Origin of the sequence: Halobacillus alkaliphilus, from assembly GCF_900113125.1 — a bacterium.
In the GTDB taxonomy this organism is placed as follows: Bacteria; Bacillota; Bacilli; order Bacillales; family Halobacillaceae; genus Halobacillus; species Halobacillus alkaliphilus.
Map to the genome: position 1 here is coordinate 1 of NZ_FOOG01000019.1, position 57,671 is coordinate 57,671.

53 protein-coding genes, 1 rRNA gene, 3 pseudogenes, 2 riboswitches and 1 other annotated feature are annotated in these 57,671 nt (G+C 41.5%); of the genes and pseudogenes, 16 read left to right on the forward strand and 41 right to left on the reverse strand.

Annotated elements, in window-relative coordinates:
- From BMZ06_RS11275 to leuS, 4 genes are all read right to left on the reverse strand, one after another.
- Positions 1 to 204, reverse strand: a 16S ribosomal RNA gene (locus BMZ06_RS11275); the annotation flags it as partial.
- Between the two features lie 392 nt (positions 205 to 596).
- Positions 597 to 881, reverse strand: a complete 285-nt coding sequence (locus tag BMZ06_RS11280) for a rhodanese-like domain-containing protein (RefSeq protein WP_245756002.1) — start codon at positions 879 to 881, stop codon at positions 597 to 599.
- A gap of 69 nt (positions 882 to 950) precedes the next feature.
- Entirely contained in the window at positions 951 to 1,262 is a 312-nt protein-coding gene (locus BMZ06_RS11285) for a rhodanese-like domain-containing protein (protein ID WP_089752196.1), read from the reverse strand.
- Positions 1,263 to 1,397: 135 nt separating this feature from the next.
- Complete coding sequence (gene leuS, locus BMZ06_RS11290; RefSeq protein ID WP_089752145.1) at positions 1,398 to 3,812, reverse strand: leucine--tRNA ligase; 2,415 nt, start codon at positions 3,810 to 3,812, stop codon at positions 1,398 to 1,400.
- A gap of 50 nt (positions 3,813 to 3,862) precedes the next feature.
- Positions 3,863 to 4,084: a binding site (T-box leader), on the reverse strand.
- A gap of 119 nt (positions 4,085 to 4,203) precedes the next feature.
- Here leuS and BMZ06_RS21140 point away from each other — a divergent pair.
- Positions 4,204 to 4,326 carry a hypothetical protein gene (locus BMZ06_RS21140; protein WP_014644080.1) on the forward strand — a complete coding sequence of 41 codons (123 nt, stop codon included), beginning with the start codon at positions 4,204 to 4,206 and terminating at the stop codon, positions 4,324 to 4,326.
- A 290-nt stretch (positions 4,327 to 4,616) separates the two neighbouring features.
- A complete protein-coding gene (gene mnmM, locus BMZ06_RS11295; protein ID WP_089752146.1) occupies positions 4,617 to 5,189 on the forward strand; it encodes a tRNA 5-(aminomethyl)-2-thiouridylate-methyltransferase MnmM in 573 nt (190 codons plus the stop codon).
- An 8-nt stretch (positions 5,190 to 5,197) separates the two neighbouring features.
- On the opposite strand, the gene BMZ06_RS11300 is transcribed toward mnmM, so the two are convergent.
- Positions 5,198 to 6,274: a tetraprenyl-beta-curcumene synthase family protein gene (locus BMZ06_RS11300; protein WP_281244465.1), complete on the reverse strand. Its 1,077-nt coding sequence runs from the start codon at positions 6,272 to 6,274 to the stop codon at positions 5,198 to 5,200.
- Positions 6,274 to 7,071: an alpha/beta hydrolase gene (locus BMZ06_RS11305; RefSeq protein WP_089752147.1), complete on the reverse strand. Its 798-nt coding sequence runs from the start codon at positions 7,069 to 7,071 to the stop codon at positions 6,274 to 6,276. The genes BMZ06_RS11300 and BMZ06_RS11305 overlap by 1 nt, the downstream gene beginning before the upstream one ends.
- A 61-nt stretch (positions 7,072 to 7,132) precedes the next feature.
- Between BMZ06_RS11305 and BMZ06_RS11310 the strand changes: the two genes are divergently transcribed.
- A complete protein-coding gene (locus BMZ06_RS11310) occupies positions 7,133 to 7,645 on the forward strand; it encodes a gamma carbonic anhydrase (protein WP_089752148.1) in 513 nt (170 codons plus the stop codon).
- Positions 7,646 to 7,733: 88 nt separating this feature from the next.
- Here BMZ06_RS11310 and metK read toward each other — a convergent pair whose 3' ends face one another.
- On the reverse strand, positions 7,734 to 8,930 hold the full coding sequence (gene metK / locus BMZ06_RS11315) for a methionine adenosyltransferase (protein ID WP_089752149.1): 1,197 nt from the start codon (positions 8,928 to 8,930) through the stop codon (positions 7,734 to 7,736).
- Positions 8,931 to 9,155: 225 nt separating this feature from the next.
- Positions 9,156 to 9,267, reverse strand: a riboswitch (SAM riboswitch).
- Between the two features lie 615 nt (positions 9,268 to 9,882).
- Between metK and pckA the strand changes: the two genes are divergently transcribed.
- Positions 9,883 to 11,475: a phosphoenolpyruvate carboxykinase (ATP) gene (gene pckA, locus BMZ06_RS11320; protein WP_089752150.1), complete on the forward strand. Its 1,593-nt coding sequence runs from the start codon at positions 9,883 to 9,885 to the stop codon at positions 11,473 to 11,475.
- A gap of 51 nt (positions 11,476 to 11,526) precedes the next feature.
- Here the strand turns inward: pckA and ytkD are convergent, their stop codons facing one another.
- On the reverse strand, positions 11,527 to 12,003 hold the full coding sequence (gene ytkD / locus BMZ06_RS11325; protein ID WP_089752151.1) for an RNA deprotection pyrophosphohydrolase: 477 nt from the start codon (positions 12,001 to 12,003) through the stop codon (positions 11,527 to 11,529).
- Positions 12,004 to 12,252: 249 nt separating this feature from the next.
- Here ytkD and BMZ06_RS11330 point away from each other — a divergent pair, with 249 nt between their 5' ends.
- On the forward strand, positions 12,253 to 13,098 hold the full coding sequence (locus BMZ06_RS11330; RefSeq protein ID WP_089752152.1) for a DUF6612 family protein: 846 nt from the start codon (positions 12,253 to 12,255) through the stop codon (positions 13,096 to 13,098).
- A 38-nt stretch (positions 13,099 to 13,136) separates the two neighbouring features.
- On the opposite strand, the gene BMZ06_RS11335 is transcribed toward BMZ06_RS11330, so the two are convergent.
- The 7 genes from BMZ06_RS11335 to BMZ06_RS11365 all read right to left on the reverse strand — a co-directional run bounded on the left by BMZ06_RS11335 (position 13,137) and on the right by BMZ06_RS11365 (position 20,995).
- Entirely contained in the window at positions 13,137 to 13,448 is a 312-nt protein-coding gene (locus tag BMZ06_RS11335) for a hydrolase (protein ID WP_089752153.1), read from the reverse strand.
- 72 nt (positions 13,449 to 13,520) lie between these two features.
- Positions 13,521 to 14,621, reverse strand: a complete 1,101-nt coding sequence (gene menC / locus BMZ06_RS11340) for an o-succinylbenzoate synthase (RefSeq protein WP_089752154.1) — start codon at positions 14,619 to 14,621, stop codon at positions 13,521 to 13,523.
- Positions 14,611 to 16,089, reverse strand: a complete 1,479-nt coding sequence (locus tag BMZ06_RS11345) for an o-succinylbenzoate--CoA ligase (RefSeq protein WP_089752155.1) — start codon at positions 16,087 to 16,089, stop codon at positions 14,611 to 14,613. The genes menC and BMZ06_RS11345 overlap by 11 nt, the downstream gene beginning before the upstream one ends.
- A 99-nt stretch (positions 16,090 to 16,188) precedes the next feature.
- Positions 16,189 to 17,007: a 1,4-dihydroxy-2-naphthoyl-CoA synthase gene (menB, locus tag BMZ06_RS11350; protein ID WP_089752156.1), complete on the reverse strand. Its 819-nt coding sequence runs from the start codon at positions 17,005 to 17,007 to the stop codon at positions 16,189 to 16,191.
- Positions 17,008 to 17,073: 66 nt separating this feature from the next.
- The gene (menH, locus tag BMZ06_RS11355; RefSeq protein WP_089752157.1) at positions 17,074 to 17,868 is read right to left on the reverse strand and encodes a 2-succinyl-6-hydroxy-2,4-cyclohexadiene-1-carboxylate synthase; all 795 of its coding nucleotides are present in this window, start codon (positions 17,866 to 17,868) and stop codon (positions 17,074 to 17,076) included.
- A complete protein-coding gene (menD, locus tag BMZ06_RS11360) occupies positions 17,865 to 19,604 on the reverse strand; it encodes a 2-succinyl-5-enolpyruvyl-6-hydroxy-3-cyclohexene-1-carboxylic-acid synthase (protein ID WP_089752158.1) in 1,740 nt (579 codons plus the stop codon). Before menD ends, menH begins: the two co-directional genes overlap by 4 nt.
- Positions 19,604 to 20,995, reverse strand: a complete 1,392-nt coding sequence (locus BMZ06_RS11365; RefSeq protein ID WP_089752159.1) for an isochorismate synthase — start codon at positions 20,993 to 20,995, stop codon at positions 19,604 to 19,606. Before BMZ06_RS11365 ends, menD begins: the two co-directional genes overlap by 1 nt.
- Positions 20,996 to 21,229: 234 nt before the next feature.
- Here BMZ06_RS11365 and BMZ06_RS11370 point away from each other — a divergent pair, with 234 nt between their 5' ends.
- The 3 genes from BMZ06_RS11370 (at position 21,230) to BMZ06_RS11380 (ending at position 23,042) form a co-directional block, all read left to right on the forward strand.
- The gene (locus BMZ06_RS11370) at positions 21,230 to 22,174 is read left to right on the forward strand and encodes a 1,4-dihydroxy-2-naphthoate polyprenyltransferase (protein ID WP_089752160.1); all 945 of its coding nucleotides are present in this window, start codon (positions 21,230 to 21,232) and stop codon (positions 22,172 to 22,174) included.
- A gap of 86 nt (positions 22,175 to 22,260) precedes the next feature.
- Complete coding sequence (locus tag BMZ06_RS11375; protein WP_089752161.1) at positions 22,261 to 22,656, forward strand: hotdog fold thioesterase; 396 nt, start codon at positions 22,261 to 22,263, stop codon at positions 22,654 to 22,656.
- A gap of 17 nt (positions 22,657 to 22,673) precedes the next feature.
- Positions 22,674 to 23,042, forward strand: coding sequence for a TraR/DksA C4-type zinc finger protein (locus BMZ06_RS11380; RefSeq protein WP_089752162.1), 369 nt, complete (start codon positions 22,674 to 22,676; stop codon positions 23,040 to 23,042).
- A 41-nt stretch (positions 23,043 to 23,083) separates the two neighbouring features.
- On the opposite strand, the gene BMZ06_RS11385 is transcribed toward BMZ06_RS11380, so the two are convergent.
- The 16 genes and pseudogenes from BMZ06_RS11385 to BMZ06_RS11445 form a co-directional block, all read right to left on the reverse strand.
- Positions 23,084 to 23,683 (reverse strand): ECF transporter S component, encoded by a 600-nt coding sequence (locus BMZ06_RS11385; RefSeq protein ID WP_089752163.1) that lies wholly within the window; start codon positions 23,681 to 23,683, stop codon positions 23,084 to 23,086.
- A 167-nt stretch (positions 23,684 to 23,850) separates the two neighbouring features.
- A riboswitch (FMN riboswitch) is annotated at positions 23,851 to 23,999 on the reverse strand.
- Positions 24,000 to 24,733: 734 nt separating this feature from the next.
- Positions 24,734 to 28,843: a GH32 C-terminal domain-containing protein gene (locus BMZ06_RS11390; RefSeq protein ID WP_425431763.1), complete on the reverse strand. Its 4,110-nt coding sequence runs from the start codon at positions 28,841 to 28,843 to the stop codon at positions 24,734 to 24,736.
- 39 nt (positions 28,844 to 28,882) lie between these two features.
- A pseudogene (locus BMZ06_RS21285) lies at positions 28,883 to 29,320 on the reverse strand (GH32 C-terminal domain-containing protein); the annotation flags it as partial.
- A gap of 30 nt (positions 29,321 to 29,350) precedes the next feature.
- A pseudogene (locus BMZ06_RS21290) lies at positions 29,351 to 30,328 on the reverse strand (glycoside hydrolase family 32 protein); the annotation flags it as partial.
- Between the two features lie 177 nt (positions 30,329 to 30,505).
- A complete protein-coding gene (locus BMZ06_RS11395) occupies positions 30,506 to 31,108 on the reverse strand; it encodes a YesL family protein (protein ID WP_175477874.1) in 603 nt (200 codons plus the stop codon).
- A 21-nt stretch (positions 31,109 to 31,129) separates the two neighbouring features.
- Positions 31,130 to 31,591, reverse strand: a complete 462-nt coding sequence (locus BMZ06_RS21295) for a GH32 C-terminal domain-containing protein (protein WP_425431764.1) — start codon at positions 31,589 to 31,591, stop codon at positions 31,130 to 31,132.
- A 12-nt stretch (positions 31,592 to 31,603) separates the two neighbouring features.
- Positions 31,604 to 32,578 (reverse strand): annotated as a pseudogene (locus BMZ06_RS11400) (glycoside hydrolase family 32 protein); the annotation flags it as partial.
- Between the two features lie 116 nt (positions 32,579 to 32,694).
- Positions 32,695 to 33,549, reverse strand: coding sequence for a carbohydrate ABC transporter permease (locus BMZ06_RS11405; RefSeq protein WP_089752166.1), 855 nt, complete (start codon positions 33,547 to 33,549; stop codon positions 32,695 to 32,697).
- Between the two features lie 5 nt (positions 33,550 to 33,554).
- Complete coding sequence (locus BMZ06_RS11410; protein ID WP_089752167.1) at positions 33,555 to 34,538, reverse strand: carbohydrate ABC transporter permease; 984 nt, start codon at positions 34,536 to 34,538, stop codon at positions 33,555 to 33,557.
- A gap of 92 nt (positions 34,539 to 34,630) precedes the next feature.
- On the reverse strand, positions 34,631 to 35,983 hold the full coding sequence (locus tag BMZ06_RS11415; RefSeq protein WP_089752168.1) for an ABC transporter substrate-binding protein: 1,353 nt from the start codon (positions 35,981 to 35,983) through the stop codon (positions 34,631 to 34,633).
- A 105-nt stretch (positions 35,984 to 36,088) separates the two neighbouring features.
- On the reverse strand, positions 36,089 to 37,084 hold the full coding sequence (locus BMZ06_RS11420; RefSeq protein WP_089752169.1) for a LacI family DNA-binding transcriptional regulator: 996 nt from the start codon (positions 37,082 to 37,084) through the stop codon (positions 36,089 to 36,091).
- A 455-nt stretch (positions 37,085 to 37,539) separates the two neighbouring features.
- Positions 37,540 to 39,510, reverse strand: coding sequence for a hypothetical protein (locus BMZ06_RS11425; RefSeq protein ID WP_089752170.1), 1,971 nt, complete (start codon positions 39,508 to 39,510; stop codon positions 37,540 to 37,542).
- Between the two features lie 15 nt (positions 39,511 to 39,525).
- Positions 39,526 to 40,869: an ATP-grasp domain-containing protein gene (locus BMZ06_RS11430; protein ID WP_089752171.1), complete on the reverse strand. Its 1,344-nt coding sequence runs from the start codon at positions 40,867 to 40,869 to the stop codon at positions 39,526 to 39,528.
- A 152-nt stretch (positions 40,870 to 41,021) separates the two neighbouring features.
- A complete protein-coding gene (gene ablB / locus BMZ06_RS11435; protein WP_089752172.1) occupies positions 41,022 to 41,864 on the reverse strand; it encodes a putative beta-lysine N-acetyltransferase in 843 nt (280 codons plus the stop codon).
- 277 nt (positions 41,865 to 42,141) lie between these two features.
- Positions 42,142 to 42,360 carry a hypothetical protein gene (locus BMZ06_RS11440; RefSeq protein ID WP_089752173.1) on the reverse strand — a complete coding sequence of 73 codons (219 nt, stop codon included), beginning with the start codon at positions 42,358 to 42,360 and terminating at the stop codon, positions 42,142 to 42,144.
- Between the two features lie 135 nt (positions 42,361 to 42,495).
- Complete coding sequence (locus BMZ06_RS11445; RefSeq protein ID WP_089752174.1) at positions 42,496 to 43,554, reverse strand: M20/M25/M40 family metallo-hydrolase; 1,059 nt, start codon at positions 43,552 to 43,554, stop codon at positions 42,496 to 42,498.
- Between the two features lie 126 nt (positions 43,555 to 43,680).
- Between BMZ06_RS11445 and BMZ06_RS11450 the strand changes: the two genes are divergently transcribed.
- Both BMZ06_RS11450 and BMZ06_RS11455 read left to right on the forward strand, forming a co-directional pair.
- Entirely contained in the window at positions 43,681 to 44,232 is a 552-nt protein-coding gene (locus BMZ06_RS11450; RefSeq protein WP_089752175.1) for a thioredoxin family protein, read from the forward strand.
- A 98-nt stretch (positions 44,233 to 44,330) separates the two neighbouring features.
- Entirely contained in the window at positions 44,331 to 45,329 is a 999-nt protein-coding gene (locus BMZ06_RS11455) for a potassium channel family protein (protein ID WP_245756003.1), read from the forward strand.
- On the opposite strand, the gene BMZ06_RS11460 is transcribed toward BMZ06_RS11455, so the two are convergent.
- The 3 genes from BMZ06_RS11460 to BMZ06_RS11470 all read right to left on the reverse strand — a co-directional run bounded on the left by BMZ06_RS11460 (position 45,300) and on the right by BMZ06_RS11470 (position 48,509).
- Entirely contained in the window at positions 45,300 to 45,728 is a 429-nt protein-coding gene (locus BMZ06_RS11460; protein WP_089752177.1) for a YugN-like family protein, read from the reverse strand. The genes BMZ06_RS11455 and BMZ06_RS11460 overlap by 30 nt on opposite strands.
- Before the next feature lie 118 nt (positions 45,729 to 45,846).
- Positions 45,847 to 47,193, reverse strand: coding sequence for a glucose-6-phosphate isomerase (locus tag BMZ06_RS11465; RefSeq protein ID WP_089752178.1), 1,347 nt, complete (start codon positions 47,191 to 47,193; stop codon positions 45,847 to 45,849).
- Between the two features lie 149 nt (positions 47,194 to 47,342).
- The gene (locus BMZ06_RS11470) at positions 47,343 to 48,509 is read right to left on the reverse strand and encodes an iron-containing alcohol dehydrogenase (RefSeq protein ID WP_089752179.1); all 1,167 of its coding nucleotides are present in this window, start codon (positions 48,507 to 48,509) and stop codon (positions 47,343 to 47,345) included.
- A 151-nt stretch (positions 48,510 to 48,660) separates the two neighbouring features.
- Between BMZ06_RS11470 and BMZ06_RS11475 the strand changes: the two genes are divergently transcribed.
- Positions 48,661 to 48,897 (forward strand): DUF378 domain-containing protein, encoded by a 237-nt coding sequence (locus tag BMZ06_RS11475; RefSeq protein WP_014644117.1) that lies wholly within the window; start codon positions 48,661 to 48,663, stop codon positions 48,895 to 48,897.
- A 48-nt stretch (positions 48,898 to 48,945) separates the two neighbouring features.
- Here BMZ06_RS11475 and yugI read toward each other — a convergent pair whose 3' ends face one another.
- Positions 48,946 to 49,338 carry a S1 domain-containing post-transcriptional regulator GSP13 gene (gene yugI, locus BMZ06_RS11480; protein ID WP_089752180.1) on the reverse strand — a complete coding sequence of 131 codons (393 nt, stop codon included), beginning with the start codon at positions 49,336 to 49,338 and terminating at the stop codon, positions 48,946 to 48,948.
- A gap of 214 nt (positions 49,339 to 49,552) precedes the next feature.
- Between yugI and BMZ06_RS11485 the strand changes: the two genes are divergently transcribed.
- A complete protein-coding gene (locus tag BMZ06_RS11485) occupies positions 49,553 to 49,909 on the forward strand; it encodes a helix-turn-helix domain-containing protein (protein ID WP_089752181.1) in 357 nt (118 codons plus the stop codon).
- 197 nt (positions 49,910 to 50,106) lie between these two features.
- On the forward strand, positions 50,107 to 51,282 hold the full coding sequence (locus BMZ06_RS11490; RefSeq protein WP_089752182.1) for a MalY/PatB family protein: 1,176 nt from the start codon (positions 50,107 to 50,109) through the stop codon (positions 51,280 to 51,282).
- 394 nt (positions 51,283 to 51,676) lie between these two features.
- Here the strand turns inward: BMZ06_RS11490 and BMZ06_RS11495 are convergent, their stop codons facing one another.
- Positions 51,677 to 52,255 (reverse strand): superoxide dismutase family protein, encoded by a 579-nt coding sequence (locus BMZ06_RS11495; protein WP_089752183.1) that lies wholly within the window; start codon positions 52,253 to 52,255, stop codon positions 51,677 to 51,679.
- Positions 52,256 to 52,360: 105 nt separating this feature from the next.
- The gene (locus BMZ06_RS11500) at positions 52,361 to 52,576 is read right to left on the reverse strand and encodes a hypothetical protein (RefSeq protein ID WP_089752184.1); all 216 of its coding nucleotides are present in this window, start codon (positions 52,574 to 52,576) and stop codon (positions 52,361 to 52,363) included.
- A gap of 92 nt (positions 52,577 to 52,668) precedes the next feature.
- On the opposite strand from BMZ06_RS11500, the gene kapB reads away from it, so the two are divergent.
- Positions 52,669 to 53,055 (forward strand): kinase-associated lipoprotein KapB, encoded by a 387-nt coding sequence (gene kapB, locus BMZ06_RS11505; protein ID WP_089752185.1) that lies wholly within the window; start codon positions 52,669 to 52,671, stop codon positions 53,053 to 53,055.
- A 49-nt stretch (positions 53,056 to 53,104) separates the two neighbouring features.
- On the opposite strand, the gene BMZ06_RS11510 is transcribed toward kapB, so the two are convergent.
- Together BMZ06_RS11510 and BMZ06_RS11515 are read right to left on the reverse strand one after the other, a co-directional pair.
- Positions 53,105 to 54,283 carry a cation:proton antiporter gene (locus BMZ06_RS11510; protein WP_089752186.1) on the reverse strand — a complete coding sequence of 393 codons (1,179 nt, stop codon included), beginning with the start codon at positions 54,281 to 54,283 and terminating at the stop codon, positions 53,105 to 53,107.
- 6 nt (positions 54,284 to 54,289) lie between these two features.
- A complete protein-coding gene (locus BMZ06_RS11515; RefSeq protein WP_089752187.1) occupies positions 54,290 to 54,778 on the reverse strand; it encodes a cation:proton antiporter regulatory subunit in 489 nt (162 codons plus the stop codon).
- A 219-nt stretch (positions 54,779 to 54,997) separates the two neighbouring features.
- Here BMZ06_RS11515 and deoD point away from each other — a divergent pair, with 219 nt between their 5' ends.
- A complete protein-coding gene (deoD, locus tag BMZ06_RS11520; RefSeq protein WP_089752188.1) occupies positions 54,998 to 55,708 on the forward strand; it encodes a purine-nucleoside phosphorylase in 711 nt (236 codons plus the stop codon).
- A gap of 31 nt (positions 55,709 to 55,739) precedes the next feature.
- Here the strand turns inward: deoD and BMZ06_RS11525 are convergent, their stop codons facing one another.
- Positions 55,740 to 55,961 (reverse strand): BTB/POZ domain-containing protein, encoded by a 222-nt coding sequence (locus BMZ06_RS11525; protein WP_089752189.1) that lies wholly within the window; start codon positions 55,959 to 55,961, stop codon positions 55,740 to 55,742.
- 293 nt (positions 55,962 to 56,254) lie between these two features.
- On the opposite strand from BMZ06_RS11525, the gene BMZ06_RS11530 reads away from it, so the two are divergent.
- Complete coding sequence (locus BMZ06_RS11530) at positions 56,255 to 56,737, forward strand: divergent PAP2 family protein (protein WP_014644128.1); 483 nt, start codon at positions 56,255 to 56,257, stop codon at positions 56,735 to 56,737.
- Positions 56,738 to 56,805: 68 nt separating this feature from the next.
- On the opposite strand, the gene BMZ06_RS11535 is transcribed toward BMZ06_RS11530, so the two are convergent.
- Positions 56,806 to 57,447, reverse strand: a complete 642-nt coding sequence (locus BMZ06_RS11535) for a 3D domain-containing protein (RefSeq protein ID WP_089752190.1) — start codon at positions 57,445 to 57,447, stop codon at positions 56,806 to 56,808.
- Positions 57,448 to 57,671 lie beyond the last annotated feature (224 nt).

Below are 57,671 nucleotides of genomic sequence, written 5' to 3' on the forward strand. Positions count from 1 at the left end.
AGGTAGGTGTTACCCGGCATTAGCCCCGGTTTCCCGGGGTTATTCCGGTCTTACAGGCAGGTTGCCCACGTGTTACTCACCCGTCCGCCGCTCGTTCCACAAGCTTCACCCCCGAAGGGGATCCGCTTGCTTCCCGCGCTCGACTTGCATGTATTAGGCACGCCGCCAGCGTTCGTCCTGAGCCAGGATCAAACTCTCCATAAAAGTTGAGATTGATTAGCTCTTTGCACACCGAATGTGCTTGTTTGAATTCTTTCTATAATGAAAGAATATCTTGACGTACTGGTTGGTTCGTTCAGTTTTCAAAGATCAAATACTGCCTCACCGACAGTAATCAAATTCTAGCATAATGTGTTAGAAACTGTCAATGCATTTAATAGAATTTGTTGAATAAAGTTTTTGTTTTGTTTTTGTAAAGTTGCTCTCAAATAAGCAACGTTAACTACTATACATGGCTACCAAATAAAAGTCAACAGTTTCTCATATTTTTTTATAGTTTCTTAATTGAAATGCTGAGTTTTAAAGTTAAACACTTATAACTGCAGATGTTAAAAAGCACTCCTCTACAGGATATTCCATGCAGCAGGAGTACTTTTTTAAGACTTTATATAATAAATCGGTTGTTGTCTTTTTTTCCGGATAATCTTCGCTGCTAGTTTTGCACCTCGTTTATCATCTGATACTACCAGAATTTTCTCAGGGCAATCAAACCTCTCTTTTATAGTCCTGGATAAATAACTCAAAGGGATATTTTCTGCTCCAGGATAAGGAGATCGGTAAGCTGAGATATAATCTCGTATATCAATTACACAGAGATCAGCACCAGAGAGGCTGGATTGGTTATACGGTTTTAAAGCTGATTTTTGATAAGCATTGTACACAAATAGGACTGCTATAATAAATATCGCTAAATAAAATAAAGTCATAATTCTAACCATAACCCTTTCAAATTAAAAAACTAGTTCTCCGGTCCACTTCAGCATGCCGCCCTGCATGTTTTTCACATGAGGAAATCCTTTTTCTTTCATGAATTCAGCCGCGTTCATGCTTCGGCTGCCTGACCTGCAGACAAGTATATACTCTTTATCTTTCGAGTATTGATCAATTTCATAAGGGATGTTCCCCAGAGGAATATGCTTGGCTGTCGGAACCATACCCTGAGCTACTTCCTCATTTTCTCTTACATCTATAATTGTCAATGGTTTATCTTGTGATATCATCGTGTCTACTTCTTGAGGTGTAATTTCTTCAATTTGGCTCATAAGTTCTCCTCCTTCAAATCTTCTTACAAGATTTATTCTATTAAAAAAACCTTCAAAGTCAAGAGATTGGATTGACCACAGTTTAGACATATAAAAGCCACCCCCAAAATAATCTGGAGGCGGCTTCTGTATTCATTAATTCGCTACGATATTCACAAGTTTACCAGGTACAGCTATTACTTTTCTTACGGTTTTTCCTTCGAGCCACTGTTGGACATTTTCATTTTCTAATGCCTGTTTTTCTAAGTCCTCTGCAGAAGCCTCTTGGTTAACCATCATTTTAGCCCTTACTTTACCCATTACCTGTACGACAATTTCGACTTCATCTTCTACGAGCTTTTCCTCATCGAATGATGGCCATTGCTGATACGTAATTGTTTCTGGATGTCCCAACTTTTCCCATAACTCCTCCGCCAAATGAGGAGCTATCGGAGAAAGAAGCTTCACGAATCCTTCTACATATGACTTCGGAAGTTCTTCTACTTTATAACCTTCGTTAATGAATACCATCATTTGAGAGATACCAGTATTGAAACGAAGAGCTTCAAAGTTTTCGGTAACTTTTTTAACCGTTTCGTGATACACCTTTTCGAGCTTATCTTCGGAAACGTCCGGTTTGATTGAATCTGATAATTTACCTTCCACAACGAATAATCTAAACACACGATCAAGAAAACGACGTGCACCGTCAAGACCATTCGTAGACCATGCTACGGATGCGTCCAATGGTCCCATAAACATTTCATAAAGTCTTAAAGTGTCCGCCCCATGGGTATGAACAATATCATCCGGGTTCACTACGTTCCCTTTAGATTTGCTCATTTTTTCGTTGTTTTCACCAAGGATCATCCCTTGATTAAAAAGTTTTTGGAAAGGTTCTTTAGTTGGTACTACCCCTGCGTCGTAAAGAACTTTATGCCAGAAGCGAGCGTATAACAAATGAAGAACAGCATGTTCTGCGCCCCCGATATACACATCGACAGGAAGCCATTTTTTAAGTTTTTCATAATCGCCCAGTTCCTGTTCATTGTGCGCATCAATATACCTAAGGTAATACCAGCAACTGCCGGCCCATTGGGGCATAGTGTTCGTTTCGCGGCGTCCCTTCATTCCTGTTTCTGGATCAACTACATTTACCCAGTCGGTAATATTGGCAAGAGGGGACTCGCCGGTACCGGACGGCTTAATTTCTGTCGTTTTAGGAAGCTCTACTGGTAATTCCGTCTCAGGAACCGGAGTAACGGAACCATCTTCCCAGTGGATAATTGGGATAGGTTCTCCCCAATAACGCTGTCTGCTGAACAGCCAGTCACGCAACCGATAGGTCGTCTGTTTTTTACCGCGACCGTTATTTTCCAACCATTCAATCGATTTATCTATTGCCTCATCCTTGTCGAGACCATTTAGAAAGTCTGAGTTGATGTGCTTGCCATCACCTGTATAAGCCTCTTCATTCACATTACCGCCTTCAACAACAGGGACAATTGGCAAATCAAATTTCTGAGCGAACTCAAAGTCCCGTTCATCGTGGGCAGGGACAGCCATTATCGCTCCGCTTCCGTAGCTCATTAAAACATAATCAGCTACCCAGATTGGAAGTTTCTCTCCATTAATAGGATTAATCGCATAGGCACCAGTGAATACTCCAGACTTGTCTTTAGCTAAATCCGTGCGCTCCAAATCACTTTTATTCATAGCTGTTTCTACATACGTTTGAACTGCTTCCTGATAATCAGGTGAAACGATTTGTTCCACGAGTGGATGCTCAGGAGCAAGCACAGCATAAGTAGCACCGAATAATGTATCCGGACGGGTCGTAAATACATCAAACGTCCCTTTATCTCCTTCTATATGAAAGGTTACTTCGGCTCCTTCTGATTTTCCGATCCAATTGCGCTGCATATCTTTAATACTCTCAGGCCAATCTAAATCTTCCAAATCATCAAGGAGTCGGTCAGCATATGCTGTGATTTTCAACATCCACTGCTTCATAGGTCTGCGTTCAACGGGATGATCCCCTCGCTCACTCTTACCGTCAATCACTTCTTCATTAGCAAGTACCGTTCCTAATGCAGGGCACCAGTTCACAGCAACTTCATCTATATAAGCTAACCCTTTTTCATACAATTTCAGAAAGATCCATTGCGTCCACTTGTAATAATCAGGATCAGTCGTGTTTACTTCCCGGTCCCAGTCATAGGAGAAACCAAGCTCTTGAATTTGGCGGCGGAAGGTCTGAATATTTTGAGCAGTGAATTCCTCAGGGTCATTACCCGTATCAAGAGCATACTGTTCAGCCGGAAGTCCAAAGGCATCCCAACCGATTGGATGCAATACTTCATATCCCTGCATCCGCTTCATTCTTGAAAGGATATCTGTTGCTGTATATCCTTCAGGATGCCCTACATGCAATCCTGCTCCAGAAGGGTACGGGAACATATCCAACGCATAAAACTTTTTCTTCTCTGACTCACTGTCTGTCTTGAACGTTTTTTGATCAAGCCAGTATTTCTGCCATTTCTTTTCTATTTTCTTATGATCAAAAGCCATTTCTTTTCCTCCTCATGTTCCTATCAAAATACAAAAAGCCCCTCATCCCTATATGGGACGAGAGGCTTGATTCCCGCGGTACCACCCAAATTAACGTTCTTTTAAACGTTCACTCGTGTATCGATAACGGCGATTCACCGGCAAAAAGCTACCATTAATGTTCACTTCTGCGACATCCGAGGCGAGTTCGTAATAATCAAGGACAGCTTTCACCAGCCGCTGCCTCTCTAAAAACTTGATCTTTCACTACTACTCCTCTTCCACGTCATTAAGTTTATAATCGTATCTTAATGAAACCAAAACTCTTTGTCAAGTTTATCAAGCCTATGTTTATAGTGAGATAATATAAGGTAAACAAAACAATAAGGATTCCTATAAGGAGGTCGTATCGATGAAAAATTTAGTCCGTAAAGCCGCAAATTATGCGAAGCGAAATCCACAAAAAACCAAAAGTTATGCGCGTAAAGCTGTCAATAAGCTTCAAAATCGCAGCAGTAAATCAAAAGTTAAATAATTTGAATTTCTCATAAACTGCATCTTCACAGATGTAGTTTTTTCTTTTATACCTCAACTAACCTCATTATTCTACTCTAACCCTGTTGATAGCAGAGAGGTACCACGTGAATGAAACTTTACTTATATGATAATAAATGTCCGAAAAACTCATCAAACAGATCACCTTTATTGAATACTCTTTCCAAGATAGTCAATTTGATGGTCAGATGATTAGGAATTATAATTCAAGCACTATTCATGCTACAATAATCCTTGCCTTAACCTAATTAAAAGGAGCTTTTAGAACTAATGACTTTGCAGCCAATTCTGAACTACGCCCATTCTCTAATGGAAAATGTTGTTAATGACGGAGACATAGCCGTTGATGCTACTTGTGGTAATGGTCATGACACGTTATTCCTCACCGGTCTAGTAGGGGAAAAAGGATATGTTTACGGCTTCGACATTCAAGAGCAAGCTATCATCAAAACCGAGGAACGGTTAAAAAAACATCAAGTAGAACAGCGGGTAACTCTAGTTCAGGCCTCTCACGCACAATTAGCCAAGCACATCTCTTCGAGCCACCAAGCACAAATTAAAGGAGCCATTTTCAACTTAGGCTATTTGCCAGGAAGTGATAAAAATATTGTTACCACACCAAAGGAGACAATTTCCTCCATAGAGCAGCTCCTTTCCTTCTTACAAAAGGGAGGTATGATTGTTCTAGTAATTTATCATGGTCATGAGGGAGGAAAAGAAGAAAAAGATGCTTTAATGGAGTATGTCGCATCATTGGACCAAAAGTCATTCAAGGTCCTGCAATACGGTTTCATTAATCAGAGAAATACGCCACCTTTTATTATAGCAATAGAAAAAACTTAGCCTGGCCCCTACAATGGACGACCAGGCTTTAATTTATGGTACATTTTAGTATTATAGTAAAAGAACTTCGCTTTACGTCCACTTACTTTAAGCAGATCTCTAACAAAGCTTTTCGCATTATCAAGCTTTCCCACTTTACGGTCAGCCAGGTACATGCCAACCAGGCCTTCATGAATCATTTGATGAAATGCTGTATCAGGAAGTTCTTGTACTTCTTCATGAGTTTGCCGGACAAAGTACTCAAATCGATGCTTCATCTGTTCTTCATGGGCATAATAAGAACAGAAATTTAAATCTCCTTCTTCTTCGTCTTCTCTCTGGTCAATGTAGTAATCCAGCAGTATGTGAAGCCCCTGCATAAAAGGGAAGTAACTTCTTTCGACTTGTTCTGCAAGCGATTCATCCATACGGCCGTTAAGCATATAAGATACCAGGCAAAAGATTCCTAAGGTAGAGCCTGTGCAAGCTGAAAACTCATACCACTCCAGATGTGGCCACTCAGATTGATGATCCTTAAACCAACTTTTAAGACGTGGTATTCTTTCCTCTTCAATCACGTGTTTATGTACTTGCAAGTCGGTATATAATGAGCCAAGTTTTAACGTGTGTTTCTGCACCAAAGGGTAATCCGAAGAGGCCTCGAGTACATTCTGGCAGGTATGAACAAGATCCCTTAAGTAATTACCATCATCTTTATCATCACGATAATGGTAATAATCTTTGACTTCATTTTCCGGAGTCAAAGCATCGGCCATGGATTGATGAAGCATGCGAAAATCGATCGGATCCATAGAAGTACTGCGGTCACACAAGTTATCAAGATAATCACTAATCGTCTGATAAGCAACAATAAAGCGAATAGACTCTTTCCATTGCGGTCCAGCAAGCATGGAGTAAATAGCCCCCCCTTCACAATGGAAGGTCTTATCTTCAATACTAGCTATCGCCTGGGTTCTCAATTCTTTGTTAGGAATCTTCTTAGCCCGCTCGATCCAATAATTCAATTCCTTATGGACTTCAGGAAAAACTTCCTTATAAACGCGAAACATTAAATAAACGGCATTTTGTGGTACTTGGGCTGTCACTACAACTCCTCCTTATCTGCTTGCTTCACTTGAAAATGGATGAAATTCAGAGCAAAATTGCAGACGTCTTCCTGCTCAGGTTCATTAAAGATTTCATGATAGAAACCCGGCCATTCTTTATAGGTTTTCTCCTTACATCCGACTTTATGAAACCATTCTTTTGTTTTCTCAGGATCTACCATATGATCCTCACCTGCCTGCATGACTAATAAAGGCACATCTGGAAACTCTTCAACTTCTGAAAATGACTTCTTAATCGCTTTTTGGAATTCCTTATACCACCGAATAGATACCTTCTCTATTATAAGAGAATCTTGTTTATCTTTGGCAATAACCTCTGGATTACGAGTTACATACTCAGGTTTAAAAGGAGCTTTTACAAGTACGGACGGCCAAACCTTATTTATTACATGGGTGACCGCTTCTAGAGACTTGCTGGCTCCATTTAGTATTCCTGCAGCAGGCGACGATAGAATCACTCCGTTCACTGTCGGTTTTAATTCCTGCATAACCCGCATCACAACCGTCCCTCCCATACTATGGCCCAGTAAAAATACAGGACGAGAAGAATCCGCTTTTTGCAGCCATTGACGCACAGTATCTATGTAAGTTTCAAAGTTCTTTATATGACCTTTCTTTCCTTCTGCTAGTCCCTGGCCTGGCAGATCACCATAAATAACATTAAACCCACCCTTTTGAAAGCTTTCAGCCAATGAATGATAACGCCCGGCATGTTCAAAAGCTCCATGCACAATAATGATGGTTGCTAAATTTTGACTGGAGTTTAATCGTTTCACTTCTACACGGCTCCTATCATTTTGCTATACTTAATATAACCATATTATAAGGGGGTTAAGTATGATTTGCGAATATAAAGGAAAAGAACCTCGGATTGATGATACTGCTTATATTGCTGAAGATACTGTAATTACTGGGGATGTAACGATAGGATCTTATTCAAGTATTTGGTTTAAAACAGTTATTCGTGGAGATGTATCATCCGTACATATTGGCAGCAATGTAAACATTCAGGACCTTAGTCTTCTTCACCAAAGTCCGGGCCTTCCATTGATAATTGAGGATGGCGTTACGGTTGGTCATCAGGTTACCCTTCACTCTCCTCACATTAAGAAAAATGCTTTAATAGGAATGGGGTCCTTAATCCTGGACGGAGCAGAAATAGGAGAACAGGCTTTTATTGGCGCTGGCAGTCTTGTACCTCCGGGTAAAGTAATCCCTCCGAACACCCTTGCTTTCGGTAGACCAGCTAAAGTCGTACGTGAATTGACCGAAGATGACATCAAAGAAATGAATCGAATCCGAACCAGTTATGTAGAGAAGGGGCAATATTATAAAGGAATACAAGGTTAAACAATCCAACGATCTTACAGTAACTATCTTTTATTAAAAAGGGAACTTCCTCATTGAGAAAGTTCCCTTTTTAATATACGAGAGTTTTTTAACTGAAACGCTGTTTTAACTCTTCTGCCTTATCTGTTCTCTCCCACGGAAATTCTACATCTGTGCGACCAAAGTGACCATAGGCAGCTGTTTGCCTATAAATGGGTCTGCGCAAATCGAGCATTTTAATGATGCCCGCAGGGCGGAGATCAAACAATTCTCTTACAGCTGCCACGAGGTCTTCTTCAGCTATCTGGCCTGTGTCAAAAGTATTAATGGAAATGGACACTGGCTGTGCTACCCCAATAGCATAGGCTAACTGCACTTCAACTGTATCAGCAAGACCAGCTGCCACGATGTTTTTAGCTACATATCTGGCCGCATAGGCAGCAGAACGATCCACCTTAGTGGCATCTTTACCACTGAATGCCCCGCCCCCATGACGTGCATAGCCGCCATAAGTATCTACAATGATCTTTCTGCCAGTTAATCCAGCGTCACCTTGAGGTCCTCCAATAACGAAGCGGCCTGTAGGGTTAATGAAGTATTTTGTACTGTCATCAATTAGATGAGAAGGGACAACCGGATCAATAACCTGTTCTTTTAAATCTTTTTTTATTTGTTCAAGGGTAATCTCTTCTGCATGCTGGGTTGATATAACGATCGTATCCACTCGAACAGGTTGATCATTAACGTCGTATTCGATCGTTACTTGCGTTTTTCCATCTGGACGAAGATATTCCAATGTTCCGTCGTTACGTACATCTGATAACCTTTTGGAAAGTTTATGAGCTAATGAAATCGGTAACGGCATCAATTCTTTGGTTTCATTATTAGCAAAACCAAACATTAATCCCTGGTCCCCGGCTCCTATAGCTTCTATTTCATCATCACTCATTTGTCCTTCTCTGGATTCATAGGCCACATCTACGCCGCCGGCAATGTCAGGAGATTGCTCATCAATGGCTGTTAATACAGCACATGTATCAGCGTCAAATCCAAATTTAGCTCTTGTATATCCAATTTCCTTAATGGTTTTACGAACAATGGCTGGAATATCAACATACGTATTGGTACTGATTTCTCCTGAAACAAGTACTAGTCCCGTTGTTACCGTTGTCTCACATGCAACTCTTGCATTTGGATCATTTTTTAAAATTTCATCTAAAATAGCATCAGAAATCTGGTCACAAATTTTGTCCGGATGACCTTCTGTAACAGATTCTGATGTGAATAACCGGCGATTGGCTGGCATTCTGAAAAACTCCTCCTTCTGTAAGTACAAAGTATTAGACGGAACTCTTTACCAGTATGTGTAGAAACTTTTTCATAGTCTCAATCTATGTTCTTTTCTTACGGATGTCACAACCTAAGGTGCAAGCAATTTGGAATAGCAATCGGCATATCACTTCGTGTAGATATTGCCTTAAAAATAGAAAAAACCCTTCCTGACTCGAGGAAAGGGGGCTGCTTCCTTTCGCTCTTATCGTCCAAGGAGTATTCGTCCTTGCTTCAGGTTAGCACCATGTCATATTTACATGACGGTTGCTGGGCTTCAAAGGGCCTGTCCCTCCACCTACTCTGGATAAGAGAGTTTCCGTTCTAAGATATCGTATCGAAAACGTACTTTAATGTCAATTAAAGCATAAATGCTATGAGGAACGCCCATTTTCAGATTTCTTCCCTCGTTTCAGTAACTGGCCTCCGATTGTAATGGTCATCAGGATTTTTTGGCGAAAATAATAAACCTTCTGCCTATTGCTACATAGTATAATTCATATGACTTCTCACATTCTCATTCCTTAATATCTTCTATACTAAAGGAAGAAATTAATCACCTCTTAACGAACTTGAAAAAGAACGGACAGATGATCTTTAACTTCACGCTGGTATTCGAATGGACGTCTAGACTAAACGTTTTCCCGAATTCACCCATTGCTGTTCCGTTTTTGGAATAAATGGCTTGGGGCAAAAAAAATAAAAGATATCCGCGTCCTCAACATTGCTGAATTTCTTATAAATTTCGTGCTTTTTTAAAGATCATCCAGCTTGCAAAAAACAGCCTTAAGGTTTAACCTGTCAATCATAAAAATTATTGAAAGCATTTTCATTATTAGTATGGATTAATAATACTATTGTGTTATACTAATGTTCAGATTAACACATAACTTGGATTAAAATCTTCTTATAAAGGCGGGTAGACACATATGAGTGCCATTAATCAAATGTCAGAATTGAATCTTTTATTAGCTCAAGACCACGTCCACCATCAATTATCGGTCCCTCAGCTAGTGGAAAGGGTTCTGGATCGCAACGAAGGAACATTGACAAATAAAGGTGCCGTCCAGGCCACAACCGGTGCTTATACGGGAAGGTCTCCCAACGACAAATTCATTGTCAAGGATGACCAGTCTAACCAATTGGTCGACTGGGGCAAAGTAAATCAACCTATTGAAGACAAAGTTTTTGTAAACCTTTATCATAAAGTACTGGATTACTTGAAAAATCGCAATGATTTATTCGTTTTTAAAGGATACGCAGGGGCAGATGAAAAGTTTCGCCTTCCGATTCAGGTCATTAATGAATTTGCATGGCATAACTTGTTCGCCCACCAAATGTTTATTAGACCAGACGAAGAAGAAGAGAAAAATCATGAGGCAGAATTCACGGTTATCTCTGCACCTACTTTTAAAGCGGACCCTGAAGTGGATGGAACCAATTCAGAAGCCTTTATTATGATTTCTTTTAAGCACCGCGTAGTACTTATTGGGGGAACGGAGTATGCAGGCGAAATAAAAAAATCTATTTTTTCAGTTATGAATTACTTACTACCTCAAAAAGACGTGCTTCCTATGCATTGTTCTGCAAACATCGGAAAAGAGGGAGACGTAGCTCTGTTTTTTGGTTTATCCGGAACAGGCAAGACGACCTTGTCCGCTGATCCTCATCGGAAATTAATCGGGGACGATGAACACGCATGGTCTAATTACGGCATCTTTAATATAGAGGGCGGTTGTTATGCAAAATGTATCAACTTATCTCAAGATAAAGAGCCTCAGATATTTAATGCGATTCACTTCGGTTCCGTTCTTGAAAACGTAGCTCTCGACAGCGGATCACACGCCCCGGACTACGATGACGTAAGTCTGACGGAAAATACAAGAGCAGCTTACCCGATCCACCATATAGATAACATTGTACAGCCTAGTATTGCGGGGCATCCACATGCGATCATATTCCTTACTGCGGATGCTACAGGTGTACTACCTCCCATCAGTAAATTAACCAGAGAGCAGGCGATGTATCATTTCTTGAGTGGTTACACAAGTAAGCTTGCGGGTACAGAGCGCGGAATCACCGAACCTCAGGCTACCTTCTCAGCCTGTTTTGGATCACCTTTTCTACCTTTGCCGCCTTCTACCTATGCTGAAATGCTTGGAGAAAAGATTGAACAATTTAATACGGATGTTTATTTAGTTAACACAGGATGGACAGGTGGCCGGTATGGAGAAGGATCCCGAATGAAATTATCTTACACGCGTGCTATGATTCATGCAGCTCTAGAAGGAGAATTGAATTCTGTAGAGACTTATACTGATCCCTTCTTTGGACTCAACATTCCTATGCATTGCCCTGGCGTACCCGACGAAGTATTGATTCCTCGAAAAACATGGGATAACCCTGAAGAATATGATCGGAATGCGCAAGAACTTGCAGATAAATTCCATGAAAATTTCAAGAAATTTTCCTATGCTACGGAAGAGATTAAGCAGGCAGGTCCATCTTATCACAGAAAATAGCTCATTCCTTTCTATAAAAAAGACGTCCGGATTCATTACCGGACGTCTTTTTTAATTCTTTTCATGATGTTCTTTAATTCTATGTAAGCATAAAGGAAGAACCTCATCTTTCATCATGAAACTAAAGCGTTCGTTCGATTTCATATTTTTAGGAAGGTGTTGAAAAATAACAGGACCATGTGTTTCAAAGTAATGCTCCTGCTTAGTTAAGAGGCCTATCGCAGCAAAGTACACATTCTTAATAACTGTGCCACCTTTACCTTCTACGTGATACTGACCCACGTATTGTAAATCTTCAACGTGACCTCCTGTTTCTTCCATCACCTCACGAACAGCTGCCTCTTCTGCTGTTTCCCCTTCCTCTACCTTTCCGCCAGGAAACTCAAACCCTCTGTCCTTATGCTGGGTAAGTAACCATTGGTTATTGTACCGGCATATGACCCATACATGTTTAGGAGATTTAGAAAAAGGGTGATCCTCAAAGGATAACCGAACTGGATTTTGGTAAAAATCGTTAAATGTTTTCATGCTAGATCAACTGCCTTTAATACTTGATGTGGGTATTTTCTTTATTCGAGCAATCCTTCACCTTTCTAAATCGTACCATAAGGATTTATAAATACAAACTACTCAGAACCAAAACAATGGCTTCTTTTTTTATATTTCTTCCTTTTATGACGAATCAATAAACCCTATAGGATTTTTTTGGATATGTTGAAACCTTGTATTTCTTATTACGTATAAAATATAAATACTTTTCTGAGAGGGAGGATTATTTTGAAATTTAAATTATTTATGCTTATAAGTACGCTGACAGCTTTTATTTTGGTTAGCGGCTGTGCAAGTTCAGAAGGAGCAAAGGTAGAGGACATTTATACTAAAGCAGCTGAAGCCAGTAAGAGTCTTGAGAACTTTGCTATGAAGGTGGAATCCAAACAAATTATTGATACTGGCACGGAAACAGGTAACGAAAGCGGGAGCGAAGATCCCCTTGTGCCTGGCAGTATACCTATTGTTACTACCATAGATTCTAAAATGCAGACGGATCCTATAGCCTTCCATCAAACGGTAGAAATGATGGGACAGACTATTGAACAGTACTACTCGGAAGATGGTCTTTATATGACCATGCCAACAAAAGAGGGATGGTTTAAAGCGCCAAAGCAAGTAGTAAAGCAGCTGAACGCTATGGGCGCACAGCAGCAAAATCCGGCTTCCCAATTAGAGAATTTGAAGGACTATATTGACGAATTTAAACTAGAACAAGGCGAATCCACCTATACGCTCTCTTTTCATTCAGAAGGCGAAAATGTGAAGAAACTTTTAAATGATTCGTTGAACGAGATGATGCCCAAAGAACAAGTGCCAGATGATCTAATGAAACATATGACGGTAAATAAAGTAGATTATACGTTTGTAGTGAATAAAGACACGTATTACCCATCGGCTGTTGATATGGAAATGGATTTTACAATTAATCAAAACGGAGAGAAAACCCATATGGTACAGACTTTCACTGGAAAATACAGTGATTTCAACGAAGTTGGGAACATTACTGTTCCTGAGGAAGTTAAATCAAATGCTAAGGAAATCGAAGGAATGGAAAGTTTATTCCAGTCCTAAGTTACTCAATGAACCGCTCCTGTACAGGAGCGGTTATTTTAATCTTCTAAAATTCTCATTTGCTCAATGTGTTCTCGAGTCATCTCATCTCCAAGATCATGGATCATTCGAAAAGCTGATTTCATTTCTACGTCGTAATCATCATTGTCCTGATCTTGGTGGTAGGGCATGGCAGGAATGTGCGCCCGAAAAAACGAACGCATATCAGAGTTGTACACTTCATCAAAAATTTCTCTGAGTTTAATGATTTCTTCTTCCGTAGCATATACAACAAAATCGTCATTATTGGCATCATGATTTAGGGAGATTTCCTGAGTGCCCATATTAATGTAATACTTATTTTTATTCATTATCCGCCCTCCTCCGTTTTAGTTTGAACCACAGAGTGGTTTCTTATGAATTATTTCAGGAGAAGGTTTTCATTATAAACAGAACCTTTTGGACTTCTTAGTTACTCTCTCTAAGTATGATTCATCTACCTCTACGCCAATCCCAGGAAGAGAAGGAACTTCTATCTCACCATTTTCCATTTGAATACCAGGAGTGACGAGATCTTTCTCAAAATATCTGTCAGAACCGGATAAATCACCTGGAATACTAAAATTAGGAAGAGAAGCCAAAGCCAAATTGTGGGCTTTTGAAATACCTGATTCAATCATTCCCCCGCACCAGACAGGGACGTTTTCCTGTGCGCAATAGTCATGGATCTTAATTGCTGCGCTCAGACCTCCCACGCGGCTGATTTTTATATTAATCACCTGACAGCTTCCTAGCTGAATAGCCTGCTTAGCATCGTGAAAACTCATGACCGATTCATCCAGGCAGACAGGCGTTTTCAAATGTTGTTGTAATTGCTGGTGTAAGTAAAAATCTCCTGCCTGAAAGGGCTGTTCAATCATCGTTAATCCATAATCATCAAGAGTCTCAATATGAGCCATGTCTTTTTCAGTATAGGCACCATTCGCATCGATCATCAAAGGGAGATCGGGCGAGAGCTGCTTAACCTGCTCGATTATTTCACTCTCCCTGCCTTTATCCACCTTTAGTTTGTAACGTTCATAACCTTTTTCTTCTAACGCTTTTATACCTTCTGCTGTGGAGTCATTCAAACTAATGACAGCTCCCGCTTTTACACGTTTTTTTCTACCGCCTATCATTTTGCTCAAACTTTGTTCGGTTTGTTTTCCATAAAGATCCCAAAGTGCTCCCTCAACTCCAGCTTTAGCCATTGGATGTCCTTGCACTCCCGTTAGCTGTTCTGGAAAATCAAACGGGTGCATAACTTCCTTAAAATCAATATTTGGAACAATACAATCGGAAATAATATGCCACGCTGTCTGAGTAGTTTCTGAGGTATAGAAAGGTTCCGCAAACGCCGTTACTTCTCCGTAACCCTTTCGTCCCGACTGGTCCGCAACCTCTACAATAATTAACGTTCTTTTATTGATCACGCCCTGGTGAGTACGAAAAGGCGAACGTAATGGTAATTCAACTAAACGGAGACTTAAATAGTCAATGTTCATAATTCCTCTCCTTCTCCAGTACAGTAAACAGTTCTCGGCGCATCAGTTTATTGGAGGCATTTCTAGGTAACTGTTGTATCTTATGAAATTCCTTAGGCACTTTATATTTAGCTAGTCTTTTATTACAAAACTGGATTAGGTTTTCTTGATTAACCTTTCCATTATCTACTACGAGAAAAGCGACAGGAACCTCTCCCCATTTATCATCTCTCCTCCCGGTTACTCCAGCCTCAATGACTCCAGGATAGCCTGCCAGCACACTTTCGATCTCAGCAGGATAAACATTTTCCCCTCCTGAAATAATCATGTCTTTCACTCGATCAACCACGTATAAAAAACCTTCACTGTCTTTATATCCAAGATCTCCCGTTCGGAAATAAGTTTCTAATCTTGACGGGTGGTTATAATAGCCCGAAGAAACCATTGGACCTTTTACAATAATCTCACCAACTTCATCGGCGTTGTTATTATCAATCCACAGCTGTGCCAGAGATAAGGGCTTTCCAGCGGAACCTATTTTTTGATTGGCTGATTCAGGCGAAAGGGTTGCTATTTGAGAAGACGTTTCCGTCATACCATACGTTTGAAATACCGGAATACCTTTAGATGCAGCTTCGTGAAGAAGTGGTTCTGGAACAGGACCTCCTCCAAGCAGCATGCACCGGAAATGCGTTGGGTAACCCCCTTCTTGTAAGTTGTTCATCAACCGCTGCATCATAACCGTTACCACTGAAATATGAGTCACGCCACGTTCAATAATGGCTTCATTTATTACACTCTCGTCAAAGTTGTTCACTAAATGAACCGTCATGCCATAGATTACATTTTTCATAAGGATAGAAAATCCACTTACATGAAACATAGGCAAACATAAGAGCCACTTATCTTTACCGCCAGTTCCCAGGTTTAATGCAGAAGCAATGGCGCTGTACCAATGGTTTCCATAGGTGTGCATGACAGCTTTAGGACGTCCTGTTGTTCCAGAAGTGTACATCATCGTGAAAACTTGATCCAAGTCAATTTCTTTACTGAAATGGGCCATATCCGTGACGGCCTTCCTGGCCACTTTATCCATTCTAAACACAGGAATGACAGGTGCCTCGGCTTCATCAAGTACTTCCAATGCTTTCACTTCGGTCTGTTTTCCAGTTATTAAACAATTAACTTGAGCATCATTTATTTGATAAACAAGCTCATTCGGAGTAAGTCTTATATTTAATAATACAATGGTAGCTCCCACATAACTTAATGCATGAATGCAAATGGGAAAATCACTGCTATTCTCCGCTAAGAGGGCTACGTGATCTCCATGTTTAATGCCTTTTTCCAGTAGAGATTCTGCCATTTCAAGGCTTTCTCTCCGTAATTCATTAAAATTCATAACCGTTCCTTCTGGAGTTTCAAGCGCAATATGATCTGGATTTAGCTCATTTTGTTTATCTAACCAGTGCGGAATTTTTTCCCCCATGACCATCTCTCCTTTTGTCCATGAATTCAAAAAGGGGCACTCCCTTTTGAATGGGATGCCCCTTAAGATTAAAGCCTATTCAGATACATCTATTTATGATCAAGGGAAACGAGGAAACTTATCAAATTCAGGCTTCCTTTTCTCTTTAAAGGCATCCCGGCCTTCTTTTGCTTCTTCCGTCTGATAGTACAACAATGTAGCGTCTCCGCCCATTTGCTGTAAACCGGCTAATCCATCTGTATCTGCGTTGAAAGAAGCTTTCAGGAAACGAAGAGCAGTTGGGGATTTTTCGAGCATCTCTTTACCCCATTGAACCGTTTCCGCTTCCAGATCTTCTACAGGTACTACTGTATTAACGAGCCCCATATCTTCCGCTTCTTTGGCACTGTATTGACGGCACAGATACCATATTTCACGAGCTTTCTTATGACCTACAATACGAGCCAGCAGACCCGCACCGTAGCCAGCATCAAAGCTCCCCACTTTAGGACCTGTCTGACCAAATACAGCATTATCTGCAGCAATGGTTAAGTCACATACAATATGTAATACGTGCCCGCCGCCAATTGCATATCCAGATACCATAGCCACTACAGGTTTTGGAATAACGCGGATTAAACGCTGCAAGTCCAGTACATTTAAGCGCGGAATATGGTCATCGCCAATGTAACCGCCGTGACCTCTTACTTTCTGATCGCCTCCAGCGCAAAAAGCCTCATCTCCAGCTCCAGCCAGGACAATTACCCCAATTTTGGAATCGTCGCGAGCATAAGCAAAAGCATCGATTAATTCATGTACCGTCTGTGGTCGGAAAGCATTCCTTACCTCTGGACGATTAATCGTTATTTTGGCAATCCCTTCAAATGTATCGTACAGAATATCTTCGTATTCGCGTTCGCGAACCCAATCAAAAGCCATATTGACTTCCTCCTTCAATATTTAATATGAAACTGAAAAGCGCAAAACGCTTACATACATTGTTAATTATATCATGAACTCCTCTACAATTTTAGCAAAAACTCGTGGTTTTTCGAGATGAACCGTATGACCGGCCCCTTCAACCTCTGCCCAACTAACGTTAGATAACCGATGCTCCATGTGCTGATTAATCGATCGAAATTTTTCATCTTCTTCCCCTGTGACAAGCAGCACGTCTGCCCTTACCTCCTCAAGCTTATCCCACCAGGAGGGCTGAGAGCCTGTACCCATTCCTTGCAAGGATTGTGCCAATCCTTCAACGGAGTGACTTAATCGTTCTTCTCTTATGGTCTTTCTACGTTGTTCAGGAAGCTTTGTAAGAGTTTCAAATAGCGGAAGAGATTCCCAATATTTCACAAAACCTTTTATACCTTCCTGATATAATAAACCGGTCAATCGCTGATCCTTTTCCCGTCGTTCGCTTCTTTCTAATTCTGAAGGCAGTCCCGGCGAAGCACTCTCCAGAATTAAACGATTGACTCTTTTAGGATAAAGTAAAGTAAAAGACAATGCCGTTCTTCCTCCAAGGGAATAGCCCAGGATGTTTATTTCCTCAACGCCAAGTTTATCTAAAATCACGGAGAGATCTGAACAGAACTTCTCCATGGAGACGGTTCCGACCGGGCCTGTTCTTGCATGACCGGGCAGCTCTATCTTTACAAAGCGACACTTTTTATCCAGATAACTTAAACATTCATTAAATGTATGTGTACTTCCTGTAAAACCGTGCAGCAACAACCAGGCAGGGCCACTACCGGTATCCTCTATCCAGTAATTGCGTTCTTCAGCCTTTATCATCATTCGTGTTCGCTCCAAGTGGTAATGGATTCCTCTATGCTCTGCCATTTAGCTTTATGAAACGCAACATGATCTTCTCGATTTGTAATGACTTCAACTACGAAAAGACCATCGTATTTGTAGCTTTCAGCTAGTGCTTTTTTATACTCGTCCCAAGTCTCCGCCTTCCTGTGAACGCCACCATACATCTCCACTATTTTGGAAAAATCCAAATCAAGGGGTGTGCCGAACAACTCTTCAAAATGGTTAGGGTGATTCACTTGTGGGAGATAAGAGAAAATACCGCCCCCATTATTGTTGATAACTACTATTGTCATGGGCAGCCCTTTATGCTTAGCAATTAACATCCCATTAAAGTCATGATAAAAAGACAAGTCGCCCAGTAATAAGGTTGTTCTGCGCCCTGATATAGACGAACCCAGTGCGGCAGAAAGAACCCCATCAATTCCGTTAGCACCACGATTAGCAAGTATCTTAACTGACTTAGGAGTAGACATAAAGAAACTATCCACGTCCCTTATAGGCATGCTGTTTCCAATGAATAAATTGGAATTATCAGGAAGGTATTCTGACAAATATACGACTGCATGACCTTCATTCATTTGATCTTCGGGCTCACTCAACATTTGATTCTTAGCGGTACTGTTTAACTTATGCCATAGTTCCAGCCAATCGGTTTCATAACTTCCTTCTAAAAAGAAGCCTGATAATTTACTGCAAAAGACTGCAGGGTCGCTCCATATAAACTGGGCGGTGATCCCGGCAGGCTCTCGGTAACTTTTGTAAGTATCTACTATGAAATGATCCACGTGCTTTTCAATTCTTTTCACCCATTTTAAATAAGCTTTCGATACAGGCATTGCACCAAAGCGAAGAATATAGTCTGGTTCGATTAACTCTTGAATGCGTTCAGACTTTAATAGAGCATCATAATTTTCTATGATGTTCCTCTTATCATGAGCTCCGGCTCTTAATTGAGATAACGGATCTGCTAGTATAGGAACTCCCAGTCTAGCAGCGAGCGTCGTTACAAAGGGAGCAAGTTCTTCGTCTGCCTGCGGACCAATCACGATCACTCCTCGCTCATAACTCTTCAACCTTTGAAACAGTTCTTCAAGCACTTCTTCCTGAAGGCCCGGGTCTCCTGAAAAAGCACGAGGAATAGGCTTGACTCCCTCTCTCCATAGTCCCTGCAAATTAAAATCAGGTACCAGCGGTTCGCGGAATGGAAGGTTCAAATGAACCGGTCCAGGATGATTCCCTACAGCTTCTTCAACTGCTCTTGCTGCCTGGCGTCTGGCATACATGTGCAGCCCTTCCTCAGGAACAGCTAAGTCATGATACCACCTGACGTAGCTGCCAAACATATCCGTCTGATCAATAGCCTGAGGGGCACCTGTATCTCTGAGTTCATGTGGACGATCAGCTGTAAGCACCAGTAGAGGAACACGACTGTAATGAGCTTCTACAATAGCAGGAAAGTAATTTGCCGCTGCGGTGCCTGAAGTACACACAAGAGCCACTGGTTTATGTTGTTCTTTAGCAATCCCTAACGCAAAAAAAGCCGCAGAGCGTTCATCAAGATGAACCCAATGGTTTATCTCGGAATGCTCTGCAAGGGTCATAGCTAAAGGAGTTGACCTTGAGCCGGGCGATATAACCACATGCTCTACCCCCGAAAAGACGAGCTGGTCAACAAAGTGTGTCACATACTTGGTTAAGGACTCAACGTGTTCCATTAACATCCTCCTAAAACTGAGAGCATCGGTTTTAATTTGACGTGTGTTTCTTCATACTCTGCATCTGGATCTGAGTCCTCTACTACACCGCAGCCTGCAAATAGAGAAGCTTTATCGGATTTTATCAATGCTGAACGGATAGCAACGGCAAATTCCCCATTATTATGCATATCAAACCACCCTATCGGCCCTGCATACCATCCTCTGTTTAACTTTTCATTGGTCCGTATATAGTCAACCGATTTTTTCTGTGGCATGCCGCCAAGAGCTGGGGTTGGATGAAGCTTTTCAATGACATCGAGCAGAGTGTACCCTTTCTCCAATACTGCCGTTACCGGAGTATAAAGATGCTGAAGATTTTTCAAAGGATATAATACAGGAGCTTCCGGAATCTGAACATTATAACAGCAGGCTTCTACTGCCTGGCGAATCATTTCTACAACAAATTGATGCTCCTGCCGGTTTTTCGGATCATATAACAGTTCCTCCCCCAGCTGCACATCCTCTTCTTTGGTTTTCCCGCGGCGGGTGGTTCCTGCTAAACAAGTAGAAACAAGCTGCTGCTTATCAAGTTTTGCCAGGCGCTCTGGTGTAGCTCCTACAAAGTATTCTCCTTCGCTTTCAAAAGCAAAAATATAACTATTAGGCTGGGTTGCCGCTAATGCTTCAATAACAGCTGCGAGCTGGACAGGATCATTAAATGAAATACGTAACTCTCTGGCAAGAACCACCTTGTCTAATAAACCTTTCTTAATATCTTCTGTTGCCTGTTCAATCGATTTCTTCCACCCGGACGGGTCAATCTCTTCTGAGTCTTTTCTTACCGGTAATTCAAAGGTCTGATGCCCAGCTTTCAATAAAGTTTCACGATGGTTAGATAATTGTGTAATTATCTGCTGCTTGTGGTCTTCTGGAAATATAAGAACATTTGTTGTCAAATAGGATTCAGGACCTTTGTTGGTCAATAGAAAAGCCGGAATGGTCATCTGGCTGTCAGGGAAAGCTTCCCATGGGACCTGTTCATTCTGTTTGGAATCAAAACTAAAACCCCCAAGCGCAACGATCCCCGTCCCCTTTTCATTAAATTCATCGTATGTCGATGCACTTTGATGGATATTGTCCCACATGACCTGTATTTCCTTAAATCGATTTTTGTTTTCCGCATACATTTTATAGGCTGTGCCAACAGCCACCATTGTAAAATCCTCTTCAGCGCTTCGCCAAAACAAGCAATGATTGTTTATGGAAGTTCCAGCATCCAGAAATTGAAATGGATCTGATGGCTCTATTTGATCCACCACACTAATCAATTGTGGTTCATTTCTTTCTTGCGCCTGATTTATGGCTTTTTCAATTATTTCATCTATTTGAGGTGCTTGTGTATGAAGCATCAAAATTCCTCCCATTCCTCAGGGGACGTCATAATACATTTATAACGGTTCAAAAACCGTTTGTTTAAATTTAGTAAAGGATAATCTATATCTATTTTATTCTCTTTTTTCCCTTGACTCAAGAATTGTCCACCCAATCTTACAGATTAATACATGTATTGACACTCAAGAAGTGTTTCTCTAAACTTAATTTGTTATCATATGAGTAGTTAAAGTACAAGGGAGAGGACATCTATGAACTCTGTTCCAAATCAAAACATGAAAGCTTCCTTGAATGAACGTGAAGGTTTCCAAGTATGGTGGAGGTTGTTAAGACCTCATACCCTGACGGCTGCCTTTGTTCCCGCATTTGTCGGAACAATGCTTGCTGCAATGGAGCAGCCGATCAATTTGGGGTTATTTGCCGCAATGTTATTAGCTTCTATCCTCATTCAAGCTGCTACAAACATGTTTAATGAATATTACGACTATGTAAGAGGACTGGACAATGAGAATTCCGTTGGTATTGGCGGCACCATTGTAAGAGACGGTATCAGCCCACGTGTTGTGCGTTCCCTCGCTATTGGCTTTTTTGTCATGGCTGGATTGTTAGGGATATATATTTGTATCGCATCAAGCTGGTGGATCGCTGTTATTGGGCTTGTTTCCATGCTTTTTGGATACTTATATACAGGCGGGCCTTATCCAATTGCTTATACACCATTCGGCGAATTGACAGCTGGTTTTTTTATGGGCACGATTATTGTAGGGATTAGTTATTATATCCAGCGATTGACGATTTCATGGGAAGTTATTCTTGTCTCCATTCCCGTCGCTATATTTGTTGGAGCCATCCTTCTTGCTAACAATATTCGCGACAGAGTGGGCGATGCCGATAATGGCAGAAGGACATTAGCTATACTATTTGGTCATAAAGGATCGATTCGCTTTTTAACTGTCCTTTTTCTCATAGCCTATGGACTGACGATCACGTTAATTATCTTTAGCATTTTACCCTATTGGTCATTTATTACCCTATTCAGTGTAGCGAAAGGTTATCAGGCTATTCAAGGGTTTAAAGGAAAATCTCAACCTCTTGAAATGATGCCGGCAATGGTAGCCACAGCAAAAACCAACACGATGTATGGAGTCCTCTTGGGTATTTCTATGCTATTGGAGATTTCTATCCCTCTGGGATAACTAAAAGGGTGGCTTAAAGCCATCCTTTTTTCTATAGGTTTGACTCCGGACGCAACGGGAAATATGAGGTAAAGGATGGATATCTAATGGAAAAATTAATAAAAAATACTCTAATGGAAACCTTAGGTATGGAAATTGAATATGCGCAAGCTGATTATGTTCAGATCCGCATGCCTGTGGATCACCGCACTCATCAGCCTATGGGCTTTCTACACGGCGGTGCAAGCGTAGCTTTAGCTGAAAGTGCTGCCAGTATAGGCGCATACTTAAATGTAGATGAAGAGAAGCAGCAGATTTTCGGTATCGAAATTAATGCCAATCACATTAAGAGTATTCGCAAGGGGCACGTCATCGGTAAAGCAACGCCAATTCATATTGGGCGCAATACGATGGTCTGGGAAGTCAAGATCCTGAATGAACAACAAGAAACCATTTCGATATCCAGGTGTACCATTGGAGTAGTGCCTGTAAAAAATAATTGAAAAGGGGCCGATTTCACATGTTAACAGAGAAACAAAAAGAATCCTTTAAACAGCAGCTTTTAGAAATGAAAAAAGAAGCAGAAGAAGAGATGGAAGAATATAAGGACGATCGATTGAAAAATGACTACGAAAATGATGACACTGGAGAGATTTCAAGTGTTGCCGACCACCCGGGAAACTTGGGAACAGATCAATTCGAACGAGAAAAAGAACAGACATTTTATGAAAAATCCCGCGAAAAATTAATGGAAGTCAACGATGCTTTGCAACGAATGGAAGAAGACCGTTATGGATTGAGTGAGAAGTCAGGGGAACCTATACCTCTAGAGCGTTTAGAAGCTATGCCGACGGCTCGCTATCGCGTGGATGAAATTGAGAATAAATAATATTAAACATAAAAAAAGCTGTCCAGTTTGGACAGCTTTTTTTAGGCTGCTTTGGAAGAGCGAACGCTCTTTTGCTCGATCCACGGCTTTAACTTAATAAATAATGGAACAAACAAAGCCCCAATAATGATTCCTTTTATTGCATTGAACGGGAGAATCCCCGCTAAAATAGTTATCCATTTAACATTAGAACTCATGGTTTCCCACCCCATGAACCAGCTGTATGCAGGTAAAATAAGAAAGTAATTAAGTACACTCATCCCTGCTGCCATAATAATAGAGCTGGCGACAATGCCGGAAACTAATGACTTTGTTGATTTAAATTTGTGATAGACCATGGCTGCTGGTACTACAAACAGGACACCTGCTGCAAAGTTAGCCATTACCCCTACTGGATCGGCAGCACCTGTATAAATTAGATACAGCGCATTTTTTAAACCTTCTACGATCACTCCAGCTAATGGAGTAAAAAGAATAGCTGCAATTAGTGCAGGGATTTCGCTAAAGTCCACTTTTAAATATTGAGGAAGCATAGGCAGTGGAAAATTAAGCAGCATTAAAACCATAGAAATACTTCCCATTAGAGCTAATATAATTAATTTAAGCAGTTTTGATGATTGACCTGCATAAGGGTTCATCATCCATCTCCTCCTTCATCTTTTTCATCGATTCACATCCCAGATGAAGGTGAACGTGCTCCCTATTTCCAAAATAAAAACCCTAAAGCATACATAAAAGGGCTTTAGGGTGGATTAATTATCCATAGGAAACAATAGGTAGAATTAGATATACTTCTACCTGCTTCGCTCGACATCTTCTCCCATCCAGACTGTAACTGTCGGTCCCGGAGTTGCACCAGGTCCACCGTTTAGCATGATGCCAAACGGGTCACGGACTGAAAGCGTATATACGCTTATTACCGTCGGTCGGGAATTGCACCCTGCCCCGAAGATGGAACCGATATGATATTGTATTATTATTTTATATAAAACCCTAGGAAATGGCAACTCTTTAGTTTTAATCTGATCATTTTAGGTTTAATTAGGATTAATATTGAAAGATTGTTGACGAGTTTCGTCAACAATCTTTCAATATTAAGTATTTATGTGGAATGACTTAAATGAGTTGTCTTCGGTTTCCTCTTTTATTTATTAATCACAACACCGGTCTATTGTATGTCTAGCTCAAAATTCGTAATTACTTGAATTTGGTTGTGTTAAAGTTAGTCCTGATATTATCTAAAACAAAGACCTCCAATTTCTCGGAAGTCCTTGTGGGATATTATCCTATTCAACTATAGCGCCTTTCTTTTAAGTCTTGAAACCGAGTATAAATCTTAGGTTGTATTTTACTTTAGTAGATAATCCTAATACCTTATTTTATTTACCTTTACTCCATTTGCAACAGACGTAATGGCAAAAGTGCTTAAAAAGAAACTAAGCATGGCATAAGATCCACCTTCGTCCCCTAATGTTAACAAAACCTTTTAAAGACGATTATGAAATGGAAAGTTTCTTTATTTTTAAGATCAGTTCCTGTTCAAGACTGACTACATGACAGTGTCTGATCCCTGTTTCGTTAAAGTTACGCGCTGGGAAACAGCACTTTTATAGGTTATAAAACGCGCTTAAAAAGACATGACTGCTTACTCAAAAAAGGTTCCGTTCCACACCGGAACAGAACCTTTTCCCTTATTTTAAGTATTTCTCGGTGACACTGCGAACTTCTTTCCCTTTCGCATGTTTGTTTACTCTCTTCATCACATACCCCTGAACTTTCCCTGCATCCGAAGGTTGACGGGCTCCTGTTTCTTCAATCGCATGCTGTACATAAAAATGGAGCTGGATCGAACTGAGCGTGTACTCTTTTTTCTTCAACTTTAGTTTCTTCTCAAGAAAATCTATCATTTCATTCTTGATTAAACGTAATGTTTCTTCTTCCTCCTCTATTTTATCTTCTGCATCCTGATAGAGTTCGATTTTCTCATCAAGATCTTTTCCTGTTTGCAGATCCATCTCCTTCAGTTGCCCGAGGAGTCTCTCTTCTTCACTCAAGACGCCGGGGACGTTGACGTCATCCACATTAATATGACCCCAGCCTCCTTCGGCCTTGTCTGTGATTCGAATCAAGAGGGTTTCTCCGACATACTCAGAAGCATCCCATTCGACGCGACGGTACGTTTCCTGGTTTCTTCCTGTCGCTTGCTTCAATACGTTTCCATTCGAGACTCGGATCAGGGAGACAGAGAGTTGCTCGATGTTATTGCCACCGCCGATCAGAAAGTCGATCTTTCCATTGCCGCCAAGCTCAAAGGCCTGTGATTCTAAAATACCTGTCGCTGCGTCGCCACCGCTTGAATCAAGGAATCCCCAAAGGTGATGTCGCTCAGGGTCTATCTGGGCTTCGGCCTGGTCAAACGGGCCGCCCCAGCCCCAGTCGTCTTTCGCTGTGACATGCGCATCAGAGAAGGCCTCTCCTTCTACGATGTTCCATCCCGATAAGTCACCAGTTTGGAAATCATGGTTTTCAAGCTCCCCATGTGGCGGGATGGTTTCTGTTTCTTTTTCATAAACCGGAGCGGTCTCACCGAAAGCACCGTTCATTTCCCAGACATCCATGGACACGATCTCTGGGTCGCCTCCTTCACTCCAAATCTCTAGGCCAAGCGCATCATAACTTGTAGGATAGACGCGGGAAGTGATGCTCTTATGTCCATTGGCATACGCTTCAACCATCGAGCGGTCCAAGTAAAGATGAAGCTGCCAACGGTCGCCGTTCAATTTCAGTTCTCCGCCTTGGACGCCTTTACTCACATCCGGGTCCAGGCTGGACTGATTCCGGTTAATCGCAAATGTTTCTTCCGTAGTATCGTAATACACGAGCGTTTCTTCTTCGCCATTTTCACTCTGCCGTACTTTAATACCCACTTTATCCGCTTTCTTCGGATCGATGTCTAAGATAATTTCAAGCATGTCGCCTTCCACATCCTGAATCAACTCATTCGCTTCTTTCATTCCTTTGTTTTCAAAGGATACCAAAGAATCGCCTCTTAAAGATTCCAGTTCCTGTATCGGCTGAAGTCCGAGATCGTTATTGCCTCTCAACGAAAGTTCCACAGGCAGTCCAGCATTGTGCGCCCAGCCGGCATCATAATGTTCTTGCTCGCTACGTTTGTCTTGAGCAATGTTGAATAAAATTGGCGTGCCGTCTTCATCCACCATGCCGCTTGGACCTGTGAAATGTTCACCATAGTCGAACATTTTCGGTTCTTCATGATCAGGGACAAACGCTAAGTTCTCTTTATCCCACGTACCTACCCAGTAGAAGGTGTATTTGACATTATGCGGGCTGTATCCATCGAACCATGGGTTGATAAAGAATGCATATTTTTCTTCTCCAGATTCACCTTTTCCGATCGGAAGAAAGACGGGTAGTTCCCATACGTCTCCCGTTTTTGGATAGGATTCTGAATCTCCGGTAAAGAAAGGTTTCTCGTAGGTCCAGTTTTCCAAATCCTTCGAAGAATATAACAGTGCTGTTCCACCCACTTGATCAATTCCTGACCCCATCAGCTGATACCAGGTGTCTCCATCTTTCCAAACGAATGGATCGCGGAACTGGCCGTACATCACTTCGCCCTCTTCTGCCGGAAGGTTTTCTTCCTGTATCGTTACAGGCTCATCAAGCATGCGCCATTCCTTCAATTCAGGATCACTCGGGTCCTCGCTAACGGCAAGACCCGTCATTTGATTCGGGAATTTACTGTCATCTCCTGCCGTGAAGAATAGGATCGGTTCCCCGTTCTCATCGAGGGTCGCGCTACCGGACCATACTCCGTCTGGAGCCACTGAGTTCGCTTCAGGTGCAAGAGCGGTAGGAAGCTCTTCCCAATGCACCAGATCCTCACTAACCGCATGTCCCCAATGAATATGGTGCCAATACGGTCCCTGCGGGTTCTTTTGATAGAAAATGTGATATTTTCCATTATAATAGATCGGTGCGTGTGGTTCGTTCATCCAATGTTCCGGAGGCATGAAATGATACTGTGGTCGATGCTGATCTCCATCGTAACGCGTACGGTCCCAGTCCATGGATGGTTCAGGGAGCGTGTGATCGGCGAAGTTCTCTACCATAGACTGATACTCCTGCTGAATCTCTTCGGCTGTCTTCGCCTCATTTGCGATTTTCACTTCATCCATCAAACCATTGAACATATTGGCATCAAACACCCCATTAATCTGTGCCGCCTGGTTGTGTTTCCCAATCAAAAGATCCTCGCTGGACGTTGTTATCCTTCCATTGGTTGTTTCGGCCTGGCCGACCAATTCTCCATTCAAGTAAAGTTTCATCGATTGGTCATTCCGGTCGAAAGTAGCGGCCACATGGGACCACTGATCCTTTTCCAGTACTTGGTCAGACGTCGTGGAAACCTCTTGCCACTCGCCATTGATACCTGCCTGGAAAGAAAGCTTGCCGTGGCGGCCCATTCCTAAAATAAACCCTTCGCCTTTTGACTTGTCATGCTGGTTGACAATTGCGGATACTTGATTAAGATCCCCCCACTCATACGCTCGTGGAGCTACCCATCCTTCTATGGTAAGGGCATCTTCGGGCTGGACGAATGATTCGTCTGTATGTGTCACCCAAGTGGAATACCCATCAAACAATAAGGCATTTCCTACCAGTCCTTGGCGCCATAACGGATCAGTCGATGGTTTATAGACCGCGTCATTAAACACGTAGTGCACAGGATCGAATTGTCCACTGACTTCCTCTGTCGTTACCTTTCCTTCTTGTTCATCAAATGACCAATGAGCAAGCGGGCCAGTCTGCTTCACTTGGAAGTCGTCTACATTGATATGTCCCCACCCTTCTGTAGAGCTGTCCACGACTTTCAGATACACTTCTTCCCCTACATACTCAGAAGCATCCCAAACGACTTTCGAATATTCTTCGGAGTCGTTCCATTCGGTATTGGTTGCCTTCATCAATTCTTGATCATCGGCCGCCCGTACCAGGGCTACATATAAGTGATCAGGGTCATTTCCTCCACCAATCAAATAAGAAATCGTCCCTGTTCCAGATAAGATAAACGAAGAGGAACGCAGGACTCCAGTTTGCCCGTCACCCCCGTCTTTAGATCCCCACAGATGGTAGTCTCCCTGGTGGTTGAACGGCCCTCCCCAGCCCCAATCCGTATCATTGGTTATGTCAGCCGGGCTGAAAGCATCTCCCTCAACGACGGTCCATCCTGTTAAATCACCCGTTTCGAAATCCCCATTCTCAAGATCATCTCCGATCGGCTCTCCTTCTGTGTACACCTGAAAATCATCGACGTTAATATGGCCGAATCCATCATTATGGTAATCCACGACTTTCAAGTAGAGCGTTTCACCAAGATAGGCACTGGCATCCCAGGAGACGCGGCGGTACTTCTCGTCGCTTGCTCCTGTAGCTTTGAAGAGTTCTTTCCCGTCTGACGCTCGGACAAGAGCTACATATAAGCGTTCCTTATCCTGCCCGCCGCCGATCAGAAATTCAACTTGCCCTTTTCCGCTTAATTGAAAAAGATCGGATTGAAGCGTTCCTGTCCGGAAATCGGAATCACTCACGTTCTCAGAAAAACCCCAAAGGTGGTTTTTTCCTTCCTGTTCAAAAGATTTGCCATCCCAGTACGTTTCTGTTTGAGAAACCCCATGGGTAAAGGCACTTCCGCTTCCCGTCCATCCTGTTAAATCGCCCGTTTCGAATCCCCCGTTTTCCAAGGTGTTCGGAACGTCTTCAGGAATACTCCTTTTCATAGGTTCCACGTTCGCCTTATTCAAATCCGTCACCTTCAATTGACTAAGGTACGCCTCTCCTCCAGTACTGAACACTTCCAGCGTGGAAGGGGACTCATCTCTGAAGATCTGATCGGTCAGAACGGTTGTCCCTTCATTTCCGAACACTTCCACAGACGACCGGTCCAGGAGGATTCTCATCTGAACTTTCCCGTCCTTCACTTTCAGCGGAGCTTCGTGAACCGCTGCAAAATCTGCTGAGAAGTCGTTCTCCCCTGATGACGTACGGTCAAGGGCGATCTTCTCCTCTTTGCTGTGGTAAACGATCGTCGTCGATTGATCGTTTTCGTTCGTCAACGTAAACCCGAAGGAATCCGCAGACGACTGATCGATATCAAAAGAAGCGGTTATTTCAAGCAAGTCATGGACAGAATCGCCGAGTTTCTGACTTCCTCCTTTCACTACTTCATCTTTTCGCTCTACGGTTTCTCCTCTTAACTGTTCAAATTCAGTTACAGGCTGCTGTTGGAGTTGGTATGTACCATCCTCTGCTGTACGAAGATTCAATTCCCGCGGAATGGACATCGCTCCACGGAAGTTTTCTGTCGGTGTGGCCTGGCCATACTGCCAATTGTTCATCCAGCCAAGCAAAATCGTACGTTCTTCTTCTTTCGGCAGGTTGTTCCACGTGACTCCGGCATACATGTCTGCCCCATAATCCAAAGGAAGCGGTTTCATTTCTGTAGAAAAAGATTCTCCATCAAAATCACCCACGACATATTCCATGCCGGAACCGCCGGCAGAAGCACCTTCACTCACACTCATCATGAGCGCCCATTTCTTTTCGTTTGCATCTCCGTCGACCGGCAGTTCTACAAGATCCGGGCACTCCCAAACCCCTGCAGCATCGGCCGGACGTTCGAAGGTGTCGGTATGCTGCCAGTCTTTTAGATTATCAGATTGATAAAATTCGATGCTCTGCCCCGCGGACACAACCATTTTCCATTGTCCTGTCCCTTCATGCCAGAAGACTTTTGGATCTCTGAAAACATCCGTATCATCAGGCATGTCCATGACCGGATTTCCTTCATACTTCGTCCAAGTTCTTCCTTTATCATTGCTGTAAGCAAGGCTTTGGGTTTGGTGTCCCGCTTTTTCATGCGTGAAGACAGCGACCATAGGCGCTTGATCACCCGTTTGGAACCCAGCGGTATTCTTTTGATCTACGACTACACTCCCTGACCAAATATACCCTTTTTCATCCGGATACAACGCGATAGGGAGCTCTTCCCAGTTGATTAAATCCTGGCTGACCGCATGCCCCCAATACATCGGACCCCATTGATTCCCGGTTGGGTTATGCTGATAAAATAAATGATATTCCCCGTCATAATAGACCAATCCATTGGGGTCATTCATCCAGTTTTCAGCTGGTGAATAATGAAATTGGGAGCGGTATGGATCAAGCGAAGTTCCTTGACTATCCTGCACCTCCTCCTCAGCCATCGGATAGGTCGGAAACAAAGCCATGATTAATAGGGCAATCGTCAAAACGGTGGTGGACCGACGGATCACATGTCTCAAGTGATCTCCCTCCTTTTAAGTTGTAAGCGCTATCAAAAAATAGTGCGCTATTTTTTTAAAACCCATGTAAAAAGAAACCCCGTCTGTGCTTTCAAACAGTCAGACGGGCGTTTGAGTCTCTTGTTGAAAAGGAAACAAAAGGACGGTTAACATAAGAATGACATTGACGGAATACAACGGCAGGATGCCAGGTATGAACCGAATACACAAGAGAAGCAGAACAAACCCGGCGATAAAAGAAAGCAGACGACCAGGGTAAAGCAACATAAGATGAATGGCGTTTTTCAAGGCTTCTTTCGCCTTCATTCCATGACTGAGAGGGTTGAATGTTAAGATAGCCGTCATCAACACCCCTCCACCCAAAAACACGGTACCGCTGAAGAAAAGGTAGAACCATATCCCTGTGAACTGAAGACTGGTATAGATATTGAGCCCTAAAAGGATCAGTAAAACCAACGTACATAAGAACACAACATTCGCAGAAAGAAAGGATCGTTTGTAAATGTTCCAATAAAACGCTACCGGATGAGGACGCCGGTCCGCGATCCACTCTTTCAATAAGGCGACACAGGCGGCAGAAGCAGGAAAGATACCGAAAACTCCGCCACCCATCAGTGTAAAAGTAATCCACAATACATTTAAAATCGCAAGCCGCATCAACCAGTCACAGACCAGGTAGATGAGGTTTCCCGTACCTTTCATTTTCATCCTCCTATTCTTCCTTTAAGCGTTTGGTTTCCAGATCGATCTCATTTCAAAAACCGACGACCGTTTCACTTCTAGGGTTCCGCGAACAGCTTCCACTTTCAACTTAGCTTCGTGATCAGCTATGGGTAAGTATAAATTCGTCATGCTTATTTCTCCGTCGCCAAGAAAGATTTCGACCGAGGAATGGTCACAGACAAGCTTAAGATGGAAAGACGAAAGGTCACCACTCAAAGGTGCCTGACACGTACACGCATATTCACTTGAAAAATCAAGGTCCGTCCCGTCCCTTTGAACGTAGATCACATTTTTCTCGCGATCAATACCAACCCTTAGACCTCTATCCTGCTTTCCAAATAAGCGTGCTTCAAACGCGCCATCCTTTTCCATTTCCACATCCAATTCCCATAGGAAAGGAGAAGCAGGCTGGTCTAGCTCGATGGATTGCTTTTCTTTGAGTAAGGAAGGATCCTTCTCCATTCGTTTCTCTATTAAATTTGTAAGCTCTGCGACAGGCTTTTGAATCAGTAGTTCCTGACCTTCAACCCTAGTTAAAGTCAATTCTCTTGGAATCGTCATCGCACTTCTCCACGGATCTGTCGGCACGTCATTGGCATATTGCCAATTACTCATCCAGGCAAGGACCACCCTTCTCCCTGGTACATCGGAAAAGGATTGCGACGCATAAAAGTCTTTGCCGTAGTCAAGCCAGCGCACCGAGTCTTTCGGCTGATGAGGAACAAAGTGCTTGCCATCAAAGGATCCGATAAAATACTGCGTGCCGGACCCACCTGCAGGAGCGCCAGCATCAATCCCGATCGGCATCACCCATTTCTTTTCCCCGGATATTTCATTCGTGAGAGGGAACAGATCCGGACATTCCCACACCCCTTTTTGTTCGCCCCACCCTTCTCCAAATTCACTAACATAGGTCCACTGCTTCAAATCAGGCGAGGTGTAGAATTGAACTTTTCTCCCTGCAGCAAGCACCATCACCCACTTCTCTGTATCCTCATGCCAGCATACCTTCGGATCACGAAAGTCCTTGATTCCAGGGTTTGGAATCACCGGATTGTCCTCATATTTCACCCAAGTCCGCCCCCGGTCTTTACTGTAGGCGATGCTCTGCCTTTGTAAATCTCCATCTGCATGGGTAAAAACAGCAACCAGGCCCGGTTTTCCATCAAAAAAACCACTCGTATCCTTGTGGTCGACCACAGCACTCCCCGAAAAAATCATGCCTAGATCATCTGGATAGAGGGCGACACGAAGATGTTCCCATGCGATCATATCCTTACTGACAGCGTGGCCCCAGTGCATCGGCCCCCATTTTTTACTATCTGGATGATATTGATAAAAGAGGTGATATTCCCCTTCAAAGTAAACAAGACCATTAGGATCATTCATCCACATTTGTTCGGGGGTGAAATGGATGTGAGGCCGATACCTCTCCTGATAATACCCATTCGTCGTTAATGGCTGCTTTTGAATCATATGTTATGGCACTCCTTCCAACAAAAATTGCACCCTTCCCCTCAGGAGGAGTTTCTCCACTTTCCGCCTGACATTTGAGTGACAATCATTTAGTTTTTTGAACCTGTATGGGTTAATCCTTGTACGTAATATCTTTGCAGGAAAACAAAAATCAACAGCATAGGAACAGTGGCAATCGTTAAAGCAGCCATTACCTGCCCCCACTTGATTGGTGGTTCGTTCATGAAGTATTGAAGACCAATCTGGATGGTACGCATGCTTTCATCCGAAGCGACAACAAGCGGCCAGAGGAAGTCATTCCAGTGGTTGATAAATAAGACAATCGCCACAGTTGCAAACACCGGTTTAGAAAGCGGGACAATAATTCGGAAGAAGATTCCGATTTGAGAACAACCATCGATTTTGGCCGCTTCCTCCAATTCTTTAGGAAAGTCGAGGAAAAACTGCCGGAATAAAAAGATCGCAAAAGCATTTGCAATAAACGGGACAATCAAACCGGTGTACGTATTGACCCACCCAAGGTCATACACCAAAACGTAGAGGGGTAGAAAGATACTTTCCGGCGGGATGATCAGGGTCGCGATAATGACTCCAAGCCAGAAACCAGCCAGTGGAAAACGAAACCGGGCCAAGGCGTAACCAGCCATTGAATTGACAATAAGTCCAAAGACAATGATACCGGTTGTATAAATCAAGCTATTTAAAATGTACTTCATAAGGTCTACACGTTGAAAAGCCGCGATATAATTGTGGAAGTATCCCTCTTCTACTTCACCGGGAGCCGGGGGCAGAAAGGCTTTCAGTGATTTCATATCCCTGAAGATTTGAAACTCATCTTTCAATGATGAAACAAGCATCCATACTAAGGGAAAGAGAAAGATGAATGTGAGTAAAATTAAAGATACATATAAGACGACTCTCTGGATCCTTTTCTTTCTTTTCATAGCTTTTACCCCCTCTCCTCACGTATGAGCATACGCTGAATAATGGTGATTGTAAGGACAATCAGTGTAAAGACAACGGCCATGGCTGATGCATAACCAACATCTCGATAGTTGAATCCCGTTTCATAGATGTGATAGACCAGAGAGTTGGTAGACCCGAGCGGTCCTCCCTGTGTCATGATCATCGGCTGAACGAGTAATTTAAAGGCAGCAATGCTGATCGTAATAAAAATAAACAAGGCAATGTTTTTCAAACCTGGCAAAGTCACATGTAAAAACTTCTGCCAATTGCTTGCTCCATCAATATCTGCCGCTTCATATAAATGGTTCGGAATGTTTTGAAGGCCTGCCAGGAAGATCATCATCTGGAAACCGGCCCCTTGCCAGACAGACATGACAATGATGGAGTTCATAGCCTGATCCGGGCTTGTAAGAAATGGCTGTGGTGAAATCCCTATGATGCCTAGCAACTGATTGATCAAACCTTCGTTTGGATTGTACATAAACGTCCAGAGAATCGATACCACAACCAAAGACATCACGACAGGGGAGAAAAAGGCCGTTCGGAAAAGCACGCGGAACTTTAATTTCTTATTAATGAGTAAGGCAAGCCCTAACGCGACCGCCAGCTGAACAGGAACGACAATGACAGAAAAATATACAGTATTCCAAAAGGCTTGTCGGAATTGGGCATCCTGCCATATATAAGAGAAATTCTCGACCCCGATAAAAGAAATATCATCCGGTTTTAAAATATAGAAATCTGTAAAACTATAATAGAAAGCAGCTCCCATCGGATACAAAAGGAAGACGCCCAGAAGGATTAAGGCAGGAGCCAGAAAGAAGTATCCAGTCACCGCTTCTTGGAATGCCTGTGACTTTCTTCTTTTTTTTCTCTTTGGCGGCACCTTTTTAATCGATGGTTTAGATGGAGCTTTATATTGGTCACGATCGGTCAGTTGTTTTGCAGAAGAACTATTCCCTTTCATATTGGTTCACCCTCTCTTTCAAACACGTGGACGTCCGGTCTTTAAAATCATTTGGAGCCTGCAGCACTCACAGGCCCCGATTATTGGTTGGGTTATTCTTCAAAACGTTTCAATTCACGCTCCACACGTTGAACCTGCTGTTCCACCACACTCTCTACATCTTCTCCTAGAGCAGCGGCATGGAAAGATTGAGCAAACGCATCTGTCAATACTGGATAAGCAGGTGTAGCCGGGCGGGCATGGGCCGTTTCAAGGACTTGTTCCTTCATAACGCTCCATGGAAGCTCATTGAATTTCTCCATGTTTTCGAACGCAGACTTCTGTGCCGGCGGCATGCCTGTGGCTTTCGAGATTTTGATTGTTGATTCTTCATTCGTCATCCACTTCATAAGCTCGACAGCTGCTTCAGGATTTTCTGTATTATTTGTGACAGCATAAGCCATGCTTCCAGATGGAGACACTTTTTCGTCTTTATAAGGGTACGGCATCATCCCCCAGTTCAAGCCGGCATCTTCAGCGGAAACAGCAATCCATGGACCGCCTAAAGCAAGGGCTGCATTTCCTTCCTCAAACTGCATCTCACCTGGACTATCGGTAACGACACCTTCAGCAAATAGTTCTTTCACATAGTTTAAAGCTTCAATGGTTTCAGGACTGTTTAAATAGCCATCCACTTTTGTACCATCCTCGGAAATCAACGCGCCTCCATTAGACCAGGCAAGCGGTGCTCCCATAAACGTCAACCATTCACCAACACCGTAGTTCATAAACAAGTTCAGTCCATAACGGTCTTCTTTCGTCAGCTTCTTAGAGTTCTCCATCAATTCATCCCACGTCCAGGCTTCTTCGATAGAATCAGCCGGCTCAATTCCGGCTTCATCCAACAAGTCTTTGTTGTAATAAAGCATGACGGAAGCTTCCATTGCTCCTAAGGAGTATAATTTGTCGTTGTATGTGCCTTGTTGAATAATCGAATCTACATATTGGCTTTTCGTTTCTTCGTCAACATAATCATCGATCGGCTGAATCACTCCAGCATCCGCAAAGCTTGAGACGTAAGGGCCGTCCACCGCCATCACATCAGGCAGGTTCCCTGCTACAAGAGCGGCATTGATACTGTCACTGTAAGCACTTGCTCCGTCATCAATGATGACTTCTGCGTTGACATGGATGTCCTCATGCTCTTTGTTGAAGGCATCAATCAATTCAATGTACGCATTGGTCTCATCTTCACCTGTTTGGTGAATCCAGAAATCAAGCATGACCTCTTCATCCCCTGTAGCTTCAACACTTGTATCAACGGAACCAGTCTCCACGGTATCACTTGTTGTATTCTCCCCAGAACTCTCACTCTCTGCTTCTGAATTCGCGTTACTGTCACTCGAACAAGCCGCAAGCATCAACGTTACAAGAATCCCTGCCAACAAATACGATAATCTTTTCATCCTCCGTACCTCCCATTTCATAATTGAATGCTGACAAATAACCTTTCGTCCTAAGTAAACGTTTACGTAATCGTTTACTTAATGGTTAAAAAGAGAAGGCTCTCTTTAAAAGGAACCTCTCTGTACCAACTCTGAATCAAGCATGACTTCTGTATATTTCTCTTGTGACCCATCTATTCTCTTAAGTAGTTGTTCAACGGCAACTTTTCCAATCTCAAACGCCGGCTGCCTGACGACAGATAAAGGAGGAGACGTGATCTTCATCCAATCATAATCGTCATATCCTATGATGCCGATTTCCTCAGGGATTTTAACATGATGTTCATTCAGGTAAGAAACTGCTCCCATCGTCATGACATTGTTTGCTACAAACAAAGCAGATACTTCTGCTTCATGAAGTTCTTTCGCTAATTGATAGCCTTGCTCAAATGTGGCTGGCCCCTCTTTGATGAACTCTCCCCTTATGGGAACCCCTTTTTCTTCCAGGGCTTGTTTATACCCATTTAAGCGTTCATCACTAGTTGTAATCCCAAGGGTGCCTGTGATAAAGCCAATCTTCTCGTATCCTTTGTTAAGGAGAGCACTGACCGCTTCATAGGCCCCCCGAAGGTTATCAACAAGAACCATATCCCCTTCGATACCGCTCGGATGACGGTCAATATAAACGACGGGATAATCCCCTGTTAATTCCTTTTTATACGCTGAATCTTCCCCGTTTACAGGGGCCATGACCAAACCATCAATCAATTGCGTATTAAAAACGCGAATTTGATTTTTTTCTGTTCTTTCATCTTCATTGGAATTACTAAGTATCAAGTTATAGCCATTCTCTTTCAACACCTTTTCAATTCCATTTGCAATGCTCATGAAGAAGAAATTGGATGTATCTTCTGCAACTAACGGAACCAAAAGTCCGATCGTATTCGATTTACGGCTTCTGAGACTTCTTGCAATTCCGTTTGGCTGGTAATTCAGATCCTTCATCGCCAGGTACACTTTCTGCTTGGTCTCTTCTGCTACAAATCGTGTCTCATTGATCACATGAGATACGGTTGCTGTAGAAACTTGGGCTTTTTTGGCAACATCTTTAATGGAAACCATGGTTAATCCTCATTTCTAACACTCAATTAATCGTTTACGTAATCGATTACCTTAAGGAAACTATACCTTTTGTAAACGCTTTCGTCAATGTGTTATTTAAAAAATCTTGTTATTTTTCGTCTTATCCAACAGAAATACGATCGTTGGATCCATAAGGACGCTAAAAAAGTGCTTCAATATCTCACCAATATATAAAATCATGGAATTGAAGGTGTTTTGTCCATAAAAATTTGTTAAAGTAAATCCCCTTTTATTGAAGGCTCGAAAGTGAGATATCTTATACCGATATATTGTTGTATGTTTATTTTATCCAAACAAAATAAAGATTGATAGACCTCTCAGGTTCTTTTTCCAATGAGATAGGCTACTTCTATTTCTTTCCCCCGTCTCCGCCTTTTTGCTACGTCCATGTAAAAATCCCGGTTCCTGTTGATTCAGAAACCGGGATCTTTTTTCTATAACTGTACCCACGTATGCTGTTCGCCCCAGCTCTCTTTTGCTAATTTCTCTACTTCTTGAACAATTTCATCTTCAACCGCATAGGCGTCTCCCTGCTCATACTGGTTATAATGAAACGCATAGAGCCGGGAAACAAATTGATGGAATGGAAGCGAAGATTCACCCGGAATCTCATTACATCCTTCTACGCTTGGCTCTATACCCTGACCCCAGTCTTGAGAGCTGTCATTATTGGGGTTATAGAAATAAATACGCATTTTCCCCTCCGGGTCTTTTGCAATTCTTTGGATAGAAACAGCGTGGAGCCCTAATAACTTACCAAATGCATTGGTTATAAAAATCCCTACTGGATTTGGATAGATCAATTCGTAGCCTTCATTGTAATCTGGATGGTGGGTGCCGTAAAATAATCGGACAAATCCTGGATAATCAGCTACGGAACCTGTCATCGGGTCGATCACACTGCAGAACCCTTTTTGAACCCAGTCTCCATAAAAAGCCGGATTTACCCATTTATGAACATCATCGCCTCGGAATTTCGAGCGGCGAACCAGCTCTGAATAAATACGATCTAAATGCGGGACAAGAATCAAGGAAACCGGATCTAATTCATCGTGAAGATCATCGACTAATCCTTCCCGTAAATCTTTCGAGTGAATCGCTTGTCCTTCAAATGTAAGATCAACATCCCCGTCCCTTGCCGCTCTTGCAATTAAGTCAAGTAAGTGTCCTGGGGCATGAAGTGACCACAGACTAATACCTCTCGCTGTCTGACAAGTAGGGTTCATTCCCTGCCCTATCCCCAGTGGCTGCCCAAGCACGCTTATTACTCCAGCTATCAGGATACTATTCGCCGTAATCCCTTCGTTTCCATTAATGGAATTTAACAAAACTTTTCTGGTTTCTGAATGAAGATCTAATTCGAAGATTCTGCGCAGCCCTGGAATAACCGGCGATGAGGACAAAACGCCTCGATCCAGCATTTTTGCCAGACCGTATAGCGACTGTTTTAATGGAATATGAATTCCCGCCTTAATTAATTGCTGTACAAACGAAATGTGTTCTTCTAAATTTGCTTTTCCCTTATTCGTTAAATCCAGCGCCTCAGCAAGTAACTGAGGATGCTGTTTATTGATATAACGGACGAGCACCACATGATTTGATGCGACAAGACCCGTTTCACGCATGGTTTTAGCAAAAGATTGAGCTTCTGTCTTTATGGCATCTTCTTTTAGATTCTTAATCTTATTTCGATACTTTTTCGTGTCACAATTTCGGCTCTTTTTCGTTCTGCCCCTGATAGCATCTACATAAGTTTGGATAGCTTTTCTATCTGACTCCTCAATCTCTTTTTCCATTAACTTTTCCGCATGATTAACCATTTTAACTATTCTATTTACCATGATGGGACGCTGAGCAATAAGACCGCTGATTTCTTTCACTAGTTCGCCTGAAATAGAAGCTAAAGATAACTTTTCTTCTAAGAATTGAAATAAGCGTTCCATCCGGTCTTTTTCTTTTCCTTTACCTTCAATCCGAGCGGCTTCCGTTTCTTCTGGAAAGAGAATATCTATGTTTAGAGCCATGACTTCGTGCAGGAAAGATTTAGCCTGTCCCTCGGAAATCCCTTCTCGCTTGTATACACCCTTAGCTATAGCCACCATTCTTAATTCACTCAGCATTTCTGATATGGTCGTTAAACCGCCTGCCTGAAGAGACCCTTTTACAAGAAAAGGCTGAAGCTTAGACGGATCCTCCCAGGGACTGTCTTGAAAAATGCCAGCTTGTTCATAGCGCTCCGCAAGTTGGTATAAAGCTGATAATCCTTCCTCATCATCCATCAGCTTAGCTGCTGCCTGTAATACATTACTTTGGTACATGGACTTTGCAAATGAATAAGTAGACTCCATGGTCTCTAGTTCTTGTTTAAAAGCCTCAATTTTAGATGTATCCATTTTTACTGCCATCGCATGTGCTTCCTCCTAAATATAAAAATCGTAGTCCACATAATCGGTTAATAATTGGGAAATCTCTTCGCTGTCATTCCCGTGTAGAAAAACCGTTCCCCAATGATTTCCATAGCCTTCATTTATGTCCTGGAACTTCGTAATTGTAGGCTTATACAACGTATGTTTATCAAAACTCGGATGACTTTCCATCTCAGGTGGAATTTGCACACGACTTACGGTTTTCTTGCGGGGATAGACTAAGAAGCTTCCCGCATGCCCGTCGGCTTCTGCTTCTTTGGGCACGTATTTTTCCAGTTCTTCCTGAGATGTATGAGGATCACAGCAAAGAAGATGAGCCCCAAACGGATTGAATTTGTATACTTTTTGAATCAGCTCAAATATATGACCGCCCGGAATTCGGTAGGCGACCTCTCCAAAGTAAACCTCCTCCTGATCCGTAATAAAAAATTCTGGATGGATCATGCCGTATTGAATATCAAACGCCTGAATAAGTTTCTCAACTTCTTCTACTATCAAAGGGCGATAATGTTCTAAAGCAGCTGACGGCGGAACCATACTGGAGTATCCGAGAAGCACATACTCTGTTATATTCAGAAACTTGATTTCACCCTTATGAATGAAAACCTCACATGAAATTTCCATCCCGTGCAGATGACTCTCTACAAGCCCAGGAAAGCTTTCGTCCGTTAGCTTGCTTTCGATATCCTCTTCAGAAAATATCATGCGATGGCCGGCTGCTCCCGCCTTATTTAACGCTTTGAAATGGATGGGATCAGGCTCCTGACTATGGTTTTTCAACAGTGATTGGTTAACCCTTCTGAAAAATCGTTTTACCTCTTCTTTATTTTCTACTTCTTCAAATACGCCTACTTTTAACCCGCCTATATGAGCTCTGCGCTTCATCATCGCTTTATCTCTAAAGAGAATAGAGTGATCGAATACATTCGGGTCATTTCGTAGACGGGCATTTAATGCGCCAGACCATTCTACTGTTTCCTCGAAGATAGGGATCGTATGACCGACGTCCAAATCCACTAATTCTGCGAAAAGATCCCCTGATCGTTCATAAACCTCCTGATAATGGCGAGGCTTTCCAAAATCCCATGCAAAAAAAGGAATGTTATGCTGCTCCGCATAAGGTCTAAAGTCTTCATGGCTGACCACTATATATGGTTTCTCCATTTGCTGTATAGCTTCAATTGACGGCACACTCCAGCCAATTAACGCTACTTTACTGCCGCGCTCTGGTCGTTCATGATTAATTCTAAGCGGTCCCATTTGCCTTCCGTTCAACCGCTTACGATCATTTTGATTGGTAAATTTAAATGAATTTGTTTCTTGATTAAGCCTTGGCATATGATTTTCACCTATCCTTGAAATAATTAAGCAACATTTTGTTAGAATCTCCACCAGAGTCCTATTTATCCTAAAATACAAGTGAATTTTTATGTTAATTTTAATTATTTTATGTATAAAAAAAGGACAGCTAGGAGCTGCCCTTTTCTTTTTCAAAGAATTTTATACCAGATATTCATATCTTCCAGTCCTGTCCCGATCCAGCTGTTCTGAATCATGCACCCTCCATAAGTAAATCCTTGCTGACTAGCCACAATATTCATTCCCATTGAAGTTGCCCTTGTATAGGAAAACATTGTATGGATTCCTAGTTCTTTTGCTTTTTCTTCAAGAAAAGGATACTGATGAGATAAAAGACCTTTGCCTCTATGTTCTGGCAGTGTTGCACAGTCTGTAAATTCTGCTGCTTTATATTCTGGAAATACATCAGCAGAACAGGCACTAACTAACTTGTCACCTTTAAAAATAAGCGCAAAATGGACATGGTCTTTCATCATGTCAAGGATATACTCTGGATTATGGATAGGAGTTGGGTACTTAGCAAAAGCAGTTCGATAGAGTTTTGCCATATCTTCAGCATTTTCTTCTCTACCCCACTTCATTGTATAACCATCCATCAGCTTTTTAGCGTTCGTGGCGGAAGTATGATTCAATTGTTTAACATAGTCGATAACGTTTCCTTCTTTTTTCTTTTCTCTGGCAGGATTTAAATATTTAGCATAAACTCTTGTATCATCTCCACGGAAAAAACCTTTGATTTCTCCTTCTATTTTACACGAGTGTGCTTGTAACTCTGATTCTTCTTTACTCCCAGGTCTCACATAAAAAATAAGCTTGTCACAGTTTTTTTCATAGGCTGCATCCGTAAGCTCTTCGATAAATCCACTCACGTTATCAGGCAGATCGTAAACCTTAACCCTTCGGCTCACAGGTTCCACGTCAAAGTAACTTTTTTCCATTAAAGTGCCGGTAGAAAGAAAATCTCCAGATATCATCAGGTACACTCCTATTTATTGTCTATTATGGAGAGATGGGCTACTCCTTATCGATATAACTGCTGAACACCTTAGTGTCCTTATCAGTAACCATCTTCACTAACATTCTACCTTAACTATCTGTCAATATAAGTCTAATTTTCCAGGAAAGATACCGATGATTTTGTCGAAATTCTACTACTTTTGACATATAGAACTTTTAGGGATGCTATATGCCGTATTTCTAAAAAAATAAGCCCCCTCATATCCAACAAGGGGGCTCATTCATTACGTTTTATCAACCCATCAAGCCTTCTCTTTTTTGCGGTTCTGCAGCCTGAAGCAACAATCTCAAAGAAGACGATACGGTATTAATATCTACTAAACCATCCTCTAACTCTTTTACTTTATCCAACTGGTGAAAAACATATTCTTCACATCCGTTAAAAGTTAACTCGCCCGTACTTATTCTTCCCTTTAGAGACATAATACTTTGATGAAGTAATTCCCGATCCATTCCGCTCTCTCCTTCTTTAAGGAAATAAACTTAAAGCATTAATGGATAGTATATCCAAAAGATCATGAATTATTCCAAATCAGGAAGGAATGAAGTAAAGAAAACAACATGGTACGGTGGCTCATAGTTTTAATATTAATCTTCTAACGGATTTAAATTTTCTTCGCCTGTCATGGTGGCAATCATTTCTACTAACAAATCAATTTCTTCGTCAATATCTTTAATACTTACGGTTTCTACCGGAGAGTGCATGTACCGTAGTGGTAAAGAAACAAGGCTTACCGGAACACCTTTACCAGTTAGACGCATTTTATCTGCATCTGTACCTGTCATTCTTGGAGTGAGTTCATACTGGACTTTCATATCCAGCTTTTTAGCAGTTTTCTCTAGCAATTGGTTGATCTTCCGATTGATTGGGGCACCTTTTGCCAGAACAGGACCATCATCTAACTGAATATCCCCGTATTTATTTTTGTTCACTCCTGGATAATCTGTAGCGAAAGTGACATCACAAGCGATAGCCATGGTTGGTTCAATACCTGCAGCAGCAAAGAACGCGCCTCCCATATTGGTTTCTTCATTAACCGTACTCGCCGCATACACTCCAACTTTTACTTGTTTTTCAGATAAGCGCCTCAGTACTTCTCCTACAATGAATTGACCGGTTCGATTATCCAATCCTCGTCCGGCTATGTAGCGATCCATCATAACTTCAGGGGTACGTTTATAAACTGCTAAATCACCAATTTGTACAAGTTTTTCTATCTCTTCTTTAGATTTTGCACCACAATCAATGAATAAATCATCTACGCCGAAGTCCCCTTTTAAACCGCCGTGGTGCTGTGCATTAACACCTATCACCCCTGTCAGCGTTTTTTCATAACCTAAAATCGTGACTTTCATTCCAACAGCAGCTTTCGGGTTAATCCCTCCCATTTTGTCAAAATGAAGATAGCCCTGTTCGTCAATTCGATTAATCACCAATGCGATTTCGTCACAGTGGCCGGCCAGCAGTACCTTAAATTCCGCTTCCGGATTCAGAATCGCAATCGCATTTCCAGCATGATCCGTTCTCACTTCATGAGAGAATGGTTTCATTTCTTTAATCCAACGTTTTTGAATTTCCATCTCCATACTGGAAGGAGAAGGAGTTTGTAGCAATTCTAGTAAAAAATTCAAACGATTTTCATTCATTTTGATTTATTCCTCCTTTTTCTCTCATCATCATACCAAAAAAGTCTCTCTTTTTTCTAAAACATGCTTAAATCATTCTTCAGTAGGGAACACATTGAGATGTAGTATTTAGAAGGAGGGGTTTCTATGAATTTGGAAGAGTGGTTTCAAAAAGGCATGACAGCCCAAGAATACGTGGATTCAATGGATAAGTACCAAAAAGATCTTATATATATATATGAGCATTTCAACATCTCTACAGAGGACTATCCTTTTTTTGAAAAACTTCAGAAAAAAGATATACGTGCCGTCGTTCTCACTGAAGACTGGTGCGGAGATGCGATGTTAAATGTTCCTATCTTTCTGCGATTAGCAGAAGCAGGTCATATTGAAACTCATTTTTTAAGACGTGATGAAAATCTTGAATTAATGGACAAGTATCTAACCAACGGGAAATCTCGTTCCATACCGATTATCATCTTTATAGATAGAGATGGGGAAGAGATTTGTTCATGGGGACCTAGAGCACCAGAATTGCAAACGTTTCTCGACGATTCCATCGGCAGCCTGCCTAAAAAAGAAACAAAAGATTATCAAGAAAAGCAGAAACAGATGCTTACTTTTATCACAAAAGCTTATCGAGATCATCAGAATTTCTGGCACTATGTTTATAAAGATATGATAAGAACATTAGCATAAATTTAAAGTTAACTTGCCACTAAGCAATTAGGGCAAGTTTTTTTATGTTTGAATCACCATTTTATTAGCTATAATGAACTAAAAAAGGGGCATTCATGATGCAATCCTTAGTTCGTCTATATTTTCAAGTACCTTTATTCTTAAGACTCTTAGGTACAGTATTCGTCATGATGACTTTTTTCGGTATGATCATCCATTTGATTGAGCCAACAAGCTTCCCCACTTTATTTGACGGGGTGTGGTGGGCGTTTGTTACCGGAGCAACAGTAGGGTACGGTGACTACGTCCCTCTTAGTGCTCTAGGAAAGATTACGGCTATTATGCTTATATTAACTGGGGGCGGACTCGTAACTTTCTACATGGCAACCTTGGCAGCCTCCACAGTCAAACATGAAGAAGCATTAGTTCGGGGACAGGTGAACTTTCGTGGATCTAATCATTTAGTGATCATCGGTTGGAACGAACGAACGCGGCAGCTGATCGATATGATGGGATTTCAGGGTATCCAAGAAAGAATTGTCCTCATTGATCGTACTATGCATGAATTTTACCGTAATTTGTCCTATGTGCACTTTATTAAAGGAGATGCAACTGATGAGGACATTCTCATAAAAGCGAATCTCTGCGAAGCGCGTATGGCAGTTATTACTGCAGACCCTTCTAAACGTGAAGAACAATCAGACCAGTCCGTTATCCATCAGACGGTAGCTCTGAAGGGCCATCAACCTGAATTATTTATTATTGCGGAAGTTCTGACTGACAGACAGCGAATTAATGCAGAAAGAGCTGGAGCAAACACGGTTATTCGTTCAAATGATTTTATGAGCAGTCTATTCTTCCATGAACTTTATCGCAATGATCCAGTGCAGCCTTTTGAGTTGTTACTGGATTTATTGACGACCAGACAATTTCATGAAGAAAAAGTACCTGAAAATTTGGAAGGGCAGCCTATCATTCAAGCACTAGAATACTTCTTGAAGAAAAGCTGCCAAATTATCGGTATTAAAAAGGGGAAAGAAGTCTCATTTGATCTCGATGGAGATATGAAATTGGAAAAGGGGGATTATTTAATCGTCTTCTCCCCGCTTCGTCAATAAAGCTTTCTCAGCTTCCGCCAACACTTCCTGCCCTGCGCTAATGTGCTCCTCTGGAAATGAAGCATCTTTATCAACAGGTTCTGAGAACTGATCAAAAATCGCTCGGAAATTACCTTCCTTAACGTTATCATCAAGACCGGGGTTATACTTATGTGATAGCAGGAAGGGGGCTTCCATACGGATGGTCGCATAGTCAGTGGGAGCATCCATAGATCCAGACTCCATTGTAAACGGCAGCCGTATAAACTGATAGCCTACATGATCATCGATCTTATAATCGAAGTATCCGTGTTCATAATCCCAGTTGTCCGAAAGCTTAAAACCAATTGGTTTAAGGGCAAGTTCTGCATCCGTAAATCGATATACTTTTCCTGTAAGCGATGAAGATAATGGTATCATTCTATTCACTCCTTTTAAGCACTAGCTTGCCCAATTAAAAACACCTCAGGTCATCCAAAATATGGATGACCTGAGGTGTTAATTATTCCCTATTTTCTATATTTAATAATGCATACTCTTATAGGCGTTTTTCAAGCTGTTCTTTCTCTTCTTCAAACCCTGGTTTCCCTAGAAGGGCAAACATATTTTTCTTGTATGCTTCCACTCCAGGCTGATCGAACGGGTTTACGCCGAGTAAGTATCCGCTGATGGCGCAAGCCTTCTCGAAGAAATACACAAGATAACCAAACGTATAGGCATTTCTTTCAGGAAGATGAAGAATAAGATTAGGAACTTGTCCATCAGTATGAGCGAGCATAGTACCCTGATAAGCTTTTTCATTTACCTGATCAACCGTTTTACCAGCTAAATAATTCAAGCCGTCTAAGTTTTGCTCTTCTTCTTCAATCATAATATCTGAAGCAGGCTGCTCGACATGGAGCACGGTTTCAAACAAGTCTTTTCGCCCATCTTGTACATACTGGCCAAGCGAGTGCAAGTCGGTGGAGAAGTTAGCTGAAGCAGGGAAGATACCTTTTTGGTCTTTTCCTTCACTTTCACCAAACAGCTGCTTCCACCACTCTCCAAAATACTGCAGAGATGGTTCATAGTTCACTAACATTTCAATTGTTTTTCCTTTGTTATAAAGAACATTACGAACTGCTGCATACTGATACGCAGGGTTTTCTGAAAGCTTACTTGAGCTTAATTCTTGCCGTGCGGATTGCGCACCTTTCATCATTTCATTAACATCAATCCCACTGGCCGCAATCGGAAGCAGTCCGACCGCTGTCAGAACAGAATAACGTCCGCCAACATCATCAGGAACAACAAAGGTTTCATATCCTTGTTCTGAAGCTAACGTCTTCAAAGCTCCTTTTTCCTTATCCGTAGTAGCATAAATGCGTTTACGCGCTTCATCTACTCCGTATTTATCTTCAAGAAACTTTCGGAATAGACGAAAAGCAATCGCCGGTTCTGTTGTTGTTCCACTCTTGGAAATAACATTAATAGAAACATCTTTATCCTTCAGCACATCGAAAAGTTCATTCAAATAAGGTGCACTAATACTGTTACCTACGAAGAATACTTGAGGGGTATTGCGATCATCAGAAGCAAGTTCATTGTAGAAACTGTGATTTAGCATCTCTAGAGCTGCTCTTGCCCCAAGGTAAGATCCACCGATGCCGATCACAAGCAATACATCAGAATCAGATTTTATTTTTTCAGCGGCTTGATGAATTCGCTCAAATTCTTCTTTATCGTAGTCTTCCGGCAGGTCCAGCCAGCCCAGAAAATCACTTCCTGCCCCTTTTTTCTCATGTAAAGCCTCATGAGCTAAAGTAACGGCATCCTGCATATACTCTAATTCGTGTTCCCCTAAGAATGGCAGCGCCTTATCATAATCAAAGCGTACGTGTGTCATTTATTTCCCTCCATTTGGTCATATAATAACCTCATCCAATTTTCACTTTATCGGAACCTACTCCTATAATCAAGCAAACTTATGATTGTAAGCGGATACATTAAAAAAAGAGATCCAGAACAAAATGTAATGGATCTCTCTTAAGCAGCTTATTTAGACATTTCTAAAATTCGAACAACATCTTCCGACTCTAATTGATTAAAGTTTCCGAAAGGTCCTCTTTTCATTGCTCGATCAGTAATTACATCAAATTTCTCATCGTTAATATCATAGTACTCCAGTGTTTCTGGAGCTCCTATTGAACTCCAAAATGTACGGAGTGCTTGAATTCCTTCTTCGCCAATCTCCACGCTTGATTTTCCTTCAGGATTAACTCCGAACACTTTTACAGCCAACTGCTTAAAACGATCTGGGTTTACATCTAAGTTATGCTTCATCCAATTAGGGAATAAGATAGCGAGACCTCCCGCATGGGGAATGTCGTATACAGCCGAAACTGCATGCTCAATATTATGACTTGCCCAATCACCTCGATATCCCATTTGGAGCATACCATTCAGAGCAATCGTACCTGAATAAAGAATCGTTTCACGATGTTCGTAAGATTCTGGATTTTCGAGAAGCTTCGGTGCCGTATTTACAACCGTTCTTAACACACCTTCAATCATCTCATCCTGAACAGGGGATTGCGTGGGGTTATGGAAATATTGCTCCAGCATATGAGTCATCATATCCACAATTCCATATACGGTCTGGTCTTTGGGAACAGAAACAGTATACTGAGGATCTAAAATGGAAAATAAAGGATTGGTATAAGGAGGAGCTCCCCACCCATACTTTTCATTGGTCTCCCAATTGGTAATAACAGAACCAGCATTCATTTCTGAACCAGTAGCGGCAAGTGTTAATACGGTGCCAAAAGGAATAGCATCCTCAGGTTTTTCTTTCCTTGTGACAAGGTCCCATGGATCTCCTCCATATTTTGCACCTGTTGCGATCGTTTTAGTACAGTCAATGACACTTCCACCACCGACAGCTAACAGAAAGTCTACTCCTTCTTGCTGACAAATCTCCACTCCTTTTTTCACTGTTGTCAACTTAGGATTAGGCTCAACTCCAGAAAGTTCAAGGATTTCAACACCAGCTTGATTTAGTTGTTCCACCACCTGGTCATAAACCCCATTTTTCTTAATACTTCCGCCACCATATACCAGCAGTACTTTTTTAGTACCTTCAGGTAATTGAGAAGGCAGCTGGGTAACTTGGTCTTTACCAAAAATTAATTTCGTTGGATTATAAAATGTAAAAGCATCCATCTATAGAAACTCCTTTCTTAACTATGTTTACCTATCATATTATCCCCCATTTCTGTCTAAGGCTCAAAAGATATGCAATATGTATATTTTTTGGAAGGTAGCTCAAGCTAAAAAATGATTCTATTACAATCTTGAACAGGAGGGTTTTATCATGAGTTGGATTCAACGTGTAGCTTTACTGCTAATTATTGTCGGAGCTATCAACTGGGGATTAATTGGGCTATTCCAATACGACCTGGTTGCTGGTTTGTTTGGCGGTGGAGAGCAGAGTGGAGCTTTTGCTCGTGTCATCTATACTCTCGTCGGCATTAGTGGACTTATCGCCATTTCCATTTACTTCTCACCTGCTGCTGAATATAGTGACTCTACAGTAGAATCAACAGAATAAAAAAATGGCTCAGGTTAGGTAACCTGAGCCATTTTTAATCATAGAGCATTATTTACGGTACTTTTCACGATCATCCGACTGCTTAATCCAGTCTTCAAGTTTATCCTTCAAAGTGTTAAATCCTGAAGAAGCGTCTTCCTGTTGCTGCTGTTTAGGTGCCGCTTGTTTACGCGGGCGACGCTGTTCAGCCTTTGGAGCTTCTTGTGTGGCACGAATAGAAAGAGAATATTTATTGCTCTTTTCATCGATATTCAAGATTTTAACTTGCACTTCATCTCCTTCAGAAAGATGCTCGTTAATATCTTTCACAAAACCGTGTGTCACTTCAGAAATATGAACTAAACCTTGTACTTGATCATCAAGCGCAACGAATGCACCATAAGGTTGAATTCCTGTGACTTTACCTTCTAATACTTGACCTTCTTGAAACTTCTCTGACATGCTATACAACTCCTGATATATATTATTCGATTCTTTTCACGCAATTAATGATTTTACCACAGTTCGGCACATTTAGCAAAACTCTATACTGAATAAAATCAATAGATTATGCTCGTCAATTTTTGACAATTTCTTTAGTGACCCTTTTGTGAATTCAAGACTTCTCCATAATCCTCCATGGTATAATGGAGAAAAGCACAGAGGAGGAACAATTATGTCAATTGGGGATAATATTCGTAAACACAGAGAATTAAAAAAGGTTACAAAAGATGAATTAGCGATGAAAGCACGAATGGGAGTTCATACATTAGAAAGCTATGAAAATAACGAACGAGTTCCCGAGCTCGATACCATCTTAAAAATTTCTACTGTACTAGACATTCCCGCGTCAGAGTTAATGGAAACGGAAGAAGAAGATACCCTCGTAGACGAAGAACTACAAAACCTTATTAAAGAAATTGGGGTTAAACGCTCAAAACTAATCTTAAAAAAGGCTCGTGATTTTTCTGAGCAGGACGTTCTGCGGACTATGAATCTCTTATACGATTTAAATCAACAAAAAAATAAATAAATAGGTTTAATATCTATCAAATGTGGTAATAATGTATAACGTAAGACTTTCTCGTATTCCCCCTGTGTAAGCAAAGCGTACGCTCGCTTTGCTTATTTTTTTTGGAAATGGCTACCCATTACAAACGGTTTATTTTCATTTATCTGAATCCATAGGTTATCATAAAAAGTAAACAAACGAGAGATGGAGGGCTGATTATGAGTCGTTTTAACACAGTAACACCGAGAAAAGGAACGAGATCGGTTAAATGGGATATGGCTGAAGATCTATATCAGGATAAAGAAGTACTGCCCATGTGGGTAGCTGACATGGACTTTCAGATACCTGAAGCAGTGAAACAGGCTCTTCAAGAAAGAGTTGAACATGGCATTTTTGGCTACACTTGGCCGGACAACCTTATAAAAAATAAAATAACAGGCTGGCTCGATAAGAGACACAACTGGGAAGTGGAAGCTGACTGGATTACATATAGCCCTGGAGTTATACCTTCCTTGCATATGATTATTCAGGCGTTAACCCAAGAAAAAGATCCCGTGTTGATCCAAACTCCTGTCTATCCGCCTTTCTACAGCGTGGTAAAAGACCATGATCGAGAGTTGATAACCAATCCTCTAGAGTTTACTGAGGATCGTTACGAAATTAATTTCGAAGATTTCGAGCAAAAAATTAAAGATCACCAGGTCAAAATGTTCATTTTGTGCAATCCTCACAATCCAGTGGGACGTGTATGGACAAAAGACGAATTAAACAAAATGAGCGAAATTTGCGTAAAACATGATGTAATGATCATTGCAGATGAAATCCATGCCGATTTAATTTTCAGTGGTCACACTCATATTCCTATAGCTTCTTTAAATGAAGATATCAATCAGCGTACAGTCACATGTTTGTCTCCTACTAAGACATTTAACCTTGCTGGGCTGCAAGCCTCTTATTTAGTAACAGCGAACAAAGAATTAAGAGAACAAATCGACCAGCAATTTAAGAACCAGGGAATGGTTATGTTAAATACACTTGGTATTACAGCTATGGAAGCTGCCTACGAATACGGCGAGGAATGGCTGGAAGAATTAAACCAAACATTAGAGAGCCATCGTGATTATGTGATGAAACGATTCCACCAAGAAACTCAATCCATTCGAGTCCTTCCGGCAGAAGGAACCTATCTTCTTTGGCTGGACTGCCGCTCTCTCGGTCTCGAACAAAAAGACCTTAAGTCCTTTATGCAAACGCAAGCTAAAGTTGGCCTGAACGATGGGGCTTCTTTTGGGGAAGAAGGCGAAGGATTTATGCGGATTAACATAGCTGCTCCTATGTCTATTCTTGAAGATGGAGTGACTCGAATTATCAGAGCCGTTCATCAGAACGAATAAAAAGGCTCCCTAAAAAGGCGGTCACTGAAAAGCTCAGGTCTATGAAAGATAAAATATAAAAAGCGGACTGTGTAGAATTTAATTCCATACAGTCCGCTTTTCTTCTAGTATCATGAGATTTATACTCTCTTTTATTCTTCAGTGCATCATAAACGAAGTAAAATCCTTCTGACTGGCTTTATGGATAAGTGACGCTCTAACATCGAATACCAAAATTGCACAAAAAAAGAGTGATTTTCTTATTAAATCAAAGAAAATCACTCTTTTTAAATAAAACTCTGTGTATTTGTTGAGCTGTTGGTGGTGTCGCCTCCAGGAACAGCACAATCCGAAGATCCGCTCAGTCAAGATAGAAAAGAGTTGTACAGTAGCCCTCCCAAAAAGGTAGACCCACTTAACTCTCTTCTTGCTTTTCATCTGGCTCGGTAGGATCCGTTGTATCGTCTTCATCTGCTTTTAACGTAATTTCTCCACAAGCGATTCGTTCGCCAGAATTACCAGACGGCTGAGACATCCCATCATCTACACCGCTGCTCAGAACGATAGATGTGCCTTCCTTCCTTAGCAATGATTGCTGGGCTTCCTTAAGCTTAGCTTCACTCAAAGTCAGTTTCACATCAATCATCCCGCTTCCATCAGCTTCCACATTTGCCATGTCTCCTGTATGAGCGCCCTTCGTATTCATCAATCCGTGCTCTTTATCCATTGGATTAAAATGGTTGCCTGCACTTTTAAAATCCGGAGCCTCACACTTAGGGAATTCATGAATATGAACCGCATGCATTCCCGGCTCAACTCCTTCAACCTTAAGGGCTACTTCCACCCCTTCTGGACGCTCCGTAAAAGTCGCGGTTCCAATTTTATCGTTTTCACTATTATAAATAGATGTTTCAAGCGGCGACCTTTCTTCTCCGGAAGAACAGCCTCCCAGCATAATTAAGAAAGCCATAACTGGCAATAACCATTTGTACATAATGTACCTCCATTTATAGACCACAATGTTATGGTTATTGTCCCCCATCATTCAAAATTATATAACAAAACCACCCCTATGATTGGCGTGGTTATGATATAAATATCAGTGTTCGTTCTCTTTGTGCTCCTTAGGATAAAACGTTTCTTCTGTTTTCTTCTCCTCTTTACGAGAGGCCTTAATTATAACAACCATCGTTACAGCCGCAGCAACGATAAATAAAATAAGCATAAGTACAGCCGGAATGTACTCAGATTTATCTTCTGGAAAGTATAAAAATTCCATCATAGGACGATCACTTCCTTCCATATCACCTGTCATTATATCAAATTATCCTCCCGCTTTTCATGAGCTTCACCATTTCTTCACAATTTAAATGTTTGGTACAATGAATGACAAAAGGAGGATTTTTGATGGCTGAATTTAAAAAAGGAGCTCTCGTGAAAGCTCACTATAAAACAGGAATTTATGTAGGAGAGGTCGTAGAAGACCGAAACCGCTTCTATTTAGTTAAAATACTCGCTGTAGATAAGCATCCCATGCAAGGGGATCTCCATAATCCAGGTCAAACAGAAGATGTGTTCTTCCATCAGCGCAAAGCACTCAGCTTAAACGAGAAAGCTAATGTGCAAAAAGAAGCGGTTCATCCCTTTGAAGAAGATACGGTTCCAGATTATGAGGCGTCACTAAAACAAGCTGTAGAAAAGTTAAAGACAAAACTGACTAGAAGAGAAACAGAATTTAACCACAACGCTAAGCAGCAGCTTGAAGATTTAGAAAACCAATACTTCAAGTCATAATTGTCTCCCTGATGAGGGGGCGCCGGATCGGCTCCCTCTTATTTCTTCATTAACCGCCGGGAACTTTTAAATTCTTCTTTTTCTTAACTGGCTTTCCATACACTTTATTCGTAATCCACGAGGCTTGTTCAAATAAGAGCATCCCTACAAAAGCAGCAATGACGATATATAAACCGCTGAAAACCTTTAAGACCCCTGCAGCCGTACTTGCAATTACTACGGAAAACTCTCCACGTGCGCACATGGATAATCCCGCTCTTAGAGAAACACGCTTGGATAATCCATACAACGGACCACCAAGCACCCCTAATAAAATTTTAGAAAATATAGACCATACCAAGATGGATACAAGCAGTCCTGCCATGGGCACCCCGTCTCCAAGCTCAATGGTCGTCCCAAAGTAGATAAAAAAAGTAGGAAGCATTAAATCTCTAACAGGGAATACAGTCTGCTCGACTTTTTCAATTTTTCCAATCTCTGCTAGCATCATTCCCGCTAAAAATGCACCCAACACTTCAGATAATCCAAGTAACAGAGCGATTCCCCCAAAGGAAAGGGCAATCCCAACCAACAGCGCTATCTTAAAATCTTCATCATCAATTCGATCAAGAAACTTTTCAAAACGTTTAAAAAGGGTTTTACTTAATATGATAGCTAAGGCTGCCAAACCTAAAATTTTACCTACTAAAAAAATAAAAGTGAGAGAAGTAAAAGTTTCCCCTGAGCTCACTCCAAATAAGATAGCCACAACAATGGGCGCAACCAGGTCTTCAAATATTAGTATAGCCAGCATAAATTCGGTTTCCGTATTAGCCATACGGCCACGGTCATCTAACAGCTTGGCGGTAATGGAAGAACTGGTCGCATACGTAATGCCGCCAATCAAAAAACTTGAAAATAGATCTAGATTAAATAAAAGAGCAATCCCCGTTGTAACCCCCAGGCTTAAGAAAACGTCGAGAAGCCCGGAAGGCCATATCTTTTTCGCAATGCCGCCCAGACGATTCACATTAAACTCAAGTCCTAATATGAAAAAGAGCAATACAATTCCGATTTCACTGGCAAAATGCAGCAATTCGCTGTCGTGGAGGAAGTCAGCCAATATTATCCCTAATAAAATGTATAAAATGACATTGGGTACTTTTATCTTCAAACTTAAGAATCCTAAGTAAAAGATGAAGAGTAAAATAAGCCCAGCCCCCAGTAAAGCCGGAAAATCAGTAGGCACTTATGATCATTCCTCTCCTTTACACAAATCTGACAACGTGTCGATTTGTTCCTGTTTACCAATTGTCATGATGACGTCCCCGGGTACCAAGGTAGTATTCGCCTCAGGAATGGCGATGGTTTCATCCCCTTTGACAATACCAATAATGGTGGCCCCTGTCTTATTCCTTATTTCCGATTCTTCAATTGTCTGATGAGCAATACTTGAACGCTTCGATAATTCAACCCAGTCAATAACAATCTGATTTTTGAAAATTTTCAATTTATCAGCATCTACCGGCTGGTAAGTAGCACCTAATAATTGTGCTCCAAGCTCTCTTGTCTCATCGGACGTAAGATCCATTGCAAAATCAGCCTCTTCACTATCTGCATCTTCGAAAAAATAAAGTTCTCTTTTGCCTGTGTGGTGGACAATTAACACAAGCATGCTGTCTTCACCTGTTTTTAAAGAGATCTTTTGACCAATCCCAGGCAGCTGGGATATTGAAATGTTCATCTGACCAGCACTCCTTACTTTCTTCTTCCATTTAATTATAACAGAACGCTCCCTATCGATAGGACTTGATTCTATATGAAAAGGAATTTCTTTATCATTTGAGTAATTATAAATGCTTTGGACGGTTCAAATTACTTTAATCTCCCCACCTAATTTGTCATCTGATATGGTGTGTGGTAATTTAAAATAGGTAAAACGATACCTTAGGAGGTTAAAATAATGACAACACATATTGGGGCTGAAAAAGGTGAAATAGCAGAAAAAATCCTTCTTCCCGGAGACCCTTTACGAGCTAAATATATAGCTGAAAACTTCTTAGATAATCCTGTTTGTTATAACGAGGTCCGCGGAATGTATGGTTACACGGGGACCTATAAAGGAGAGCGGATATCTGTACAAGGTACTGGTATGGGGGTTCCGTCTATTTCAATATACGTAAATGAATTGATCGAAGGCTATGGCGTAAAGCAATTAATTCGTGTTGGATCTTGCGGAGCCTTGCAAAATGATGTGAAAGTAAGAGATGTTATCCTTGCTTCTACTTCCACAACGGATTCCCAAATGAACCGGATGGTTTTTGGCGGTATCGATTTCGCTCCTGCTGCAGATTTCAATTTATTAAAAAATGCTTATGACGCCGGTACTGAAAAAGGTTTAAAATTACGGGTCGGCAATGTATTTACGAGCGACAGTTTTTATCGTGACAATGCGATGGATTTATTCAAACAGCTGGCTGACTATAATGTATTAGCAGTTGAGATGGAAACCACAGCTCTTTATACTTTAGCAGCGAAACATGGTTGTCAAGCTCTATCCGTACTAACTGTAAGCGATCATATCCTAACAGGGGAAGAAACAACTTCCGAAGAGCGTCAGACTACCTTTAATGAAATGATTGAGGTCGCGTTGGAAGCTGCCATTCAAGAGTAATTAAGGACACCCTCTTTCGAAGAGGGTGTCTTTAATTTTGTTTAATTTCAATCAGATCTTTTAATTCCAATTCATAAATCGTATCTCCTGCAATAACCAGAAAAAACTCGGGACGTATCTGTTCAAGTATCCCGCGAAAGGTTAGTTCTCTGGTATAAACGACTACGCATTTACCTTGGTTTTTATAGAGGCTTTTTAATCGATCAGTCTCCAGGATAGATCGAGGGATGGAATCAGGTAATTTTAGTGCCAAAGTATTACCCCCTGCATGACAGCTTTCTTTATCTTATACAGTTTCTTTGGTTACGTTTGGGCCTCCATCTTCTAATTTCACCCCCCTTTTATCGTTCAGGTTTAAGGGTCTTTATTCAAGTATTCCTAATTCAGTTTAAAATTATGACCAGGTTAGTGTCCCCCTTTACCTGCATGCTTTTTTAAGACGTCCAACCTAAAATTATGATATAATTACCATGTTCTGATTTAATAAGAGTCAGAAACTGCAATTTTATATACATACATTTCTTAATTTGTGGAAAGGATGTCAACATGTTGTTGGACTTACTGCATAATTTCCCTTTATGGGCTTCAATTGCTTCGATTTTTTTTGCTCAAATAGTAAAAATTCCGATTCAATTTATTGCATCTAGAAACTTTAACCCCAGTCTGGCATTCAGCACCGGAGGCATGCCAAGCAGTCATTCGGCTGCCGTAACGGCGCTCGCTACAGGCGTCGGAATCCAACAAGGGTTTAATTCATCAATTTTTGCCGTTGCTTGTGTGTTTACCATCATTGTCATGTTCGATTCAACTGGAGTTCGGAGGCAAACTGGAGAACAGGCCATTATGCTGAACATTTTAACGAATGACTTTAACCGGTTTGTGAATGAAGCAAGAGACTGGGGTAATAAAGAACAGTACCAGAAGAAAGAAGAATTGAAAGAATTATTAGGGCATCAGCCCATTGAGGTTTTCTTCGGAGGATTGACAGGAATTTTATTAACCTTTTTGCTCTACGCCTGGATTTACTAACCTGCAAGTTGATATCTAAATATACGTAACGTTAAAAAAGAAGGGTTCCCCGTGAGAACCCTTCTTTTTTAACGTTTTAAAATTTGAGATCGGAATACTTGTAAGGACTCGTTCTCATTCAGTACATTCAACCGCTCTTCTGAAAGAGTTCCATTACCCTCTTCTATTATATATACATCTAACGTTTTTTTACCCCATTGTTTGTAAACCTCTTCTACAGTTGAAAAGTATAAATCAAGTTCATTCCCTTGAATAGCAGCCCCTTTATCTGCAACTACCCCATAACCATAATCAGGAATAAAAAGTACGGTTCCTATAGGAAAGACATCCAGATCGGCAGCAATCGTTGAATATAGATCTCTTTTTACATTAACCCCAGAAAAAGTAATGCCATAACCAGGGTGATCCGGGGTCTTTCCCGTGGATTCCGGACCTGCTGTGTACCCGGTAGCTGTGACAGTGTGAGATTGAAATTGAGATAAGTCAAGCGTTTCTGCAAGCTTCCGTTCAGATTCTTCAGCAGCCCTTGAAAGAAGTACAGGTTGAGTGGCGGAAGCTTCTAAAATATACTCAGGAGCGTCTTTTCTAAACTTAACAGAGACCCATTCATCAAAATCTCCCATTGATAGATTGGACACATTGGCTACTGTATTGTATAAAGCTAAAATAAACAATGTAAATAGCAATGTTTTTTTCAGGCGTTTGCTCATGAAAATCACCTCTAGGTGTAATCATGTCCAAGCTCGAATAAATTATACAGAACTATTCAATGGAAGGATGAAAAAGCAGATGTCATTAAAATGATCCTCATACTTTACTAAAAAGAAAGTTAACTCATTTTCTTTTTCATTGGGAGAAGTGAAGGGCTCTTTAGGTGCCCCTCCCGAGTGTACAGAACCCATTAACAGAACTTATAGAAAAACAGCCTCTTCAC

Bases quoted from the DNA above. Each gene is read 5' to 3' on its own strand.
- BMZ06_RS11415 (WP_089752168.1), bottom strand. From the start codon at position 35,983: ATGAAAAGATTATCGTATTTGTTGGCAGGGATTCTTGTAACGTTGATG.
- BMZ06_RS11335 (WP_089752153.1), bottom strand. From the start codon at position 13,448: ATGAATAAAAATAAGTATTACATTAATATGGGCACTCAGGAAATCTCC.
- BMZ06_RS21295 (WP_425431764.1), bottom strand. From the start codon at position 31,591: ATGGAGAAGGATCCTTCCTTACTCAAAGAAAAGCAATCCATCGAGCTA.
- BMZ06_RS11420 (WP_089752169.1), bottom strand. From the start codon at position 37,084: ATGGTTTCCATTAAAGATGTTGCCAAAAAAGCCCAAGTTTCTACAGCA.
- BMZ06_RS21140 (WP_014644080.1), top strand. From the start codon at position 4,204: ATGAAAAATTTAGTCCGTAAAGCCGCAAATTATGCGAAGCGAAATCCA.
- BMZ06_RS11345 (WP_089752155.1), bottom strand. From the start codon at position 16,089: ATGGGGGAAAAAATTCCGCACTGGTTAGATAAACAAAATGAGCTAAAT.
- leuS (WP_089752145.1), bottom strand. From the start codon at position 3,812: ATGGCTTTTGATCATAAGAAAATAGAAAAGAAATGGCAGAAATACTGG.
- pckA (WP_089752150.1), top strand. From the start codon at position 9,883: ATGAGTGCCATTAATCAAATGTCAGAATTGAATCTTTTATTAGCTCAA.
- mnmM (WP_089752146.1), top strand. From the start codon at position 4,617: ATGACTTTGCAGCCAATTCTGAACTACGCCCATTCTCTAATGGAAAAT.
- BMZ06_RS11475 (WP_014644117.1), top strand. From the start codon at position 48,661: ATGAGTTGGATTCAACGTGTAGCTTTACTGCTAATTATTGTCGGAGCT.
- deoD (WP_089752188.1), top strand. From the start codon at position 54,998: ATGACAACACATATTGGGGCTGAAAAAGGTGAAATAGCAGAAAAAATC.
- kapB (WP_089752185.1), top strand. From the start codon at position 52,669: ATGGCTGAATTTAAAAAAGGAGCTCTCGTGAAAGCTCACTATAAAACA.
- BMZ06_RS11405 (WP_089752166.1), bottom strand. From the start codon at position 33,549: ATGAAAAGAAAGAAAAGGATCCAGAGAGTCGTCTTATATGTATCTTTA.
- BMZ06_RS11470 (WP_089752179.1), bottom strand. From the start codon at position 48,509: ATGGATGCTTTTACATTTTATAATCCAACGAAATTAATTTTTGGTAAA.
- BMZ06_RS11410 (WP_089752167.1), bottom strand. From the start codon at position 34,538: ATGAAAGGGAATAGTTCTTCTGCAAAACAACTGACCGATCGTGACCAA.
- BMZ06_RS11455 (WP_245756003.1), top strand. From the start codon at position 44,331: ATGCAATCCTTAGTTCGTCTATATTTTCAAGTACCTTTATTCTTAAGA.
- BMZ06_RS11465 (WP_089752178.1), bottom strand. From the start codon at position 47,193: ATGACACACGTACGCTTTGATTATGATAAGGCGCTGCCATTCTTAGGG.
- menH (WP_089752157.1), bottom strand. From the start codon at position 17,868: ATGATGATAAAGGCTGAAGAACGCAATTACTGGATAGAGGATACCGGT.
- ytkD (WP_089752151.1), bottom strand. From the start codon at position 12,003: ATGAAAACATTTAACGATTTTTACCAAAATCCAGTTCGGTTATCCTTT.
- ablB (WP_089752172.1), bottom strand. From the start codon at position 41,864: ATGATATCTGGAGATTTTCTTTCTACCGGCACTTTAATGGAAAAAAGT.
- BMZ06_RS11380 (WP_089752162.1), top strand. From the start codon at position 22,674: ATGTTAACAGAGAAACAAAAAGAATCCTTTAAACAGCAGCTTTTAGAA.
- BMZ06_RS11450 (WP_089752175.1), top strand. From the start codon at position 43,681: ATGAATTTGGAAGAGTGGTTTCAAAAAGGCATGACAGCCCAAGAATAC.
- BMZ06_RS11495 (WP_089752183.1), bottom strand. From the start codon at position 52,255: ATGTACAAATGGTTATTGCCAGTTATGGCTTTCTTAATTATGCTGGGA.
- BMZ06_RS11445 (WP_089752174.1), bottom strand. From the start codon at position 43,554: ATGAATGAAAATCGTTTGAATTTTTTACTAGAATTGCTACAAACTCCT.
- menD (WP_089752158.1), bottom strand. From the start codon at position 19,604: ATGGAACACGTTGAGTCCTTAACCAAGTATGTGACACACTTTGTTGAC.
- yugI (WP_089752180.1), bottom strand. From the start codon at position 49,338: ATGTCAGAGAAGTTTCAAGAAGGTCAAGTATTAGAAGGTAAAGTCACA.
- BMZ06_RS11515 (WP_089752187.1), bottom strand. From the start codon at position 54,778: ATGAACATTTCAATATCCCAGCTGCCTGGGATTGGTCAAAAGATCTCT.
- BMZ06_RS11490 (WP_089752182.1), top strand. From the start codon at position 50,107: ATGAGTCGTTTTAACACAGTAACACCGAGAAAAGGAACGAGATCGGTT.
- BMZ06_RS11310 (WP_089752148.1), top strand. From the start codon at position 7,133: ATGATTTGCGAATATAAAGGAAAAGAACCTCGGATTGATGATACTGCT.
- BMZ06_RS11530 (WP_014644128.1), top strand. From the start codon at position 56,255: ATGTTGTTGGACTTACTGCATAATTTCCCTTTATGGGCTTCAATTGCT.
- BMZ06_RS11485 (WP_089752181.1), top strand. From the start codon at position 49,553: ATGTCAATTGGGGATAATATTCGTAAACACAGAGAATTAAAAAAGGTT.
- BMZ06_RS11385 (WP_089752163.1), bottom strand. From the start codon at position 23,683: ATGATGAACCCTTATGCAGGTCAATCATCAAAACTGCTTAAATTAATT.
- BMZ06_RS11425 (WP_089752170.1), bottom strand. From the start codon at position 39,510: ATGGCAGTAAAAATGGATACATCTAAAATTGAGGCTTTTAAACAAGAA.
- metK (WP_089752149.1), bottom strand. From the start codon at position 8,930: ATGCCAGCCAATCGCCGGTTATTCACATCAGAATCTGTTACAGAAGGT.
- BMZ06_RS11375 (WP_089752161.1), top strand. From the start codon at position 22,261: ATGGAAAAATTAATAAAAAATACTCTAATGGAAACCTTAGGTATGGAA.
- BMZ06_RS11370 (WP_089752160.1), top strand. From the start codon at position 21,230: ATGAACTCTGTTCCAAATCAAAACATGAAAGCTTCCTTGAATGAACGT.
- BMZ06_RS11395 (WP_175477874.1), bottom strand. From the start codon at position 31,108: ATGAAAGGTACGGGAAACCTCATCTACCTGGTCTGTGACTGGTTGATG.
- BMZ06_RS11365 (WP_089752159.1), bottom strand. From the start codon at position 20,995: ATGCTTCATACACAAGCACCTCAAATAGATGAAATAATTGAAAAAGCC.
- BMZ06_RS11285 (WP_089752196.1), bottom strand. From the start codon at position 1,262: ATGAGCCAAATTGAAGAAATTACACCTCAAGAAGTAGACACGATGATA.
- BMZ06_RS11390 (WP_425431763.1), bottom strand. From the start codon at position 28,843: ATGAAAAGGAGTATTCCTGAAGACGTTCCGAACACCTTGGAAAACGGG.
- BMZ06_RS11535 (WP_089752190.1), bottom strand. From the start codon at position 57,447: ATGAGCAAACGCCTGAAAAAAACATTGCTATTTACATTGTTTATTTTA.
- BMZ06_RS11500 (WP_089752184.1), bottom strand. From the start codon at position 52,576: ATGACAGGTGATATGGAAGGAAGTGATCGTCCTATGATGGAATTTTTA.
- menB (WP_089752156.1), bottom strand. From the start codon at position 17,007: ATGGCTTTTGATTGGGTTCGCGAACGCGAATACGAAGATATTCTGTAC.
- BMZ06_RS11460 (WP_089752177.1), bottom strand. From the start codon at position 45,728: ATGATACCATTATCTTCATCGCTTACAGGAAAAGTATATCGATTTACG.
- BMZ06_RS11440 (WP_089752173.1), bottom strand. From the start codon at position 42,360: ATGGATCGGGAATTACTTCATCAAAGTATTATGTCTCTAAAGGGAAGA.
- menC (WP_089752154.1), bottom strand. From the start codon at position 14,621: ATGAACATTGACTATTTAAGTCTCCGTTTAGTTGAATTACCATTACGT.
- BMZ06_RS11430 (WP_089752171.1), bottom strand. From the start codon at position 40,869: ATGCCAAGGCTTAATCAAGAAACAAATTCATTTAAATTTACCAATCAA.